Genomic DNA, 57,671 nt, shown 5'->3' with positions numbered 1-57,671 from the left:
GCGTTTCCCGACTATCTGGTGGCCGAAGACTTGCGGGAAGGACGTCTGCATCGGCTGCTGCCGACATGGACGATGCCCAAAGGCGGCATCTATGCGTTTCGCACGTCACCGCGGCACGCATCGGTTCGCGAGCGTCTGTTCCTCGGCGCGGTCCAGGCGTATCTGGCCCGCTTGCCCGGCGAGCAGACGTACACGGGCGCGATTCCGGTCTAACGGCGAGCCCGAACGGCCGCTTCGCGCGACACGGCGCTTGCGACGATGTTCGCCCGCTTGCCGCTTGCCGCTTGCCGCTTGCCGCTTGCCGCTTGCCGCTTGCCGCTTGCCGCTTGCCGCTTGCCGCTTGCCGGGCGTCGGGCGTCGGGCGTCGGGCGTCGGGCGTCGGGCGCGCGCAGGCGCGGGCCCGGCCGGTCGGTGCCCGCGCGCCCGAGCGGCAGGCACCGATCTCCGCCTAGCGTGGCGTCGGCGCATCGAAGGATCACGGCGCCGGGCGCTTCGCGCGCACGGGCGCCGGGAATCCGCGCCCGCGCGCCGCGACGTTCATGCGCTCGCCGCTTTCCGAGCGCGCTGCGTTGCCGCAGTCTGCGTCCAACTGCCGTCTGCCGGGCTGAACCACAAGTGAACGTGACCGGTGCCGATCCCGTTCTCGTACTCGCCGAAGCGTCGCCCCCGCGCCACGCACGCGCGCGCGCCGATCGCGCCCGCCATCATCAGATAGTGGCCGAAGTTCGCTTCCGGATTGAAACGCAGGAATTCCGGCATCGCGTCGATCACCCGGTCGTGCCGCCCTTCTTCGAGCCACGCGATCCGCCGCTCGTCGGCTGCGCGCGCCGCAGGCGTCACGATGTTCGATGCGGCACCCGCCATCCGGTTGCGCAGCTCGGCGAGCGGCCAGAACACGTGCGACAGTCCGCCCGACGCGACCAGCAACACGTTGCGCTCGAGCCGCCCGATCGCTTCCGCGACGATCTCGCCCATTCGCAGAAAATCGCCGGCGGTCGCGGTCTGGCACACGGAGACGGAAAGCCAGCGCCTGTCGGGCCGGCCGAGGTAGGTCCACGGATTGAGCGTCGCGTAATGAATCGGCAAACACGGATCGTCGACCGCGGCGATCCACGACGCGCGCCGCGGCGCCAGTTCGGCGATCGCGTGCGCGAGCTCGGGATCGCCGGCGAGATCGTAAGGCAACTGCCGGATCGCGTTCGGCATCTCGTCCGACGTGAAGCGGCCCTCGCGCCGCGCGTGCGATGTGACGACCGCCTCGGTCGTCGTTCGCCAGTGGCTATCGAAGACGAGCACGGTATCGTAGTCGTCGGCATCGAACACGTCGCGCCGCAACCGCATCAGGCCCGTTGCGAGCGTGAAATCGCGGCCGCCGTTCTCGCGAAGCCGCGTCGCCTCCGACATCATCACGACGGGCGCGTGCGAGATCAGGCCGGCGCCGATGATCTTTCCCATAGATAGGCATCCTGTTCAATGAATGAATGAGTGAGTGAGCGGGCGAAACGAAACGGCGTCACGGCACGAGCAGGAGCTTGCCGGTCGTCTTGCGCGCCGCGAGATCCGCGTGCGCGCGACGCGCTTCGGCAAGCGGATAAGTGCCGCCGATCCGGATCTTCAGCGTATCGTTCAGGATGCCGTCGAACACTTCGCCCGCGCGCCACAGGAATTCGTCGACGGTCGCGCGGAAGTGCTCGAGATACGGGCGCGTCAGCGTGAGCGAGCCGCCCCACAGCAGCCGCATCACGTCGACGGGCGGCACAGGGCCGCTCGCGCCGCCGAAGATCACGAGCGTGCCGCGCGTCCTGAGGCTCGCGAGGCTCGCGTCGAACGTCGCGGCGCCGATGCCGTCGTACACCGCGTGCACGCCCTTGCCGTCCGTCAGCCGGCGCACTTCGGCGGCGAGTTCGTCGCGCGCGTGATGCAGGATCACGTCGTCCGCGCCGTTGCTGCGCGCAAGCGCCGCCTTCTCTTCGGTCGACACCGTGCCGATCACCCGCGCGCCGCGCCGCTTCAGCCACTGCGTCAGAAGCAGCCCGACGCCGCCCGCCGCCGCGTGGACGAGCACGACGTCGCCTTCGCGTGCGCGGTACGAATCGTGGACGAGATAGTGCGCGGTCATCCCTTGCACGAGCGCGGCGGCGGCCGTCCGCAGATCGATCCCGTCCGGCACGACGATCGCCTTGTCCTCGGGCACGATCACGCGCGTCGCGTAGCTGCCCATCACGGTCGTCCATGCGACGCGCTCGCCCGGCTTGAACCGCTTGACGTTCGGGCCGACCGCCAGCACGCGCCCCGCGCCCTCTTCGCCCGGCGTGCCGGGCAGCGGCATCGGATATCGGCCCTCGCGGCGATACAGGTCGATGAAGTTCACGCCCGCCGCGGCGAGCTCGACGAGCACCTCGCCCTCGCCGGGATCACGCTCGGCGCGCGTCACGTAGTCGAGGACGTCCGGGCCGCCCGTCTCGCGAATCTCGATTGCTTGCATTGATACGCTCTCCAAATGAAATGTTCGTCGACGACTCAACCGGCCGTCACGCCGTCGATTTCGACCCGATAGAGATCGAGCCAGTGGTTGAGCCGGCTGCTCGATTCGAGCAGGATTCGTTCGAATTCCGAAAGGCTTCCGGCCGCGGTCCTCGCGGTCAGATTGCGCAGCGCGTCGGCGTCGATGAACGGCTTGAGCGGCGCGCGGCCGGCGTCGATCGCCCGGTTCAGGCGGTCGATGAGGCCGCGGTCGTAGCCCGGCGCCTGAATCGACGGATACGCCGCCTTCTTGCGGTTCAGCACCGATTCGGGCAGCAGATCGGCGGCGGCCGCGCGCAGCAGCGCCTTCTCCTGGCCGTTGAACGTTTTCATCGACCACGGGATGTTGAACACGTACTCGACGAGCCGGTGGTCACAGAACGGCACGCGCCCTTCGAGGCCGCTCGCCATTCCCATCCGGTCCTTCTTGTCGAGCAGCACCGGCAGCCAGCGCGTGAGCGTCAGGTAGTGCAGCTCGCGCGTGCGGCGGTCCTCCGCGTTTTCGCCGTCGAGGCGCGGCACTTCGGCGAGCGCCGCGCGGTACAGGTCCGCTTCGTATTCGCCGAGCTTCAGATCGTCGATGAACCATCGATGGAACAGCGCGCGCGGATCGAGCCCGCGATGCGCGCCGAGCTTGAGCCACGGGAACGTCTCGGCGCGACGCGCGCCCGGATCGGAGAACCACAGGTAGCCGCCGAAGATTTCGTCGGCTGCCTCGCCCGACAGCGCGACGCTCGCGTGCTTGCGCACCTGCGCGAACAGCCGATACAGCGACACGTCGAGATCGGCGAAGTTGAACGGCAGATCCCACGCGCGCAGCACCGTTTCGCGCACCTGGGGATCGAGCAGCCCATCCTGGTTCAGCTCGATCGTGTGATGGTCGCTGCCGATGTGTCGCGCCACTTCGAGCGCAAACGGCGCATCGGCGGTCGGGCGAATCGGGTCGGCCTGGAAGTTCCGCGTGTGGCCCGTGAAGTCGACGCAGAACGTCGACAACGCGCCGCCGCCGTTCGCGCGCCGCTGCTTCTGCGCGAGCGCGGCGACGGTGCTCGAATCGACGCCGCCCGACAGCAGCGCGCACAGCGGCACGTCGGAGATCATCTGGCGCGACACGATGTCGTCGAGCAGCGAGCGGATCGTCGCGATCGTCGTCGGCAGGTCGTCGGTGTGCGGGCGCGCCTCGAGCGCCCAGTAACGCTCTTCGACGATGCCGCCGCGCCGCACGCGCAGCAGATGACCGGGCTTCAGCTCGCGCATGCCGGAGAACGGCACCTGCCCCGGCGTGCGCAGGAACAGCAGCGCATCGCACAGCCCTTCGGACGACGTGCGCGCACGCACGTCGGGATGCGCGAGAATCGCCTTCGGCTCCGAACCGAAGATCACGCCGTCCGCCGTCGGGTAGTAGAACAGCGGCTTCACGCCGAGCCGGTCGCGAACGAGCAGCAGCTCGTCGCGCGCGGTGTCCCAGATCGCGATCGAATACATCCCGTTGAGGCGATCGACGAACGCCGCGCCCCATTCGAGATACGCGCGCAACACGACCTCGGTGTCGCAATGCGTGCCGAACCGGTGGCCGAGCGCGCCCAGCTCGGCGCGCAGCTCGCGAAAATTGTAGGTTTCGCCCGCATACGAGATCGCCGCACGCGGCAGATCGCGCGGGCCACGCTCAGGGCTGAGCATCGGCTGCGTGCCGCGCTCGAGATCGATGATCGACAAGCGCCGGTGCCCCAGCGCAACGTGCTTGTCGAGCCACACGCCGCGCGCGTCCGGCCCGCGGCGCGCGAGCGTATCGGTCATCTCGTCGACGATCCGCGCTTCGTTGCGCAGATCGCGGCCGAAGTCGACCCATCCAGTGATACCGCACATAGCTGCTCCTTTGAGTTGAAACGATAGGGATCGACGGGGCGATTCAGTCGTGCAGCCACGGGCCGCGCGACCAGCCCGACGCGTCGTAGTCGTCCATGCAGCGCTGCGCGAACGCTTCGCAATCGGCGAGCTGGCCGAACCGGGTCGCCCACGTCAGCGAGTCGAGGCGTATCTGGTCGAAATTGCCGGAGTAATGCGTTTCGTAGACCGAATGACGCGAGCCGAACTCGCTGCCCGTCGCGTCCCAGATCAGCTTGAAGAGCTTGATCCGCTGCTCCGGCTCGAGCGCCGCGCCGCGGTAGTACGCATCGATCAGCCCCTTCACCTGCGGATCGAGCAAGTCCGCCGCGCCTGACACGGTGACGAGCGGCGAGCCGCCGAGCGCGGTTTCCATCAGCTCGCGCACGCGCTTCCAGATCTGCGGCACCTGGATGCGCAGCGCCGACGCGTACTGGAGCTTCGGCACGACGACGCCCGCCTGCGTGCGATCCGGATCGTGCGCCATCGCGGACGTGATCGCCTTCAGCAGATGCCGGAGCGAAATCAGCTCGCCGAGCGCCGCCTGAATCCCGCGGAACTGCTGCGTGCCGTTCGCCTGCGTGCCGAGCGACAACAGCCCGATCATCAGCTCCAGCTTCACCGCGAGCCGGATGCCGGATTGGAAGTTGTAGAGATTCGCGAAGCCCGACGCCGCGTAGAAGCCGGTCGCGCGCTTCACGTCGCGATAGACGAGCACGTCTTCCCACGGGATCAACGCGCGATCGAAGATCAGCACGGCGTCGTTCTCGTCGAAGCGGCTCGACAGCGGCGCGTCGAACGGGCTCGTCGCGGCGGCCTCGTACGACGGCCGGCACATCAGGCTCAGGCCCGGGTTGTCCATTCGCGCGAAGAACACGACGGCGAAGTCGTCCGCCTTGCCGGGCTCGAGCAGCGCCGACGCGACGGGCGCGACGAACGTCGCGTTGGTCAGCGCGCCGGCGGTCGCGAGCATCTTCACGCCGCTCACCACGATGCCTCGATCGGTCTCGTCGACGACGTGCACGAACACGTCGCGCATGTCGTGAATCGCCTTGCTGCGATCGAGCGGCGGATTGATGATCGCGTGATTCAGATACAGGCCGCTGCCCGAGAAGCGCTTGTACCAGTCGGCCGCGTTCTGGCGAAAATCGCCGTAATAGCCGGCGCCCGCCTCGAGCCCCGACATGAACGCCGCCTTGTAATCGGGCGTGCGGCCCATGAAGCCGTAGGTCATCTTCGACCACAGCTCGATCGCGTCCTGCGCCGACAGCAGATCGTCGACCGAATAGCTCGGCTTGAAGAAGCGGTGCGTGATCTGCCCGTGCCGATCGGGCGCGGTCAGCCGCTCGCGATGCTCGCCGTGCAGCGCGTCGTACAGCGAAGCGATGCTGCGCGCCGCGTTGCGAAACGCGCGGTGCGACGTGACGTCGGCGATCCGTTCGCCGCCGAGATACACGTTGCGCCCGTCGCGCAGGCTGTCGAGATAATCGTTTCCGGTCATCAACGTCATGGTCGTCTCTCCGTCGACGAGTTGGTCAGGCTGCCGCATCGGCGGCCGCCGCGCGCTGCGGCTGCTTCGACAGATGCGGATTGCGCAGCGGCGGATCGCCGTGGATGTGCACGCGGCGCAAATGGCGGCCGGTGCGGCTCGTGAAGCTCTCGCGGCCGTGCAGCAGCGTGAAGTTGTCGGTGAGCACGACGTCGCCCGTTTGCCAGCGATGCGCGTAATGCGCGCGCGGATCGTAGAGCGCGCGCTTCAGGCTGCCGAGCAGCGCCTCCTTCTCGTCTTCGGCGATGCCGCCGAACGCGTAGCTCGATGGGTTGATGAACGTGCTGTCGCCTTCGATCGGCGGCTCGCAGAAGCGCAAGACCGGAAACTCGCGGCGCGGATGCTTCTCGACGATCGGCGCCTCGACCGTGTTGCTGTAGAGCTCCACCGTGCGCCGATAGCGGCCGTGCGCGCGCTGCCAGAGCGCGCGCATCTCGGGCGTCGCGACGCGCAGCGCCTGCGTCGTGCTCGAAAACGTCGTGCGCCCGCCGTCCGCTTCGCCGATCGCCTGCACGCACTGGAACACCTGGAATTCCGGCACGGTCTCCAGATACATGCCGTCCCAATGCAGCGGCACGTAGCTGCTCGCGAACACGTGATCGGCGGGATTCGCCTGTTCGATCAGCTCGAGTACGGCGCCGAACGGCCACATCATGATTTCGCCGAACGTCGCGCAATAGCGCGTCATGCTTGCCGCGTCGACGAAACTGTCGAAGCCGCGCAGCACGACGAGCTGCTGGCCGCGCACCAGCGCGCGCAGCCACTCGATCGACAGCTCGCCGACGTGAACGTGCGCATGGCGCGGCTTCACCAGCACGCCGAACGAACAGGGCGCGCCGGCATCGCCCGTGAGCGGTTCGAGCGATACCGACCGCTGCATGAAAAAGTCGCTCATACGGCCTCCGAAATGATCAGGTTGTCGCCGGCATCGGCCGACGCGTGTTCGCCGCGCGTGACGGCAAGCGCAAGCAGGTCGCCGCAGGCAATCTGCGAACGTTCGATTTCGTAGTGACTCGGTCGAGCGTCGCGCATCACGACGCGGCCGCCGAGCCGCTCGACGTCGCGGCGCTTCATCAGCACGAACTGATCGCCGGCGTCGACGGCAACGCCGTGCCACGGCGTCAGCCAGTTGTCGCGCGTCGGCATCATGTGGACGCCGATCTTCGGGCTCGCGGCCGGCTGCGGATGGATCGACAGCCGAATCGCATCCGGAAACTGCGTGGCGAGGAGCGCGCCCCACGCCCAGCTACGCTGGATCACGCCGAGCGCGCGCGTCTTCGAGTCTTTCTGCAGCGCGGCTTTCGAGCCGCGATAGTCGGGCGTGAAGCCGTCCTCGAACATGAAGCGCGTGATCGCTCGATACAGCAGCGTGCCCTCCTCTTCGCCCGTCAGCTTTCGCTTGATCGCATCGATCGGGTCGGCGAATTCGTCGACGAGCAGCCGCCGCATGTCGTCGAAATTCGACGTGCGATCCGCAAACGCCTCGAAGTTCTCGAGGTTGTACGTCGACAGATGATCCGCGCGCAGATCCGCGATGATCCGCGTCAGCGCGCCCTGGTACGCGGTGATGTCGCGATCGTCGACGCGAATCAGATCGCCGAACACGCGGCCGTCCGAGCAGATCGTCAATGTCGCGCCGGGTGCGTAGAAGCGACGAATCCGCTCGCACAGATCGTTCAGGAACGACAGCGAGAGCTTCTCCGCCATGTCCGGCAGCCGCCCCAGCACCTTGTTCGGATTCGGCGATTTCGACGGAAACGCCGGCAGGACGAAGCGAACCGGCCGCGCCGCGTCGACGAACGTCCGGATTCTGGGAAGCTGAACCGCGTGGATCTGTTCGATTTCGTGACGGATGTCCGAATCCGTCGTGTATTCCGGATACCGCCGGTGAATCTCGAGAATTTCGCCCAGGATCGCCAGAGCGATCTCGTGGTTCCGGTCGTTTCTCATGAATTTCGACCTCGCTGATCAAATGAGTTGATGGCGAGGCAGATTCTATTTTTCGCATTAAACCCGATAAATACGCATTAATCGAAATGACTGTTCGGAGAATTTTCTTACGATTAAATTGAAAATGCAGCCGGACAGTACGCGAATAATTCGATATATCCGCGCCGATAAGCCGATTGATCAAAGGAATGAAATTTCCAACAGAAAGTCACATGAAACGATTCCGCGAGCGCCGAGGAAGTGTTTGCAGATCGCAATCCAATCGAGTGTTTTGTTTTTATGACGGACCCGATTGGATTATCTTTTGTAGATTATTTGATCAGTCGATCGGAAAACTAAAACGCCGAGACTTTCATTGAAATTCAGTCGGTGCAACGCACCGGATTGCCGCCCGACATATTCGATCGTGAAACCAGGAGGGAACAATGAGGAGATAACGCGCGTTGATCGTGGCGATTCTTCGCCAAGCGCAATAGACAATTCGCCGCTCATCGAAGCGGCATGCGGCGGCGCAGTCCGCGAAGACGCGCCGCCGCACGTCACGGGCCGCGACCGGCCCGCCTAGAATGCATCGAGCGCGTGCCACGCATCGGCATGGCGCGCGCCTATGTCAAGCCGCCACGCCGATGCCGAACACGTGCATCTTGCCCGCGCTCACCTGCCGCGGCAGCGTGACGCTCGTCACGACCTTGCCGGCCGGCAGCGGGATTTTCTGCGCGAAAACGTAAGCCTTCACGTTATCTTTCTGCCCGTTGCCGGCGTTGCGATAAGCGGACGTCACGGCGATCGCCGACCTCGCGCTCGTGCTGCCGCCGTTCAGCGTCCAGTCATCGAACGACAGCGTGACCTGCGCGCTCGTCCCGTCCGCGAAGTGCAACTGCGCGACGCCCGTGCTCGGGCCGTTGTTCGACGCACCCAGCACGACGACGCTCGTGCCTGCGGAGCCCGGCGGCAGCATCACGGTCTGCCCCACCGTCACCGCGTTGTCGAGCGAAGACGCGCCGCCGCCGAACACGAAGCTCGCCCCGCCGTACGTGAACGGCGCGCCGGGCCGCACGCCCGCTTGGGCGAGCGCGGCCGCCGAGTAACTGAACAGGCTGCCGTCGAAATCGGCGCCCTGGCCGTCGGCGTTCGCCGCGCCGTCCGTGCTGATGCCGCGGTTGTTGAAGCTGTCCGCCACGTCGCGCGCAACCGGCACGCCGAACGACGGCGGCGCCTCGCCCGTGCCCCATTGCGACGGCCCGTCGCCCATCTTGAAGTGCATGACCGCGCCGCCTTCGAGCGCGTCGAGCGCGATCCACGGGCTCGCTTGCGCGCGGCCGTTCACGCTGACGCTCTGCACGTAATTCGAAGACGGCGCGCCCGGCGCGCGAATCTTCAGTGTCTTGCCGCTGCCGAGCTGCACGTCGATCGCGTGGAATTGCGGACTGCCGATCGCAAAGCCCGCGACGCCCGGAATCTGCGGATACAGACCGAGCGCGGCCCACACGTACCAGCCGGACACCGCGCCAAGATCGTCGTTGCCGGGCAGGCCGTCGGGCTGCGTGCTGAACGCCGTCTGCATGATCTGCTGAACGATGCGCTGCGTGCCGGACGGCGCGCCCGCCCAGTTGTACAGCCACGGCACTTCGAACGTCGGCTCGTTGCCCATGTAGAAGTTCGGCAGGCTCATCCCGGCATTGAGCACCGTGAAGAACTTGTCGAGCCGCGGCACGACCGCCTGATTGCCGCCGAGCTGCGCGAAAAGGCCCGCGGGATCGTACGGCACCATCCACGTGTATTGCTCCGCGTTGCCCTCGACGTAATTGTCGGTGCTGCCCGGCGTTTCGGCGATCCACGCGCCGTTCGCCTGACGCGCGGCGACGAGCGGCGGATTCGACGACGCGTTCAGCAGGTTCTGCCAATACGCCGAGCGCCCGAGCAGCATCTTCTGCGTCGCCGTGTCGCCGATCGCGCCCGCGAAGCGCGAGATCGCGAAATCGCTGCTCGTGTATTCGAGCGTCGACGATGCGATGCCCCACTCGCCGCTCGTGATGTAGCCCGTCTGCAGATAGCTCGCGCGCCCGCCGTTGGTCGTCACGCCCGCGCATGCGGTGCCGGGAATGTTCGCCATCCTGATCATGTGCGCGAGCGCGCCGCGCGCGTCGAAGTTGCGCGCGCCGAATGCATACGCGCTCGACACCATCAGCGAGCCCGCGTCGCCCGGCATCACGCCGTCCTCGACGTTGTCGTTCACCCAGTGCGGAATCGCGCCGCACTGGTCCGCATCGTTGACGAGCGACTGGATCATGTCGCTCGTCTCGCGCGGGAACAGCACGGCCTTCAGCTGGATCAGCGAGCGATAGATGTCCCAGCCGGAGAAGCTCGAGTACTGAGCGGCCTGGCCATTCGCAACCGCGTGCACCTGCTTGTCGAAACCGACGTACTGGCCGTTGACGTCGCTGAACACGCTCGGCGCCCACAGCGCATGATAGAACGCGGTGTAGAACTTCTTCAGCGCGTCGGCATCGGTGCTCGACACGCGGATCGCGCCTAGCCGCTCGTTCCACGCCGCATCGGCGAGCGCGCGCACGCCGTCGAAATCCCACGTCTTGTTCTCGGCGTCGAGATTCGCCTTCGCGTTGTCGACGCTCACGTACGAGATCCCGATCTTCATCTGCACGGTTGCGCCCGAATCGAACGCGAGCTTCGCCACGCCGCGCGAGATCGACGACGTCGACGCGAACGGCCGGTCGAACGTCGCATAGAAGTACACGGGCACCGGCACCGAGTTGCCGCAGAAGCCGCCGCCCACCGTGCTGCCGGAGATCGCGCTCGACGACACGCGCGTGATCGCGCCGCTCGTCGACGCCTTCGTGTTCGTGCGCGTCGCGTCGAGCACGAGGATCGCGGGCTTGCCGGCGGGATACGCGAAGCGGCCGAAGCCGGTGCGCAGCGTCGCCGTCAGCTCGACCTTGATCTGCGAATCGAGCAGCACCGAGTAATAGCCGGGCTTCGCGGTTTCGTTCGCATGGCTGAATGTCGGCGCGAGCTTCGTCGCGTCGGTGGTCGGCATCACCGGGAATTCGCCGTTGTTGCCCGCGCAGCCCGCGCCGCTCATGTGCGTGACGCTGAAGCCCTGAATCGAGTTCAGGTCGTAGTAGTAGCCGGCGGGCGAACCCGGCTCCTTGCTGCCGGCGGGCGCGGGCGTCGTGTTCGTATCGGGCGCCCACTGAACCATGCCCGACGGCAGGCCCGCCGCCGGCACCACGCTGCCCGCCTGCCCGGCCGGCACCGGGTTCGGCGAATTGCTCGCGAGCGTGCCGATCAGCGGGTCGACGTATTGGGTCAGCGAGACGGCGCGAACGGCGTCATCCGTTTGCACCGCGTTTGCCGCAGCGCCGTTCGCACCCGTCGCGGCCAGCGAGGACGCCGTCGCGGCGGGGCCGCCGTCATCCCCTCCACAAGCCGCGAGCGCGCAAGCAACGGCCATCGCGACGCCCAGCCTGACGAATCGATTCATGATTGTCTCCAGTTCTTGTGCTTCGTTTTCGAGCGGCACGATCGACGACGCGTCGACGGCCAATCGTGAATCTCGACTGTGCTGGAAGACTAGGACACGGGAAGTTTCTTCGTCAATGAAATGAAGGGTGATGTAATGTTTTTATCAGATTTACTAAACGATGCGAAACATCGTGCAACACGGCGCTTTTACTTCGCACGCTCGCGCGACGCCGCGCCCGCAAGCCGGACGGCGACGTGCCGGCATCGCACGCCGCCCGGCTTCCGTCCGTTTCGATCCGGCGGGCCGCTCGCCGTCACGGCCGCCAGCGATAGACGACGATGCTCGATCCGTTGTAGTTGTCCTTCGTGATCACGTATTCGCCCGTCGACCGCAGATACGCCCTGATGCCGTACATCGAATCGACGTCGTTGCCGACGTCCATCACGCCCGTGTTCGAGTTGATCAGCGTGGTGACGAGCTGGCCCGTGTTGAGATCGAACACGTCTACGTTCGGCACGGTGTGCACGTAGCCGACGAACAGGTACTTGCCGGCCGCCGCGATCGACTTCGGATTCGGGCTCGTGAGCGTGATGACCGGATTCGGCTGTGCGACGTTGCCCGCATTCCAGCCGTGATACACCTCGATCCGCCCGTTCATCGCGGTCCAGTCCCAGCTCCCCGCGATGCCCTGCGCGAGGATCATCGTATCGCTGTCGGACATGTAGAGGATGCGCGCCGTCGGCTGGATGCTTGCCGGCGCCGGAATCGACGCCGGCGCGCCCCACGTCGGCTTGCCGCTCGAGTCGAAGCCCGTCAGCGGATAGTGCGAGATCGCGTTCGTTCCGTTGAGGCCGGCCCACACGTCGCCCTTGTTGTCGATCGAGAATCCGGCCGTCACCTGCAGCGTCGTGTTGAACGCCTTGCCCGGCAGCGACGCGTCGGGAATCGCGATGTAGCCGCTCGCCGCGTTGAAGTGATAGAAGTTGAAGTTCCCCGGATTCTGCCCCGACGCGACGAGGATCTTGTTGCCGCCGACGCCGACGAGCTGGCCGAAGTGCTGGCCGCGCTGGTAATCGTTCATGTCGAGGCGCGGATCGGACGGATACGTGAACGGATCGACCGTGTTCGCGACGAAAGTGCCGCCCGCCGTGCCGGCGTAGACGTTCATTCCGCTGTAGAACAATGCGCCGTCCGTCGTCGGGTCCGGCGCGCCGATCGCCTCGAAGTTCAATGCCTGCAGCTTCCACCGCACGTTGCCGAAGGTATCGTAGGCATGAATGTCGGTGGCGCCGTTGCGCCCGAGATCCCAGCCGCCGCCCCACGGATTGTTGAGCACGTACAGCGTGCCGGAGGCGTCCTTGCCGATGCCGACCACGCGCGTGAAGCGCTTGTCGCCGACCTGCCCCTTGATGCCGGTCGTCGTATCGAGGTAGCCGCCCTGCACGCCGAACGTGCCGGTTTGCCTCGGCGTCCCGTTGATCGCGTACAGCTTGACGTTCATGTCCGGGCCCTGATCGCCGACCATCAACTGCCGCTTCGACGCGTCGTAATACAGCGACGACGGCCGCGACGCCGTCGGCATCTGGATCGTGTTCATCAACGCGCCGGCCGGGCCGTACTCGACGATCTTCGCCGCGTTCTTCTGCGCGACCCACAGGTTTCCGGCATCGTCGAGCGCGAGCGCGCCGGGATTCGCGATGCTGATGTCGCGCTGCCAGACGCCGTCCGTGGTGAAGACGCGCACGCGATTGCCGAAGAAGTCGCTTGCGTAGAGCAGCGTGCCCGCCGTTGCGAGACCGGTGATCACGTCGGCGCGGCTCACGGCGTTCCACACGCTGACGTTAATCACGAGATCGCGCGCAAGCGTCGTCCGGTTGTAGCGCCCGACCGATCCGCTGCCCTGCGGGGTGCCGTACTGCAGCGCCGCGAAGATCGACGTCGCGTTGCCCGTGATCGCGCCGCCCTGGAACTCGGCGTGCGAGCCGATCGAGCCGAGACTCTTGCCGTTCTGGTAGATCGCGACGCCGCCCTCGTTCTCGTCCCAGAAGGAAGCCGTATAGACGACGCCTTCGGGCGACACCCACATCGACCGCGCGTTGTTGCCGACGTGCGACGCGATGGTTCCGTAGGTGTTCGCCAGCCAGTCCGTCGTGTATTGCGCGTGCGTTGCGTGCGCCGCGAGCCCGATGACGGTGCCGACGCATGCGGCGCGGAGTCGTTTCTTGACCATGAGTGATGCTCTCCCTGATCTGCCCCATCGACAAACAAAATATAGGTCGCCGGGTATGACATAGGTGAGTACGACGAACGAACCGTCGCAGCCCTCGGTTGATTGGTCACCACGCAACTTCCGCCGCATCGCGATCGGCTTCGCGCCGCCGCGCGGCACGGGCAGCCGTGTCGGCACGCGCATCGCGCCCCACCGCTTGCTTGTCGTCGTTTCGACGGTCAGCCGCCGGACGGCGAATGATTTCGCATCGACGCCATTCGTTCGATGCGTCGCCCGCCGACGAATCCGGCATTCAATTGAATTTGTTAAGGAGTCTAGAGCGATGCGCTGTCGCTCCATTCGGTAAAACTGTCGTCAATATCGAATCGGCAGCGGTAGAAAATGCAGCCGCGCCGATATTGCGCTGCCCGCTCAGCCGGCATAGTGAGCGAACGCTTTCACGACTCGCCGATCCGCCCCGAAGTGAAAAACCTCGAGCGCGAGCCGCCCTTTCGCGCCGCGGTAATGAATCGCAATGCTGTCGACGCCGGCGAGCGTCGCTATCCATTCGAAATGCAGATCCGGAATCATCTGCAGCGCCTTCGACCAGTACGCGCGCACCGCTGCCTTTCCGCGCAGGCGCCCGCTGGGCTCGCCGGCGATCTGCGCGATCATCGGCGACGACATGTCGAAATCGTCGGCGTAGTGCGACAGGATTCGGTCGAGGTCATGCGAATTCCATGCGTCGATCCATTCTCGGCTGAATTGCCGGACGAACTCTTGCGTGATCGTTTCCATCGGGCGTAGGTATCGAAGATGGCTCGGGAAAATCCGGCAACTGCCGGCCGTCATTCGACGGCTTGCATCGCGGCATCGTCCGGTTCGTCGAATCGTTTTCGTTTCGCATTCGGCATTTCATTGCCGAATCCGGATCAAGGCTAGCATGCAATCATGTCGTGACGAAATTCATTGGACATTGCTCGCGCTTTGATCGAAGGCGAGCGATCTCGCGGTAAACCGGATCGACGAGGCGGCGTTTGCGCCAAATTGGTGCCGACGTTACGATACCGGCTCATTCGATCGCCGCGCTGCGCGTCGCTCGTCCGGCTGCCGTCGCGTTGTCGTCCGGTTTTCGTCCCGCTTCCGTCCGGTTTTCGTCCGGTTTTCGTCGGGATGGCCGCAATGGTCGGCCGCTCGACGCGCTCCGATCGGCAACCGCGCGCCGGTCGCGCGGATCGCACACCGCTGCGTGCCGCGATACGCACGTCACCCATCCTGTTCTCGTCATTTTCCGAATCGACATGGTCACTCGCTCTTCTCCTTTGCCGGCCGTTCGCGCCATCGTCACCGGCCACACGCGCGGGCTCGGCGCCGCCCTCGCCGCGCAACTGCTTGAGCGGGACTTCGCAGTGCTCGGCCTGTCGCGCAGCCGCCATCCGTCGCTCGGCGAACACGCGGGCGCGCGGTTCGTCGAGGCCGAGCTCGATCTGTCGGACCCCGCGCGCATCGAGGCGTGGCTCGGCGGCGGCGCGCTCGACGAGTTCGTCGCCGGCGCGAGCCGCGTGCTGCTGTTCAACAACGCGGGCACCGTCGAGCCGATCGGCCCGCTCGACACGCAGGACGCCGCGGCGATCGCGCGTGCAGTCGCCCTGAACGTCGCGACGCCGCTGATGCTCGCGAGCGCGATCGCGAAAATCGCGCCGCACGCGGTCGAGCGCCGCATCGTGCACATCTCGAGCGGCGCGGCGCGCAACGCATATGCGGGCTGGAGCGTCTACTGCGCGACCAAGGCCGCGCTCGATCATCACGCGCGAGCGGTGGCGCTGGATGCGAATCGCGCGCTGCGGATCTGCAGCGTCGCGCCGGGCGTGGTGGACACCGGCATGCAGACGACGATCCGCGCGAGCAGCAGCGACCGGTTTCCGTCGCGCGAGCGGTTCGAGCAGCTCAAGTCGAGCGGCTCGCTCACGACGCCGGAGGACGCCGCGCGCAAGCTGATCGATTACGCGCTGAGCGACGATTTCGGCACGACGCCGACAGCCGACGTGCGCAATCCGGGGTAACGCAGAAGCGGCTCGCGGGCGCGCGCGATTCGCGCGAGCGCGTTCCCGAGCTCGCCTTTCCCGACCCGGCTTGTCACCCGCTACCCGTTCCGTCAGGAGCCCTCGATGATGAACACCCTCCGCCCGCTGCTCTCAATCGCCATCGGCTGCGCGCTTGCCGCCGCCGCTCACGCGGACGACGCCAGCCCCACGTTGAAGAAGATTCGCGATACGGGCGTCGTCACGCTCGGCGTGCGCGAATCGTCCGTTCCGTTCTCGTACTATGACCAGCAGCAACACACGATCGGCTACTCGCAGGAAATCGCGCTGAAGATCGTCGACGCAATCAAGAAGGAACTGAACCGGCCGACCCTGACGGTGCGCGAGATTCCGATCACGTCGCAGAACCGCATTCCTCTCGTGCAGAACGGCACCGTCGATCTGGAATGCGGCTCGACCACGCACACGAAGGAACGGGCCAACCAGGTGTCGTTCTCGAACAGCATCTTTCAATACGGAATGCGATTGATCGCGAAGAAGACGTCCGGCGTGAAGGACTTCCCCGACCTCGCCGGCAAGACCGTCGCGACGACCGCCGGCACGACCGAGGAGCGGCTGTTGCGGCAATGGAACGCGGAGAAAGGCATGTCGATGCAGATCATCAGCGCGAAGGATCACGCGGATGCGTTCCTGAACGTCAAGAGCGGCCGTGCCGTCGCGTTCTTCATGGACGAGCCGCTTCTGTATGGGGCGAAGGCGAAGGAAGCGAATCCGGGCGACTACGTGATCACCGGAAATTCTCCGGTGTCCGAAGCGTATGGCTGCATGCTGCGCAAGGACGATGCCGGCTTCAAGCAGCTCGCGGATCGCGTGATCGCGCGGATGCAACGCTCGGGAGAAGCCGAGGCGCTGTACGTGAAATGGTTCAATCGGCCGATTCCGCCGAAGGGCGTGAACCTCGACTATCCGCTGTCGGCGGACATGAAGCAGTTGTTCGCGAATCCGAACGACAAGGCGCTCGATTGAGCGGGCAGACGTGCGCATCGACGAACGCGGACGAAGCGGCGGCGGAAGAAGCCCGGCATCGTCCTTTTTCGTTTGACGGAATTGTTTGACGGAATTTCGTGATGACCGGAAAGAACGCTGGCCGCGCCTTCCCATTCACGTCGCAGCGGAATGGGGACCGCGACGCGCCGGAAGCGCCGCGCGGACGATCGTCGGTCCGTCAATGATCCCGTGTCGGCGAATCACGCAGCGCCGATGCGACGCCGCCAATCGCGACGGCGCTCGCAGCGCGCGGCGCGCCGATCCGGATCGGGATGCGACGGCCGGTTGTCGCCGTCGGCTTCGATGCATGCGGCTTCAACGCGCTCACAACGCGTGATGGCCGGCGTGCGCCGCCGCTGCGAGCCGCATCGCGCGGCCGACCGCCCGGCACCGCCTTCGCGCGCGCCGCCGCCGAAGATCGACCGATGCACGCCGAAGCGGGCCGCCGACGCGCGGCGAGCAAGCCCGGATCGCGTCACGCCGATCGGGCCCGCTTCGACGATCAGTGACGGTGATGATGCTTGCCGTGATGTTTGCCGCCGCGGCGATAGCCGCGATCGTAGTCGTCGTTGTACGAGTTCGAGCGCGAGATGTTGCCGCCGAGCGCGGCCCCCGCGCCGCCGCCGACGGCCGCGCCGACCAGGCCGCCGGAGCGGCCGCCCATCGCGTTGCCGGCCGCGGTGCCCGCGCCGCCGCCAAGCGCGCCGCCGATGATCGCGCCCGTGCGCTCACGGCGGTTCGACGTGACCGCGCCGCCGGCGCCGCCGCCGACCGCGCCGCCGATCACCGCCCCCGTGCTGCCGCCCACGGCGCCGCCGACTGCCGCGCCGGCCACGCCGCCGAGCGCGCCGCCGAGCGCGTTGTTCATGTCGCCGGCGAAGGCCGGCAGCGACGCCGCGGCGGTCAGCGCCGCGACAGCCACGATCTGGATGAGTTTCTTCGACATAGTTGACAGGTCTTGATTCGTTTTGGGTTTGAAGCAGCGCCGAGTATACCGGGACGGTGAAAGGCAACTGTTGCCTTTCGGGGCGGCCGCGGTAAGAGATGTAACAAAGTGATCCGGCGGGGCGTCGGCGGCGGGGCGGCGGTTTTTCGGCACGCACGGGTGCGGGCGTAAAAGGCGAAAGCAGGAAATTTGGGGGGACGAATCATCGGCTGACGGCCGGCGCACACGCGAATCGCGCCGCCGCCCTTCATTGAGCCGCGCGTCCGCGCAAAAGGGGACAACGTGCGTGTGCCACCCACGTCGACGCATCGGCCGCGTCCGGCAAGGCGAGACGGCCGATATGGCCGATACCTGTCGACCTCGGCCGATGTCGCCGCGGATCGGCGTCAGCGCCCTCGCGACAGCATGCCCGACATCGCCGCTCGCCGGCCGGCGCATCGGCGCATCGCGCGGCCGTTCTTCAAGCCCCCGTCAACCGCCGATCTGAACGCAATCGTCGATCACCGCGACGCGCGAGCCGCGTTTCGCCGGCACCGGCTCGCCGTCTTGCGCGAACGGATGCACGGGCGAATCGGTTTCGCGCCACGCGTGGCGCTTCAACAGTTCCCAATAGCCGCCGCGAATCACGAAGCCGCCGCATTTGCGCGCATACGCTTCGCGCCGCATCCGGTACGCGCGCGGCAGGTGATACCACGGCAGTTTCGGCAGATCGTGATGAACGAGATGGTAGTTGTTGTTCAGAAACAGAAGGCGCATCGCGAGGCCCGCCTCGTTGATCGCGATGCGCGCCTTCGGATGCGCGGCCGCGCGATGCTCGTACAACGAACGAATCATCGCGAGCGACTGCGCGGGCCACGTGATCGCGAGCAGGTAATACCACCACGGCACGCCGATCGACGATTGCAGCCAGGCGAGCAGCACCGCGACCGACGCGACGTGCGCGGCCCACATCGGCGCATGGCGCCAGTCGCCGCCGCGCCATGCGCGCAGCGTGTGCGCGCCCATCGCGGCGACGCTCGCGGGCGGCCCGACGACAAGCCGCCCGACGAAGCTCTTGCGCGCGCGCAAGAGCGCACGCCGCCATCGCGGCAGCCGCGCCCATTGCGCACGCGGCACGTAGTTGCTTTCGGGATCGACGCCCGGCACCGTCAGATCTTCGTCGCGATGGTGCTCGAGATGCGTGTCGCGATACAGCGTGTACGGATACCAGACCGCCAGCGGCGGATAGCCGAGCAGCTTGTTCACGCGCGCGGAGCGCGTCGGATGGCCGTGCAGCAGTTCGTGCTGCAACGACATGTGCCATGCGCACAGCGCGATCAGCAGCGGCGTCGCCGCCGCGAGCGGCAGCGATCCGGCGCGCACGCAAAGCAGCACGCCGAGCCAGCCGCCGTAGACGACGAAGATCAACAGCCAGGTCGGCCATTCGGTGCGTGCGGCGAAACGTTCGCCGAGCGCCCGGATCTCGCGCGCATGATCTACATCGAAATATTCGGCCATGTTCTTGGTGGTGACTAAGGCCGAACGTCGACAGGCGCGCAGACGGCGACGTCGTCGCGCGCGACGCGCGGCGGAACGTGCACCGTAACCAATCGCGGCCGCCGGACCAACCAATGGATTCGCATTTGCTTATGCGGCGCGGCTCGCGATCGATGTGGCGAAATCGAGAAAGAAGCGGCGAAACGGTTCCGCCGCCGGCGTGCGCCAGGCGGCGCGCGATTCGCGGCTCGGGCAAACGCACGCATGCCCGCCGGAGGCCCGGAAATCCGTAGAATATCCGCATGACCCGATGGATCGCCGGACTGCCGATGTACAACGTGACGCCGCGGCACGCCGCGCTGTGGCGCGCGCTGCTGCGCGATGCGCTGCGCGCGTTCGCGCGCGCGGGCGGCCCGGCCGGCGTCGCGCTGCTCGGCGAGCCTTCCGGCGAACCCTTCGGCGAATTGCTGCCGATGTGGCGCCGCGGCGATCTGCTGCTGTCGCAAACGTGCGGCTATCCGTATCGGATGCTCGGTGTCGCCGATGCGGTTCATCTGATCGCGACCCCCGTCTTCGACGCCGACGGATGCGACGGCGCACGCTATCGAAGCATGCTCGTCGTATCGGCCGATGCGCACGCGCGCGGCGCGACGACGCTCGCCGCATGCCGCGGCCTGCGCGCCGCGTACAACGGAGACGATTCGCACAGCGGAATGAATGCGCTACGTCACGCCGTCGCGCCGCACGCGCGCGACGCGCGCTTCTTCTCGACGGTCGCTCGCACCGGCTCGCATCTGGATGCGCTGCGCGCGCTCGATGCGGGCGACGCGGATCTCGCCGCGATCGATTGCGTGACGCTCGCATACGTGCGCGACGCGCTGCCGGCGTTGCTGCGTCGCGTACGAATCATCGGCACAACGGCGTCCGCGCCGGGCCTGCCGTTCATCGCGTCGCGCACGCTTGCCGGGGAACGCGTCGCCGCGCTGCGCGACGCGCTCGATGCGGCGGCGGCGCTCGACCCCGAGCGCGCGCGCGCGTTACGGCTGCGCGGCTTCGAGCGGCTCGCGCCCGACGCATACGCGGAAATCGAGCGATTCGCGCGCGACGCGATCGCGCTCGGTTATCCGACGCTCGCGTAACGCGCGGCACGTGCCGCGAAGCACGCGGCCGCGATCCCGGAAGCGGCCCCGATCGACAAGAAACGCTGCACGCCCATCCGTTGCGTCCGGACGGTTCTCGATGAAACGTGACAGGCCCGGATGGATCTGGGCGGATAGGTCAGGTACGTCGATCGATCAGCCACGAACGCATCGTTCGCGCAGCCCGCAAAACAAGCGGCACGACGCAAAACGGCGCCCATCGATCGACACGACACCCAAGGCGAACCTCGCCGCGCGTCTCAAACGTCAACGCAACCCATGCCGCCGCGCCGCGTCGCGCATGCAATCGACGAGCATCGCCGCCGCCGGCGTCAGCGGGCTGTCGCGGCGCGTCACCACCTGCACGGACACGGCCGGAAGCACCTCGCGTATCGGCAGCACCGCGACGTGGCCGCGCGACCATTCGACATCGAGCAGTTGCTCGGGCATCGATGCAATCAGATCGGAGCCCTGAATAAGGCAGTGCGCGATCGCATAGCTCGGGCACTCGACAACGCGTATCGGCGCCGGCAAGCCGTGCTCGGTAAAGCAATTGAACATCAATTGCGTCGAGCTCTCGGGCGACGGATTCATCAGCCAGTCCGCATCGACGAGATCGGCGAGCGACGTCGCCGACGCAAGCGGATGCCCCTTGCGCGCGACGATCACGTGCCGGCTCGCATACAGCTCCGAGTGATCGAATTCCGCCGCGAGCAGTTCCGGCACCACCACTGCCACCGCGAAATCGAGCGACCCGTCGTGCAGCTTCGGCAGCGCGACGCCGGGAAACCCTTCGACAATGCTCACGCGCGCAACCGGGAAGCGCCGACGAAACGCGCGAAACGCGTCGGGCAGGATCGTCACCGCGGCGGCCGGCGTGATGGCGGCCGCGACCGAGCCTGTCGTCGCGCCTTGCGCCTGTTCGATATCGTCGCGCGCCCGCTGCATCTCGGCGACGATGAGGCGCGCGCGCACCTGAAGCTGCTGACCGAACCCGGTGAGCTGCACGCCGCGCGCCGTGCGCACGACGAGCGACACGCCGAGCGCGAGCTCCAGTTCCTTGACCGCTTTCGTCAACGCGGCCGGCGACACGTTCAGCCGGCGCGCGGCCGCGCGAATGCTGCCCTCGTCGGCGACGGCGACGAACGCTTTCAACTGGTGATATTTCATATGAAACGCGCGGTTCGAAGAGGCCGTTCATCGGCTGCGCCGCGGCGAATCAGGGTGTTCCCTAGAGGCAACCGGCGGTGAGCACCGACGCAATTTATCAGCTTATGGTGCGCAAAAAAAATTCATATGCTTCGTCAACATGTCCGCACAAGCGCGCACTCACGCCCCACGAGGAAACAGCATGCATTCCGACACACCCAAGAATCCCGTCATCCCCGGCATCGCCGCGATCGCGCCTGATCTGATCGATGTGCGCCGCCGAATCCACGCACACCCCGAGCTCGCGTTCGAAGAAGCGCTGACGAGCGACCTGGTCGCCGAGCTGCTCGCCGGCTGGGGCTACGATGTGCATCGTGGGCTCGGCAAGACGGGCGTCGTCGGCGTGCTGCGCGAAAAACAAGGTGCGCGCACGCTCGGCCTGCGCGCCGACATGGACGCGCTGCCGATCGCCGAAGCGACGGGCCTGCCGTACGCGAGCCGCCACGCGAACAAAATGCATGCGTGCGGGCACGACGGCCATACCGCGATGCTGCTGTGCGCGGCGCGCCACCTCGCCGCGACGCGCCGGTTCTCCGGCACGCTGAACCTCATCTTCCAGCCCGCCGAAGAGAACTTCGGCGGCGCGAAGGCGATGATGGACGAGGGCCTCTTCGAGCGCTTTCCGTGCGACGCGATCTTCGCGATCCACAACATGCCCGGCCGCGCGGCGGGCGACATGGCGTTCCGCGCGGGCGCCGCGATGGCGTCGTCCGACCGCGTGACGATCACGCTGCGCGGCGTGGGCGGCCACGGCGCAATGCCGCATTTCGCGCGCGACCCGATGTCGGCGGCGGGCAGCATCATGGTCGCGCTGCAGACGATCGTCGCACGCGAAATCGATGCGCAGCAGGCAGCGGTGATCACCGTGGGCAGCGTACAGGCGGGCGAGACGTTCAACGTCATCCCCGAGACGGTCGTGATGAAGCTGTCGGTGCGCGCGCTGAACGCCGACGTCCGCGAACGGCTCGCGCATCGCATCGAGGCGCTCGTGAAGGGCCAGGCGGAAAGCTTCGGCATCGCAGCAGACGTTCAGTACGACTATGGTTATCCGGTGCTCGTCAATCATCCCGAGCCCACCGCGTTCGCCGTCGACGTCGCGCGCAGGATGCTCGGCGCGGAGCGGATCGAGGCGGACGCCGCGCCGCTGATGGGCAGCGAGGATTTCGCGTACATGCTCGAAGCGCGCCCCGGCTGCTATGCGTTCATCGGCAACGGCGTCGGCAGCAAGGGCGGCTGCATGGTGCACAACCCCGGCTACGACTTCAACGACGACATTCTCGCGATCGGCGCGAGCTACTGGGTTCGATTGACCGAAGCCTGGCTCGCTGCCTGACGCCTTCTCGCCACGCCGTCTCGCGCTCCTCGGGGATCACATGGAAACAACCGCTCTCGACTTCGCCGGCATGCCGGCCGACGCACGCCTCGCCGCGAAGAGGCGGCGCCTGATCGCCGCGGCCGCGGTCGGCAACGCGCTCGAATTCTACGACTTCACCGTCTACAGTTTCTTCGCGATCCTGATCGGCAAGCTGTTCTTCCCGGTTCACTCGTCGTTCGGACAACTGATGCTCGCGGTCGCGAGCTTCGGCGTCGGGTTCTTCACGCGCCCGCTCGGCGGCCTCGTGATCGGCATCTACGCGGACCGCGTCGGCCGCAAGCGCGCGATGATCGCCACGCTTCTCATCATGGCGCTCGGCACCGCGACGATCGCCGTCGCGCCGACCTTTGCGCAGATCGGCGTCGCCGCGCCGCTGCTGCTCGTCGCCGCGCGACTGCTGCAAGGATTCGCGTCGGGCGGCGAAGTCGGCGCGTCGACCACGCTGCTGCTCGAGCAGGCGCCGCCCGGGCAACGCGGCTTCTACGCATCGTTCCAGTTCTCGAGCCAGGGGCTCGCGGCGCTCGCCGGCGCGCTGACGGGCGTCCTGCTGACGTCGACGTTGAGCGCCGCGCAACTCGAAAGCTGGGGATGGCGCGTCCCGTTCGTCATCGGCACGCTGTTCGTGCCGCTCGGCTACTGGCTGCGGCGCACAGTCGACGAAGCGCCGGCCGCGGCGCATGCCGCCGCATCCGCAGCGCACGGAAGCGCCGCGTCGCTGCCGCTCGCCGACGTGCTGCGCCACCACGGCAAAGCCGTGCTCGCCGGCCTCGGCATCACGATCGGCGGCACGTCGATCCACTACATCATCGTGTTCTACATGGCGATCTACGGCGTGCAGGTGCTGCATCTGCCGGGCTGGCTGTCGATGACGGCAGGCTGCGTCGCCGGCGCGATTCTCGCGATCGTGACGCCGATCGGCGGCCATCTGTCGGATCGCTACGGACGCAACCGGATCGTCTGGTGGACGCGCATCGCGTTGATGCTCGCGATCTATCCGGCGTTCGTCGCGCTGAACCGCTGGCCCGGCGCGGTCTCGCTGCTGACGATCATCGCGGCGCTCGCGGCCGTGCACGCGATCAACGTCGGCGCGATGAGCGCGATGCTCGGCGAACTGTTCCCGCGCGCGGTTCGCGCGACGGGCGGCGCGCTCGTCTACAGCGTCGGCGTCGCGATCTTCGGCGGCTTCGCGCAATTCTTCGTCACGTGGCTGATCGCCGCGACGGGCAACGCGAACGCGCCCGCGTGGTACGCGATCGGCTGCGGCGTGCTGACGTTGATCGCGCTACGCTCGATGGACGACAAGGCGGGCAAGCCGCTCGATTGACGTCGAGCGCACGGCGCGCGCGGCGAATCCGGACTGCCGTCGGCCTGGGTTTCGTCGCCGCCCTCCTAAAGTACCGACATGCTCCGGCGCGGATCGTCGTCCGCGCGTCGCGCCACCACCAGTGTGCGCTACCGCACAGTTCAGCGGATGTAGTATCAGTACATAGTCGACTACAAGACATTGACAATATTGACTCTTTCGCCTCTGCGTGAGATACAGCGCGTGTTGTTTTGCTACAAAGAACGACACCGCAAATATCCATAACGGAGACGAAAAAAATGTCGGCAAAGCACTTCGGATTCAAACAGGCAGTGCTGGTTGGCAGTCTGGCTGCGCTGACGGGCGCGGCCGCTTTACCCGCGTCCGTTTCGGCCACCGAAGCATTCGGCTCGCCCGGCGCGACGCCCGTGCGAGGCCCGTCGGCCAAATCGTTCCTCGGCACGGCGGTCAGCGGCGCATCGCGGGTCTACTTCACCGGCTATCGCGGCATCCTCTCGGAGGTCTACTACCCGGTACTCGACACGCCCGAGTCCGTCGACTTGCAGTTCCTCGTCGGCGACAGCGGCAAGACCTTCGTCGACGAAGAAAAGCTGCAGGCCTACTCGGCCGCGCAAACCGACACGCGCACGATGAGCTGGCAAGTGACGACCAGCAATAGTTCGCACAACTGGCGGATCAGCAAGATCATCTTCGCCGATCCGAACTACAACGCGATCGTGCAGCGCGTCACGTTCACCGCGCTCAACGGCCACAAGGTCGGCGACTTCAATCTCTACATGCTGTCCAAACCGTACCTCGACAACGCGGGCAGCAACAACACCGCCCAGACAGTGTCCGGCACCGGCGGCAACGCGCTCGTCGCGAATCACGACAGCCGCTACTCGGCGCTCGTGACGAACCGTCCGTGGAAAGTCGTCAACGGCGTGGGCATGACGTCGAACGGCTTCGTCGGGCAAAGCGACGGCTGGACCGACCTGCTCGGCGGCACCGCCGACAAGACGATGGACTGGACGTTCACGTCCGCCACCAACGGCAACGTCGCGCAGATGGGCTGGATCGATCTCGGCGATCCGAGCGCGACGAGCGTGTCGTTCGACGTCGTGCTCGGCTTCGGCAGCACGCAGGACCAGGCGCTCGGCGACGCGAACACCGTGCTCGGCAGCGATCTCGCCGGCGAGCAGCAGCAGTACGACACCGCGTGGCACAACTACGCGGCGGGCCTGTCGTCGCAGAACGGCGCCGCGGACGACGCGTACTACCTCGCCGCGATGACGCTCAAGACGATGCATGACAAGAGCAACGGCGCGATGATCGCCGGCATCGGCACGCCGTGGGGCGAAACGCAGGGCGATGCGAACGCGGGCGGCTATCACCTCGTGTGGCCGCGCGATCTGTTCAAGTTCGCGAACGCGCTGACGACGGCGGGCGACACGTCCACCGCGACGAGCGTCGTCAACTATCTGTTCAACACGCTGCAACAGACGAGCGACTGCGGCACCGCCGAATACAACGCGTCCGGCTGCTCGCAGGGCTACAGCCGCGCCGGGCGCTTCCCGCAGAACGCGTGGGTGAGCGGCTGGCCGTACTGGCAAGGCACGCAGATGGACGAGCAGGCGATGCCGATCATCCTCGCGTGGCGCCTCGGCCCGAGCGTGTTCAATCCGTTGTGGTCGAAGATCAAGCTCACCGCCGATTACATCGTCAACACCGGCCCGTGGACGTATCAGGAGCGCTGGGAGGAGAACTCCGGCTACTCGCCGTCGACGATCGCGGCCGAGATCGCCGGCCTCGTCACGGCGGCCGACATCGCGACGCAGAACGGCGACACGACGAGCGCCGCGCGCTATCTCGCGGCGGCCGACTACTGGCAGGAGAACGTCGCGGCGTGGACGTACACGTCGACGGGCTCGTTCGGCAACGGCAGCTACTACATCCGCATCAACCCGGCGGGCCGCTCGGGCACCGGCACCGATCGCGCGAGCTTCGCGCCCACCGCGGGCCCGGACGCGACGCAAACGCTGACGATCAAGAACGGCGGCGGCAGCCACGACGCGCGGCGCGTCGTCGACGGCGGCTTCTTCGAGCTTGTCCGGATGGGCGTCAAGCGCGCGACCGATCCGACCGTCGTGAACACGATCTCGGTCTACGACAGCGTGCTCGGCCAGTCGCTGAGCCTGCCGAACGCGCCGGCGCTGTCGCCCAACGCGTGGTTCCGCTACAACTTCGACGGCTATGGCGAGCACAACGACGGCAGCGACTTCGACGGCACCGGCGCCGGCCGCCTGTGGCCGATCTTCACCGCCGAGCGCGGCATGTACGAGATCGCGCGCCAAGGCAGCGGCAACGCGGGCAGCGCGTACTTCTCGACGCTCAAGCAGCTGACGACGCCCGAAGGCTTCCTGCCGGAACAGGTGTGGTCGAATTCGACGACGCTGCCCGACGGCTGGGCGGTGACGACGCCCGCGGGCTACGCGCCGGGCCAGCCGACCAAGTCGATGGCGCCGCTGAACTGGGCGATGGGCGAGTACATCAGCCTGCTCGCGTCCATCCAGGCGGGCCGCATCGTCGACATTCCGTCGGTCGTCTGCGCGCGCTACAACAACTGCGTCGCGCCGCTGCAGAGCGGGCAGGTGTCGGTGTCGGTCAACGTCAACGCCGGCACGCAGCCCGGCCAGCAAATGTACGTGACGGGCAACGCCGCCGCGCTCGGCAACTGGAATACCGATCTCGGCATTCCCGTCGACCCGGCCAATTACCCCGTGTGGAGCAACACCGTCAACATGCCGGCCGCTCAGGCGATCCAGTACAAGTACTACCGCAAGAACGCCGACGGCAGCGTGACGTGGGAGAACTGGTCCGGCAATCGCCAGCTGCAGACGCCCGCGAGCGGCACGCTGACGCTGAACGATCAGGTGAACTGGTGATGTCGCGCGCAAGCTGGCTGCCGCTCGCCGCGGCGGCGCTGCTGGGCTTGGCCGCGGCGGGCTGGCGTTACGGACTGCTGTCGAATCGGAATTCGGCGGCCGCGGCCGCCGCGATGCCCGCTTCGGCGGCGGCCGCGCCCGATCGGGCGCAGCCCGCGCCGCCGCCTCCGCCCGCGCCGCCGAGCCGCCCGCTCGCGAAGGCGCTGCCGCCGCCGAAGGTCAAGCCGGGCGGAACGAGCTGGAATCCGGACCCGGCGGCGACACAGGCGCCCGTCGAAGCGCAGCGCGGCGCGCCCGACGTGCCGGGCGCACAGCCACTGCGGCCGCCGGCGTCGGCTTCGCCGTGATGGCGACGCGATCGGCCTGAACGCCGCATGACGGCGCACGGGCTGCCCGCCGATCCGGCTTGCACGCCGGATCGGCGGGCAGCCGAACGATCGCGCGCCGCAACGCACGCAACGCCTGCAGCAGTCCGCACGATCGCATTCGCGCCGGCGCGCCGAGCGCCTTTCGGCGCGCGAATCGAAAGGCCGGGCTATACCGCCGCGTTCGCGGTCTCATGCACGGCTTCATTCGACGCGCTCGCTCGCTCATTCGTTTCGGATACCCAATCAAACGCAGCACCACCGGCGACACGCCATCCGCGCATGCGAGCAAGGCATCGCCGATTCGCTCGGCGGTCACGCGCGCTCGCGCGCATCGCTCGACCACGCCCGAACGCACGACTGAAGGCGAACCATCATCGCTCGCCGCCATTTCCTGACCTCCTCGCATCAACCCTCGGGATTTCCCTAGGCAGACACGCCCGACATCCCGAGGTTAAATAAATCAAGCTGATTTATTTAACCTCGGGCGAACCGTGCCAACCCGGAGGAGAAATCATGAGGAGTCCGCATATCGGCCAGGGCAGCAACTCGGCCAACGTGCGCCGCTACAACGAGCGCCTTCTGCTGAGGGCGCTCCGGCGCGCGGGCAGCGCGTCGAAGGCCGATCTCGCGCGGCTCGCCAATCTGACGGGCACCGCGGTCGGCAGCATCATCGCTTCGCTTGCCGAAGCAAAGCTCATCGAGTTCGCCGGCCGCCGCGCCGAAGGCCAGCGCGGCCAGCCCGCGTCGCTGATCCGGCTCGACCCGCGCGGCGCATTCGGGATCGGCGTGCGCCTCGACCGGATGCGCATCGAGACGGCGCTCGTCAACTTCGCCGGCGACGTGATCGGCCGCCGCTCGCACGACACGCTGCTCCCGCCGCCCGCCACGGTGCTCGAGATCGTCAAGCAGGACGTCGCCGCGATGCAGCGGCTGCTTGCTCCGCACGAGCGCGAGCGGCTCGCGGGCGTCGGCGTCGCGCAGCCGTACAACCTCGGCAGTTGGCTGCGCGAGATCGACCTGCCCGCCGATGCGTTCGGCGCGTGGGCCGAAGTCGATTTCGCGCGCGAGCTCGATCGCGCGATCGCGCTGCCCGTCTTCAGCGAAAACGACGGCAACGCCGCCGCGATCGCCGAGCTGTTCTACGGCTGCGGACGGCAACGCGACGATTTCGTCTACCTGTTCCTCGGCCCCGCGATCGGCGGCGGCATCGCGATCGACGGCGACTGCCTGCGCGGCGTCACCGGCAACGCGGGCGACTTCGCGATGATGCCGGTGCCGCCGAGCCGCCTGCCTTCGGTGCCGAAGCCGCGCGGCGCATGGGACATCCTGATCACGCGCGCGTCGCTCAACGGGCTCGTCCGGCATCTGCGCTACTGCGGCGAAAAAGTCGAGAGCCGCGCGGATCTCGAAGCTTGCATCGCGCGCGGGGCGAAGGCCGTCGACGAATGGATCGACGATTGCGTCGACGCGCTCGCGCCCGCGCTGCGCGCGGCGCTCGCCGTGCTCGAATCACCCGTCGTCGTGCTCGACGCCGACATCGACGCGGGTTTGATCGGCACGCTGATCGCGCGCCTGCACGCCGCGCTAGCGGCGCTCGCGCCGGAAGCGCGCGGCACACCCGCGCTGGTGCGCGGCTCGTTCGGCCCGGACGCCGGCGCGATCGGTGCCGCGACGCTGCCGATGTTCTTCAACTTCTCCCCGCGCGCCGGCATCCTCCGAGGCGCCGGCGTGGAATCGCAGGAGGCCAGATATGCGGCGTTCTGAACCGTCGCGCCCGCTGCTCGAGATGCGCGGCATCAGCAAGACGTTCCCCGCCGTGCGTGCGCTTGCCGACGTGAGCCTCGCCGTGCATGCGGGCGAGATTCATTCGCTGATGGGCGAAAACGGCGCCGGCAAATCGACGCTCATCAAGATTCTGTCGGGCGCGTATCAGGCCGATCCCGGCGGCGAAATCCTGATCGACGGCGCGCGCGTCGCCGTCGACGGGCCGCTCGCCGCGCGCGATGCGGGCGTCGCCGTGATCTACCAGGAGCTGTGCCTCGCACCGAATCTGACCGTCGCGGAGAACATCTACGTCGGGCGCGAGCTGCGCCGCGGCAACCACCGCTGGGGCACGATCGATCGCGCCGCGATGGCGCGCGGCTGCCGGGACGTGCTCGAACGGCTCGGCGCGAACTTCGGGCCGGACACGCTCGTCGGCACGCTGTCGATCGCCGAGCAGCAGCTCGTCGAGATCGCGCGCGCCGTTCACACGAAGGCGCGCATTCTCGTGATGGACGAGCCGACGACGCCGCTGTCGTCGCGCGAGACCGAGAACCTGTTCCGGCTGATTCGGCAACTGCGCGCCGAAGGGCTCGCGATCATCTACATCAGCCATCGGATGGCGGAGATCTACGAGCTTTCCGACCGCGTGTCGGTGCTGCGCGACGGCGCGTACGTCGGCACGCTCGAGCGCGATTCGCTGTCGGCCGAGCGGCTCGTCGGCATGATGGTCGGCCGCGATATTTCGGGGTTCTACAAAAAAACGCATGCGCCGTACGATCCCGGCAATCTGCTGCTGTCGGTGCGCGACGTCGCGGACGGCGGCCGCGTGCGCGGCTGCAGCCTCGATCTGCACGCGGGCGAGGTGCTCGGCATCGCGGGCCTTGTCGGCGCGGGCCGCACCGAGCTCGCGCGCCTCGTGTTCGGTGCCGAGCCGCGCGTGCGCGGCGAAGTGAAGCTCGACGGCAAGCGCTTCGGCGCGCATTCGCCGCGCGACGCGATCGACGCCGGGCTCGTCTATCTGACCGAGGATCGCAAGCGCCAGGGCCTCTTCCTCGACATGAGCGTGCGCGACAACATCAACATCTCGGTCTGCGGGCGAGACGCGCGCCTCGGCGCGCTCGATCTCGCACGCGGCGCGCAGCGCGCGCGCGACGCGATCGCCGCGCTGTCGATTCGCGTGCCGCACGCGAACGTCAACGTCGGCGCGCTGTCGGGCGGCAACCAGCAAAAAGTGCTGCTGTCGCGGTTGCTCGAGACGAAGCCGCGCGTGCTGATCCTCGACGAACCGACGCGCGGCGTCGACATCGGCGCGAAATCGGAGATCTACCGGATCATCAACGATCTCGCGCGCGCAGGCGTCGGCGTGATCGTGATCTCGAGCGAGCTGCCGGAGATCATCGGCGTGGCCGACCGCGTGCTCGTGATGCGTGAAGGCACGATTGCCGGCGAGCTCGGCGGACACACGGGCGCGCCGATCACGCAGGAGGCGATCATCGCGCTCGCCACCGGCTCACGCACCGAAACGGCGGCCGCGCATTGAGCGGCCGCCGTCGCCTTGTCCTCTCACCCTCAGGTTATCGCCATGACCCATCAGATGAAGCATAGCGAGATCGCCTCCGCGCCGGCCGGCGCGGCGCCGGACCGCGCGCCGCGGCGCGCCGCCGACCACCGCGCGCGGATGCAGGCGCTGATGCGCACGGCCGGCATGCTGCCCGTTCTCGTGCTCCTGTGCGTCGGCTTCGGCTTCATGACCGACGGCTTCTTCACGCTGCAGAACCTGTCGATCGTCACGCAGCAGGCGTCGATCAACATCGTGCTCGCCGCCGGCATGACGTTCGTGATCCTAACGGGCGGCATCGATCTGTCGGTCGGCTCGGTGCTCGCGGCCGCCGCCGTCGCGTCGCTGATCGCGTCGAACCTTCCCGGCTGGGGCTGGCTCGGGATTCCCGCCGCGCTTCTCGTGGGGCTCGCGTTCGGCATCGTCAACGGCGTGCTGATCTCGTTCCTGCGCCTGCCGCCCTTCATCGTCACGCTCGGTGCGCTGACGGCCGTGCGCGGCGTCGCGCGCCTGATGGGCAACGATACGACGATCTTCAATCCGCAACTGCCGTTCGCGTTCATCGGCAACGGCTCGATTCTCGGCGTGCCGTGGCTCATCGTGATCGCGCTCGCCGTCGTCGCGATCTCGTGGTTCATCCTGCGCCGCACGGTGCTCGGCATGCGGATCTACTCGGTCGGCGGCAATCCGGAAGCCGCGCGGCTGTCGGGCATCAACGTGCGCGGCATCGAGCTGTTCGTCTATGCTAGCTCGGGCCTGCTCGCCGGCCTGGGCGCGCTGATGTCGGCCGCACGGCTCTATGCGGCGAACGGCTTGCAGCTGGGCCAGTCGTACGAGCTCGACGCGATCGCCGCGGTGATCCTCGGCGGCACGAGCTTCGTCGGCGGCGTCGGCTCGATCGTCGGCACGCTGATCGGCGCGCTGATCATCGCGGTGCTGTCGAACGGCCTCGTGCTGCTCGGCGTGTCCGACATCTGGCAATACATCATCAAGGGGCTCGTGATCATCGGCGCGGTCGCGCTCGACCGCTACCGCCAGCACGAATCGGCCCGCACCTGACGCATCGAGACGCCATGCGGCGCGCGCGCAGGTCCTCGTGCGCGCCCTCCATCACGGACCATACGGAGACAACGACATGTCGGAGATCAAACACAAGCTCGTTCAGACCGGCGCCGCGTGCGCGCTCGCGTTCGCGGCGTGCGCCGCGCACGCGGGCGACAAGCCGCTCAAGTCGATCGGCATCACCGTCGGCTCGCTCGGCAATCCGTACTTCGTCACCGTCGTGAAAGGCGCGCAGGCGCAGGCGAAGGAGCTCAATCCGAACGCGAAAGTCACCGCGGTCTCCGCCGACTACGACCTGAACAAGCAGTTCACGCAGATCGACAACTTCATCTCGGCCCACGTCGACATGATCCTGCTGAACGCCGCCGATCCGAAAGCGATCGAGCCCGCCGTGCGCCGGGCGCAGGCGGCCGGCATCGCGGTGATCGCGGTCGACGTCGCGGCGTCCGGCGCGGATGCGACCGTGCAGACGAACAACGTGAAGGCTGGCGAGCTCGCATGCGACTACCTCGCGAAGAAGCTCGACGGCAAAGGCAACGTGATCATCGAGAACGGCCCGCAAGTGTCGGCCGTCATCGATCGCGTGAACGGCTGCAAGGCGGTGCTCGCGAAGAATCCGGGCCTCAAGCTGCTGTCGAGCGACCAGGACGGCAAGGGCTCGCGCGAAGGCGGAATGAACGCAATGCAGGGCTACCTGACGCGCTTTCCGAAAGTCGACGGCGTATTCGCGATCAACGATCCGCAGGCGATCGGCAGCGACCTCGCCGCGAAGCAACTGCATCGCACCGGCATCGTGATCACGTCGGTGGACGGCGCACCCGATATCGAAACCGCACTCCAGAGCGACACGCAGGTGCAGGCGTCGTCGAGCCAGGACCCGTTCGCGATGGCGAAGAAGGCGGTGTCGGTCGGCTATGGGGTGATGAACGGACACAAGCCCGCGAGTGCGATGATCCTGCTCGAACCGACGCTCGTCACGCGCGACAACGCGAAGCGCTACAAGGGCTGGAGCTCGCATTGATTCTTCCGGGCCGAGCGAGCGGCGGCGGTGCGCGCGACAGTACGACGGATGCCTGAATGAGGCCGGCGTGCCGCCGGCGCGTGCTCGCGCGGCGCGTCGTGCCGCGCGCCGGTTCGTCCGTCGTTCGATCGCGGCAGCGGACATGCGCGCCCCGGCCGAATCCGGTTCCGACTTCCGAACGGCGGCGTTCGCACGCGCCGTGCGCGACATCTCGCTTCAGCACCCGGAAATGGCGAAGCGATCGGCGTTGAACGGCAGTCGAACGCTTGATCACTCGAGATCGCGCGATCATCCGATTACGCGATCGCGTGCGGCGCCGCGCCCGCACGCGCGTCCCCTCCCCTTCTCTACGCCAGCGGACGCAAATCCTGTAGCAGCGTCGGCACCAGCTCCGACACGGTCGGATGAATGTGCATCGCGCGGCTGATCGTCGTGTACGGCGCTTTCGCATACATCACGTCGAGCAGCGAATGCACGACTTCATCGCCCGTCACGCCGAGAATCGACGCGCCGAGAATCGCGCGGCTCTCCGCGTCGACGATCACTTTCATGAAACCGAGGCTCTCGCCTTTTTCCACCGCGCGTCCGACGCGCGTCATCGGCCGCGTGCCGACCAGCAACCGGCGCCCCGAACGCGCCGCCTCGTCCTGCGTCATTCCCACGCGGGCGAGCGGCGGATCGATGAACATCGCATAGGCAGGGATGCGATCCGACACCTTGCGCGGATCGTCGTCGAGCAGATTGGCCGCGACGATCTCGTAGTCGTTGTAAGACGTATGCGTGAATCCGCCTCGACCGTTGCAGTCGCCCAGCGCCCAGATGCCTTCCACGTTGGTGCGCAACTGCTCGTTCACGTTGACGTAGCCGTGCGCGTCGGTTTCGACGCCGGCCTTCTCCAGCCCGAGATCGTCGGTATTCGGCACGCGCCCGACGGCGAGCAGCAGATGCGAGCCCGTCACTTCTCGCGCGCCGGCCGCGCAATCGAGCCCGACCACCACGTTGCCCGCGTCGCGCCGCGCGCTCAGGCAATCCGCACCGAGCTGTACGTCGATCCCTTCGCTCTCCAGAATGTCCCGCACCGCCTGCGACACGTCCTCGTCCTCGCGCCTGATCAGCCGCGCGCCTTTCTCGACGATCGTCACGCGCGATCCGAAGCGGCGGTACATCTGACCGAACTCGAGCCCCACGTAGCTGCCGCCGACGATGATCAGATGCTCGGGCAAGAAGTCCACGTCCATCATCGTCGAGTTGGTGAAATAGGGCACCTGCTCGAGTCCGGGCATCGGCGGAATCAGCGCCCGCCCGCCGACGTTGATGAAGATCCGGCCGGCTTCCAGCAGCTCGTCGCCGACGCGCACCGAACGCGCGCTCTCGAAACGGGCATGCCCCTGATAGACCGTGCCGTTCTCGAGGCCGCGCACCCATTGTTCGACACCGTGGTTCGAGCGCCCGGAGATCCGATCCTTGCGCGCCTTCACTTTCTTCATGTCGACCGTGACCGGCCCGCCTATCGCGACGCCGTATTCGTCCGCGCGCCGCGCGAGATGCGCCGCGTATGCGCTCGCGATCAGCGTCTTCGTGGGAATGCAGCCGGTGTTCACGCAGGTGCCGCCGAAGCGCGCCCGCTCGACGACCGCCACCTTCATGCCCGCGCCGGACAACCGGGCGGCGAGCGGCGGGCCGGATTGACCGGTGCCGATGATGATTGCATCGAAGCGTCGAGTCATGGCGTTCTCCTTCGTTGCCGTTGCGTCGGATACGTGCCGTCGCGAGCGCTCCGCATGCCTTCGAGGCCGCGCTTGCAAACGGCGAATCTCATCGCTAGAAAAACCGAATGAACGTTTGAGACGTCGCGCACGTCTCTCTTCAATCTCGATCGAACGTCGCCCAATCCACGAATGATAAGACGATTTCGCTCATCCGCCGTTTTGGGGTCCTGCCCTTGACGCCGGCAGCGGGGCGGAACCCGCGCGTCGAGCCATCGCCGCGTCGGCGAGCCATATCGGCGAGCGTCTCGGTCGGCGCTCCGGATTGTTTTGGATTCCCGTCGATCGGTCGCCCCGGGCCGGGATTCGAGCGTGCGCCGGACACGCGGCGCGCCGCGAAACTTTCAAACGAGCATGCCCGACGCGATTCATCACACCAGGCCCATCGCGAGCGACCGCGTGCGATAAGCCGGCTTTCGGCCCTGGCGGTTCGCGAAATTCGATGCGGCGAACCGACGGCGGCGATACCGGCGCGTGTCTGCACAGCCATCGCATGCCCTTGCCCTCCCGCCGCTTCAGCGCGGCTCCACCGTGAATGACGATGCACCCCGAATGGACTAAAGTAAATCAACGTCGCGGCGGACCGCGTCGTCAACATTCAATTCATTCGTACGGGGTGCCTTCCAGTTCCGCTTTTCGCACTTCGTTTCGCCGTCCACCAGATGGACGCGCCGGCTTTCGCGTTCGGGAGATCCAATGGATGGTTTTCTCATACAACGCCCGTCTCGCTTGCAGACGCTTGGGGCCGGAGCAATGGGGCTGATGACGCTGGGCGCGCTCACGGCCACCGCGCCGAGCGCGAATCTGCGGCTGCCGGCGATCGCGCCGTTCTTGCCGATGTGCGCATTGACGGTGTTCACCACTTCGATCATTGCCGCGTTCCTTCTCGGCGCGCAGTTCACCGTCATGCGTCGCCCCATCCTCGGTGCGCTCGCCGGCGCGTACGCGTTCGCGGCGACGACGGTGGCGCTCCAGCTGCTCGCGTATCCGGGCGTCTTCTCGCCGGCCGGCCTGCTCGGCGCGCGACGTTACGGCGCGGCATGGATATGGATGTTCTGGCACGCGGGCTTCCCGCTGCTCGTCGTGATCGCGCTGCTGACGCGCTACCGGCTCGCGAACCGGCTCGACCGCACGCGCCACGTCGGCCGCTGGCTGGCGGCGTTGATCGGCGTGCCGGCCGCATCCGGCATCGCGCTCGGCGTCGTCGCGTTGTACGCCGATCTGCCCGGGCCGTTCGATCCGTCGCTCGACAACGCGTTGTTCGCCGCCAATCTCGCCGCGAGCGTCGTCTGGGCGATCAATCTCGGCTCGATCGCGGCCGCGCTGTTCATCGGCCGCATGAGAACGACGCTCGACGTCTGGCTCGTCGTCGTGCTGCTCGCTTGCTTCACCGACACCAGCCTGAATCTGTTGAGCACCACGCGCTTCAGCGTCGGGTGGTACGTCGCGCGGCTCTTCAGCATGTTCACGCCGGGCGTGCTGGTTTGCATGCTCATATGGGAAGTGACCGTGCTGTACCGTCGGCTCTTCGACGCGCACGCATCGCTCGTGCGAACCGCGTCGCACGATGCGCTGACGATGGTGTACAACCGCAGCTATTTCAACGAGCAGTTCGAAAAAACCTTTCGCCACGCGAATCGGCACAATCTGCCGATCGCGCTCGTGATGGTCGACGTCGATCATTTCAAGCGCTACAACGACACGTTCGGTCATCTGCAAGGCGACACGTGCCTCGCCGCCGTCGCGGCCGCGCTGTCCGGCGTCGCGAACCGTCCGACCGATTTCGTCGCGCGCTACGGAGGCGAGGAGTTCGCCGTCGTGCTGCCCGGAACGGACGAACACGGCGCGCAGACGATCGCGGAGCAAGCGCGGCAGGCCGTCGAACGCCTGCGCCTCGCCGCCGATACGGAGCCCGGCTACGTGACGGTCAGCGCGGGCTATGCGGCAAGCAGCGGCAATCCGTTCGAAACGCCGCAAGCGCTCGTCGCCGCCGCCGATGCCGCGCTTTATCGCGCGAAGACGCTCGGCCGGAACGTCGTCGCGCCCGCCCATCTCGCCGCGACGGCGGCCGAGGTCACAAATCGCTAGCGTGCGAATTTTCTCTCGCCGTCGCGCGCATCGACGTCGATCGTAGCGGCATGCGATGCGCACTGCCGGACGGCGCCGCGATGCGCGCGGGTCGCACCGCATATTGCCTCCCGCGCATCGAGGCGACCGATGATCGCGAGCAATCGGCGCCCCCCGCCGACCGGGCCGGATCACTCCGTCGCAGCTCGACGCCCATTCATCGGGGGATTGAACGGGCGTCGCGGCGCGCCCTGCCGGGGCTCTCGCGCCGTTGCCGGTCGCGCCGTCGGAACCGGCCTCGTCGAATCGTTCGGCGAATGCGCGCCGATCGTCGCAGAACGCGCCGCTCAACCCCACGCAGCGCAGAACGCGTCGACGTCGCCGTGCTGAAAATCCGCCAGCCGCTCGCGGATCACCTCGTCCGGCCAGTTCCACCACGCGATGGCTTGCAGCCTGCGCGCGACGTCGCGCGCGAAACGATCGCGGATCTTCCGCGCCGGAACGCCGCCGACGACGGCGTACGGCGCGACGTCGCGGCTCACCACCGCGCCCGCGGCCAGCACCGCGCCGTCGCCCACCGTCACGCCCGGCAGCACGATCACGCCATGGCCGATCCACACGTCGTTGCCGATCAAGACGCGATCGGTGCGCCGCTCGCCGAAGAATGCGGCATCGCGCGCGGTGTCGTCGAAGTAATACTCAGGGCAATAGGTGAAGCGATGCTGGGACGCGCGTTCCATCGGATGATTCGGCGCGCCGATGCGCACGTTCGCCGCAATCGCGCAGAAGCGGCCGATCTCGGCGTCGGCGATCATGCATCGTTCGCCGATGTACGAATAGTCGCCGAGCGCCGCATATTCGACGACGCTGTCGTGCAGGATTTCGCAACGCCGCCCGATGCACGCGTCGCGCACCCGCGCACTCGGGCTGACGACGGTTTCCGCGATCTTCGGCGGCGCGCGAAGTGAATCGTTCATACGCGAACGGGTAAAAGCGTCGAGCCGGCCGTCCGGGCCGCATTTCGCGCGGCCGTGTCGGGCGCATGGCCCGCGCGTGCGAGCGCGAATAGCGCCGACGCCGCGGCATCGAGCGTCGTGTCGTTTGGAATCCGGATCATCGTGCAGCCGTCGGGCACCGCGAATGCCTGCTGCGCGCGCTCGATGCGCGCGGCGATCCGCGTCGCGTCCTCCCGGCCGCGCCGCAACAGGCGCGCGGCGAGGATATCCGTCGACACGACGAGCTCGACCGCGATCAGTTGCGCATAGCGCGCGCTCGCGTGCGGCAGATAGGCTCTCGAGCCGTTGACGATCACGGCGTCGCCCGATGCGATCCATGCGTCGATCTCGATTCCGACGCCATACGACAGGCCGTGGCCGCGCCAGTGCATCGCGAAGCGGCCGTCCTCGGCGCGGCGCGCGAATTCCGCGTCGGACAGCGCGATCGACGCCTCGGTCGCACCGCTGTCGCGCGTGATGTAGCGGCGCGCGATGCGGACCCGGTCGCGCGCCGTCAGCCGCGCGGCGATCCACGCGAGCACGCTGTCCTTGCCGCTGCCCGACGCGCCCGTCAGATAGACGAGCGCGCCCGGTCGCGACACTTGCGTCGCATTCATCGATGATCCTTCAGAGCCGCCGCGCCCGCGCCGTCGCGCGTCGAACCGTCGAAGCCGTAATGGCGCGCGACGACGAACGGCCGGTCGGGCGCGGGCTGCACGAAAATCGACACGTCGCGCACGTTCATCGATACGGCATCGAGCGCGGCGGCGCACCCGTGACGCGCGGCGAGCCGCGCGAACGCGTTCGTCGCGGCGTCCGCCGACGCCGTATCCAGTTGATTCGTCAGTGTGATGTGGAACGCGAACGTGTCGAACACGTACGGATATCCCCAGCGAACGAGGTGCGCTTCCTCGCGCGGCGTGAGGCCCGCGGCGCGCCGGCGCTCGACATCCGTCGCGGGCTGCGGCGCGCGAAAGCCGTCGAGTTCGCGCACGCACGCGTCCGCGAGCGCCTGCAGCGGCCCGCGCTCGACGGACTCATCGGCGGGGCGCCATGCGAGAAAGCCGCGCAACGGCCGCCATTCCAACGAAAGCGCGAAGGGCCGCATGCGCGCGGCGAGCGCGCGCACAGCCACGTCGAGCTCGGCTGCCGAGCGGCCGGCGGCGAGCCGGAACGGCGGCTTGAGCGTCGCGTGCAAACCATAGGTGCGCGGACCGCTCGTCCACGCATCGAGACATGCGTCGTCGAGCTCCGCGCTCCGTTCGATTCGTTCGCCGGTCAACGCATCGCGGCCGAGCCAGCGGCTGCCGAGCGCGTTCCACGGCTCGGCCGGCGTCAGATAAACGGCATAGCGGGCATCGTTCACGGGCATTCTTCGCCTCGCCGTCACGCCGCGTCGAGCTGCACGGCGTCGCGCGCCGGACGCATCGCCCACTGGCCGGTCGAGTACGCGACGCGCCCGCCGACGATCGTCGCGCACACGCGCGGCAGGCCGGGCACGCTGTCGTCGACGAGAATCGCGTCGGCGCGCAGATGTCTGTCGAGTTCGCCGCGATCGTCGAGGCCGGCCGCGCGCGCCGGATTCGACGAGATCAGACGCCACGCGTGCGCGAGCGGCAGCGCCCCGCGCGCCGCGAGCTCGAACGCGGCCGCGATCGGCGCGGGATAGTAGTAGTCCGAAGCCAGCACGTCGCACAGCCCGGCCTTCACCATCTCCGAGGCGCTCGGTGCATTCATGTGGCTGCCGCCGCGCACCACGTTCGGCGCGCCGAACACCACCGCGTCGCCGAGCTCGCGCGCGGTCATCGCGGTCTCCACCGTCAACGGGAATTCGCCGATGCTGCACCCCATCGCATGATGACGGCGGCGCACCTCCGGATTCGGATCGTCATGCGAAGCCACGCGCAATCCCGCGTCGAGCGCGGCCCGAACGAGCCGCGCCGCCGACGCGGGCACGGCATCCGCCGCCGCTTGTGCGGCGCGAACGCGCTCGCAGAATGCGTCGACGTCGCACTGCGCGCGGTCCGCATAGTGCTGGAGCTTGCGCGCATTGCCCAAGCGCTTGACCATCTCGGGCAAGTGATCGTTGAGCGCGACGAACTGCACGCGGCCGGCGCGAATCCATTCGCAGGCGAGCGCAACGTCGGCGACGTTGTGCGCTTCGAAGCGCAGGTGCACGTAGTGATGCGCGCCGAGCACGTCGCGGTGGCGCGCCAGCGCGTCGAACATGCGCTCCGCGTACGCCGCGCCGCGCAATCCGCCCTCCCACGACAGCGTCACGCCATGGAACTCGGTCGTGATGCCGTTGGCGAGCAGCTGCCTGTCGGTATCGTAGAGCGCGTGGCGATAATCGAAGCTGACGTTCGGCCGCGGCATGACGACCCGCTCGAACGCGTCGCCGTGCAGATCGACGATGCCCGGCAGCACCAGAAGATTGCCGGCGTTCAGGAAATCGGCAGCGGACGGCGGCGCATCGTCGCGGCTCGCCGCATGCACGTCGGCGATGCGTTCGCCCGCGAAGGCGATGCGCGCCGCCTCGATGCCGGAGCGCGTCAGCACCCGGCGGCCGACGATGCCTGCCAGCCGGGATGCCGTGCGGTCGGCGCCGCGCGCGATTGCAGTCGTCAACGAATCGTCCTTCATCTGCGGCACCTCGCTGAGCAAATGACTCATGCGGGGCAGTTTAGCGGGCGACGATGACACCAAGATGTCTAGATAGGCCAGTCTAGATAACCTATCGAATCACCGAACTCGATACCCATCCGCCGCGCACGAGCACGCCATATCCGTTCGCGCGCTCGCCGCTCATTCCTCGCCGATCAGCAGCTCCACGCCGTCGCCGACGAAGCTTCCCAGCGTGTACTGCAGCGGCGCGCCCTTCAGGTCCGTATTCAGCGCCTCGACTTGCAGAATCGGCCGCAGCCGCGACTGCTCCAGCAGCCGCGCGACGTCCGGCTCCGGCAGATGCGCCGTGACCTTCGACCATTGCCGGACGTAGTCGTCAATCCCGTAGCGCGCGTACGCCGCGGAGATCGAATGCGTCTCGCGCAGGATATCCGCGAAATCCGGGAAGCGCTTCTGTTCGAAGTAGTTGTCGGAAAGGCTGATCGTCGTTTTCTCGGCCTTGCCGAGCACGCGAATGTGCAAAAGCTTCGCCGTGCGGGGCAGCTTCAGATGGCGCGCGATGTCCGCGTCCTTGATCACGTCGGACTGGACGAGCGTCACGTACCCCAGCACGCCCTGCCGGCGCAGCGTTTCGGTGAAGCGCGTGCGTTTGCCGATCGGATACTGAAGCATGCTCGACTCGACGAAAGTGCCGCGGCCGCGCTCCACGCGCACGAGCCCGTGCTGCTGGAGTTCCGCGATCGCGCGCATGATCGTGTGGCGGTTCACGTCGTAACGCGCGGCCAGATCCGACACGGACGGCAGTAACGTGCCCGGCATGTAGCGATTGGTCCGGATTTCCTCTGCCAGCGATTCACCTATCTGTCGCCATACTGCGATACCTGAACGGCGTTCCATGAGCACTCTTGAGTCGGAAGTTCTTCGGGACGATATCGGATCGAACGATTCTATGCAATTCCACGCGAGCAAGCCTCGCCTCCCCGACACGGCGAACATTTTCGATCACATCGGCGGCCGTCACGAAACCTTCACCGCACTTTGCTGCAATGGTCGCCAATCAACTTGTCTAAACCAGTTGGTATAGACATTTTCTACGATTTCGGCCGGGTGTCGCATGCCGATGCGCGGCGATCCGCCGGCGAGCCGTCACGGCGGCGGCCGCGCGCTGCGGGCAAACATGGGAACACCTCGACGCACCATGGAGAATCCGAAAGCAATGCGAAACGCTCCCGACATTCGCCCCGCCCCGAAACCCGACGAGCGGCTGCGCGCCGACTGGCTGCGCGTGCTCGCGCTCGCCGAATCGGACGAGCTGGATCGCGCGATGCGCGCGCTCGCGGACAGCGCCGAGCTGCCGGCCTATCGCTGGGTTCGGTCGCCGGAAATCGGCATGACGATGGTTCAGGGGCGCGCCGGCGGCACCGGCGCGCGCTTCAATCTCGGCGAAATGACGGTCACGCGGTGCGCGCTGTCTCTCCCGGAGGGCGTGGTCGGCATCGCCTACGTGCAAGGGCGCAGCGCGCGGCACGCCGAGCAGGCGGCGCTCGTCGACGCGCTGATGCAGTCGCCGGCGTGGCATGCGCGCGTCCGGGAAAGCGTGGTCGCGCCGCTCGCCGCATCGCGCGCCGCGCGGCGCGCCCGGCATGCGGCGGACGTGAGCCGCACGCGCGTCGATTTCTTCACGCTGTCGCGCGGAGACGAATGACATGACGCTCGATACCGACACCGCCGCCGTCGCCGCCGTGATGCCGCGCCCCGCATCGCCGGGCCTGCTGCCCGCATTCGCCGATCCGGTGCGCGGCGCGCAATCGACGTTCCGCGCCGCGCTCGCCGCGCTCGCCCATCCGGGACGCATCCGTTCACTCGGCGCCGAGCACGCGTGCGGCGTCCCCGAAGGGCTCTCGCCCGCGATGACGGCGCTGTTGCTCACGCTCGCCGACGCGGACGCGCCGCTGTGGCTGCCCGCCGAGGCCGACGACGAGATTCACCGCTTCCTGCGCTTTCACAACGCATGCACGTTTGCAAAGGCGCCCGCGCACGCGACGTTCGCCGCGGTGCCGGCCGCATGCGCGATGCCGAAGCTCGCGGATTGCGCGCAAGGCGACCCGGCCTACCCGGACCGCTCGACGACGCTGTTGATCGAAGTGACCGCGCTCGGCGAAGGCGACGCGGTGACGCTGCGCGGCCCCGGCATCCTCGACGAGCAGGCGCTGGCCGTCGCGGGGCTGCCCGACGGCTTCTGGGCGCAATGGCGCGTCAACCACGAGCGGTTTCCGCTCGGCGTCGACGTCTTCCTCGTCTGCGGCAACGCGCTTTGCGGCCTGCCGCGCACCATCGTCGTGGAGAACTGACATGTACGTAGCGGTCAAGGGCGGCGAAAAAGCCATCTTGCAGTCGTACCGGATGCTCGAAGAATACCGGCGCGGCGATCCGTCGATTCCGGAGCTGACGATCGGGCAGATCGTCGCGCAGATGCCGCTCGCGGTGTCGCGCGTGATGGCGGAAGGGTCGCTCTACGATCGCCGTCTCGCCGCGCTCGCGATCAAGCAGGCGGCGGGCGATCTGATCGAGGCGATCTTCCTGCTGCGCGCGTACCGGACCACGCTGCCGCGCTTCGCGTACGCGGAGCCCATCGACACGGGCCGCATGGCGGTTTCGCGTCGGATCTCGTCGACGTTCAAGGACGTGCCGGGCGGCCAACTGCTTGGGCCGACCTACGACTACACGCAGCGGCTTCTGGACTTCTCGCTCGAAGCCGCGCGCGATCCGGCCGCCACGCATCCCGGCTGCATCGCTTCGGATGGCGAAGCATGCGCGGAGCGCGCGTCGATGCCCGCGCAGATGTGCGGACACATGCCCGGCATCGCGGCGCTGCTCGAACGCGACGGCCTGATCGAACGCGACGCGCCCGCGCCGGGCGACCCCGCTCCCGTCGATTTGACGCGCGAGGCCATGCAGCTCCCGGCCGATCGCGCGGCCCGCCTGCAGAACCTCGCGCGCGCCGACGAAGGCTTCCTGCTGTCGATGGGCTATTCGACCCAGCGCGGCTACGGCAATACGCACCCGTTCGTCGCGGAGATCCGCTTCGGCAGCGTCGAAGTCGAAATGGAGCTGCCGGAGCTCGGCTTCACGGTCACCGTCGGCGAGATCGACATCACCGAGTGCCAGATGGTGAACGACTTCGGCGGCAACGCTGCGCACGCGCCATGCTTCACGCGCGGATACGGGCTCGCGTTCGGCTACAGCGAGCGCAAGGCGATGGCGATGGCGCTCGTCGATCGCGCGATGCGCGCCGTCGAGCTCGGCGAAAGCGCGGAGTCGCCCGCTAACGACGAGGAATTCGTTCTTTACCACAGCGACAACGTCGAAGCGTCGGGCTTCGTGCAGCATCTGAAGCTGCCGCATCACGTCGACTTCCAGGCGCAGCTCGAATTGCTGCGGCGGCTGAACGCGCAACGCGCGCACGAAGACGCCGCGGCCGCGGCCGCGGGCGGCTCGGCCGAGTGCGCGCCGCGCGCCGACGAGATACGCGAAGTGCGCGACGTGAGCGACGTGAGCAAAACACGCGAGGCGCAAGACGCGAACGCAAGCGCGAACGCCGACGCCGATGCGATGACGCCTCACGGAGTATCGGCATGACGACAGACATGCAAGTCGAACGCGATCCGCACTACAACTTCGGCTACCTCGACGAAGCGACGAAGCGCATGCTGCGCCGCGCGCTGCTGAAGGCGGTCGCGATCCCCGGCTATCAGGTGCCGTTCGGCAGCCGGGAGATGCCGTTGCCCTACGGCTGGGGCACGGGCGGCATTCAGGTGAGCGCATCGATCATCGGCGAAGACGACGTGCTCAAGGTGATCGACCAGGGCTCCGACGACACGACCAACGCGGTCAACATCCGCCGCTTCTTCGGCCGGGTCGCCGGCGTCGCGACGACCGAGCGCACGCGCGACGCCACCATCGTCCAGACGCGCCACCGCGTGCCGGAAACGCCGCTCGCCGAAGGCCAGATCCTCGTGTTCCAGGTGCCGATTCCGGAGCCGCTGCGCTGGCTCGAATCGAGCGAGAAGGAAACCCGGACGATGCACGCGCTCGCCGAATACGGCGCGATGCACGTTCAGCTCTACGAGGACATCGCGCGATACGGCCACATCGCGACGACATACGACTACCCGGTGGTCGTCAACGGACGCTACATGATGCGTCCGTCGCCGATCCCGAAGTTCGACAACCCGAAACTCGACCGCAATCCGGCGCTGATGCTGTTCGGCGCCGGGCGCGAGAAGCGCGTGTACGCGGTGCCGCCGTACACGCCGGTCAAGAGCCTCGACTTCGATGACCATCCGTTCACGGTCGAGAAATGGGAACAGCGCTGCGCGATCTGCGGCTCGGACAAGAGCTACCTCGACGAGATCATCGTCGACGATCAGGGCACGCGCGAGTTCGTTTGTTCGGATAGCGAATATTGCGCGGAGCGAACCGTGTCGCAGCAAGCGAAGCAAGCCAAGGAGGACGCCGCATGAACGCCCGCCCGTTGTTGTCCGTGCGCGGCCTGACCAAGACCTGGGACGGCGTTCACGGCTTTCGCGACGTGAGCTTCGAGCTCCATCCGGGCGAAGTGCTCTGCATCGTCGGCGAATCCGGCTCGGGCAAGACCACGCTGCTCGACGCGCTGTCCGCGCAAATCGCGCCGCAGTCCGGCTCCGTTCACTACGATCTGCCGGGCCAGGGGCTCGTCGATCTCGCGGCGCTCGCCGGCGCGCGCATGCGGCTGCTCGCGCGCACCGACTGGGGCTTCGTCCGGCAGCACGCGCGGGACGGCCTGCGCATGCAGGTCAGCGCGGGCGGCAACATCGCGGAGCGCCTGATGTCGATCGGGCAGCGCCATTACGGCGAGCTGCGCGCGACGGCCACGCAATGGCTCGACAAGATGGAAATCGACGTCGGCCGCCTCGACGACGCGCCGACGACCTTCTCGGGCGGCATGCAACAGCGGCTGCAGATCGCGCGCAATCTGGTCACGCGCCCGCGCCTCGTTTTCATGGACGAGCCGACGGCGTCGCTCGACGTCTCCGTGCAGGCCCGCCTGCTCGATCTGCTGCGCCAGCTCGTCAACGAAATGGGGCTCGCCGCGATCGTCGTCACGCACGATCTGGCGGTCGCGCGGCTGCTCGCGCACCGCACGCTCGTGATGCAGGGCGGCGAGGTGGTCGAGAGCGGGCTCACCGATCAGGTGCTCGACGATCCGCAACACCCGTACACGCAATTGCTCGTCTCCTCGATGCTGCAAAACTGACCATGACAGACACCACCACGATGATCAGCGTGCGCGGGCTCGGCAAGACGTTCACGCTGCACAACCAGGGCGGCGTGCGCCTGCCCGTGCTCGATTCCGTCGATCTCGACGCGGCCGCGGGCGACTGCCTGATCCTGTCCGGGCCCTCGGGGGCCGGCAAGAGCACGCTGCTGCGCTGCCTGTACGGCAACTATCTGCCGACCGAAGGCAGCATCCGCATCCGCATGCCCGCGAGCGCGACGGCCCCGGCGAACGCGCCGTGGCTCGAGCTCGTCGGCGCGTCGGAGCAGGCGGTGCTGCACGCGCGGCAAATCGCGATCGGCTACGTCAGCCAGTTCCTGCGCGCGATTCCGCGCATCGGCGCGCTGCACGTCGTCGCCGAGCCGCTGCTTCAGCGCGGCGCGAGCCGCCCGGAGGCCGAGGCGCGCGCCGCAGCGCTGCTCGAGCGGTTGCGGCTACCCGGCCGACTGTGGCATCTGCCGCCCGCGACGTTCTCAGGCGGCGAGCAGCAACGCGTGAACATCGCGCGAGGCTTCATCGGCGAGCAGCCGATCCTGCTGCTCGACGAACCGACCGCATCGCTCGACGCCGAGAACGCCGCGATCGTGATCGAGCTGATGCGCGACGCGTGCGCGGCCGGCCGCTGCCTGATCGGCATCTTTCACGATCGCGCGGTGCGCGAAGCAGTCGGCACGCGAACGCTCGCCATGAACGCGCCGGACACCGCAACGCAACCGCATTCGCCCGGCGCGCGAGCCCCGTCGCAGCCGCCGCAACGCAACGCGGCCGACGCCGCGCAACCTGGCTGATCACCGGAGCCGATCATGACGAACAGGACTTATCTGACGGGCGCGCGCGTCGTGCTGCCCGACGCGGTGCTCGACGACAGCGCGATCCTCGTCGAGCATGGCCGCATTGTCGCGATCGAGCCGGACGGCGCAAGCGGCGCCGCGCACGCGGACCTGACGGGGCACACGCTGATCCCGGGGCTCGTCGATCTGCACTGCGACGCAATCGAAAAGGAAGCCGAGCCGCGTGCGCGCGTGCTGTTCCCGCTCGACTTCGCGGCCTCGCAGATCGATCGCCGCAACGCGGCGGCGGGCATCACCACGCCTTTTCACGCGATCTCGTTCGCGAGCGCCGACGCCGGCGTGCGGGACAACGACACCGCGCAGGCGCTGGTGCGCGCGGTCGCCGCGTTCCGACGCAGCGGGCTCGTCGACAACCGCATTCATTGCCGCTACGAAGTGACCGACGCGGCCGCCGCGCCGTTGCTGCATCGGCTGCTCGACGAAGGCGTCGTGGACCTGCTGTCGGTGATGGACCACTCTCCGGGCCAGGGCCAGTTCCGCACGCTCGATGCGTACATCGATTATCTGACGGGCAATCACCGGATCGAGCGCGGCGCGGCGCATGCGATCGCGGCCGAGAAGCTCGCGTCGCAGGCAGGCGCGAACGAACGGATGTCGGCGTTGCTCGCGCACGCGCAGCGCACCGGCGTGCCGACGGCGAGCCACGACGACGATTCGGCCGCGCGCGTCGCCGCGATGAAGCGCCTGGGCGTGCGGATGACCGAATTCCCGACCAACGAAGCAACCGCCCGCGCGGCCGCCGAGCTCGGGCTGCCGGCGCTCTTCGGCGCGCCGAACGTGCTGCGGGGCAAGAGCCAGAGCGGCTCGATGCGCGCGATCGACGCGATCCGCGCGTGCAAATCCGTCTGTCTGTGTTCGGACTATCAGCCGTCGGCGCTCGTCGTGGCCGCGTTCATCGCCGCCGATCAAGCGCAGCTCGACCTGCCGTCGGCGATCGCGCTCGTCACGCGCAATCCCGCAGACGCCTGCGGCCTCGCCGATCGCGGCCGCATCGCGCTCGGCGCGCGGGCGGATCTCGTATCGGTGTCGTTCGAAGAGCGCTGGCCGGTGGTGACGAACACCTGGAGCGCAGGCCGCCATGTATTTTCCACGCGGTATCCGCAGCGCGCCGCCGCAGGCGGATTGACGAGCGCGCTGCGGTCCGGCGAAGCGACTACGGCGCAGTAACGCGGCCGTCGGTCGGTTTGTCGGTTTGTCGGTTTGTCGGTTTGTCGGTTCGTCGGTTCGTCGGTTCGTCGGTTCGCCGGTTCGCCGGTTCGTCAGCCTGAACGGCAAACCAATCCGGATAGATAGTCACCCTAACTTTCATCGATTTCTCGCCCCTGATCACCGCATCCTTTGGAGCGCAAATTGAAACTCTCGACAATCCTCGCGGCGGCCGCCGCATCGCTCTGCGTCTCGGTCGGCGCGACACATGCCGAACCCGTGTGCCCGAGCGGCGGCACGATCCGCTTCGGCGTCGTTCCCTACGAAGCCACCGCGCTGCTGCAGCCCGCGTACAAGGAGATCGCGGACCTGATCGCCAGGAAAACCGGTTGCCCGGTGCAGTTGTCGATCGCGACGAACTACAACGCCGAGATCGAGGCGATGCGCGCGGGCAAGCTCGACATCGCCGAATTCGGTCCGCTCGGCTACGTGCTCGCCAACAAGATCGCGCGCGCCGAAGCGGTTGCGACGTTCGCCGGCAAGGACGGCCGGGCCGCGACCTACACCGCGTCGATCGTCACGTGGCCCGGCTCCGGCATCAAGACGCTCGCGGACGTCAAGGGGCAATCGTTCGCGTATTCGGACCCGGCGTCCACGTCCGGGCACCTGTTCCCGGCATTCGGCCTGAAGAAAGCCGGCATCGATCCGCACGCCGACGTGCGCGCGCTCTACGCCGGCAGTCACACCGCGTCGTACGAGGCGCTGCGCAATCGCAAGGTGAAGGCAGGCGAGCTGAACAGCTCGCAAATCGCGAGCGCGAAGCTCAGCAATCAGTACGACCCGGCAGCGTTCGTGACACTGTGGCAGTCCGAACCGATTCCGATCGATCCGATCGCGATCCGCGGCGATCTGCCGGCGAACGTCAAGGCCAGACTGACCGAGGTACTGAGCAATCTGGATTTCCACGAGCTGTCGCCGGGCACGCAGAAGTTCATCGCCGCGGCGCTGGGGCCGGCGCTGCGTACCGCGCCGCAGACGGACGCTGCGTATGACGTGATTCGCAGCCTCGTTTCGATGCTGAACATCGACTTGAGCAAGCTATGAACCTGCCTGTCGGAACGCCCTCCATCGATGCGCTCGGACACGCGCCCATGTCGTTCGCTCCCATTTCCGCGATGCCGCCGCGCGCCGTGTCCGGCGCAGAGACGAAGCTCGCGGTGCGCGGCTTGTCGATGCGCTATCCGAACGGGCATCTCGCGCTGCGCGAGCTGGATCTATCCGTCCGCGCGGGCGAGTTCGCCGTGATCCTCGGCAGCAACGGCTGCGGCAAGTCGACGTTCCTGAAATGCGTCGCGGGCCTCAACCGGCCGACGAGCGGCACGATCGAAATCGCCGGCCGCAATCTCGCCGGCCTGTCCGGCGAGACGCTGCGCGTGGCGAGACTGCCGATCGCGCTGATCTCGCAGCATGCGAACCTCGTGAAGCGCCGCAGCGTGCTCGCCAACGTGTGCACCGGCGCGCTCGGCCGCTACCGCACGTGGGAAACCGCGTTCGGCCGTGTGCCGCGCGCCGAGGTCGAGCCGTCGCGCGCTTTCCTCGACGAAGTCGGCCTGCTGCATCTCGCCCGGCAGCGCGCGAGCACGCTGTCGGGCGGTCAGGCGCAGCGCGTCGCCGTGGCCCGCGCGCTCGCGCAGCGGCCGCAGGTGCTGCTCGCCGACGAGCCGCTCGCGAGCCTCGACCCCGAGGCGGCCGAGGAAGTCATGCGGCTGCTGCGCCGGCTCACGTCCGAAGACGGCATCGCTATCGTCTGCGTGCTGCATCAGCCGGCGCTCGCGCAACGCTATGCGGACCGATTGATCGGCCTGCGCCAGGGCGAGGTCGTGTTCGACGATGCCGCCGCGTCCGTCGATCCCGCGAGGGTGGCCCGCCTCTACGCATCGGAGCCGCAATGAGCCATACGATGAACCACAGCGTGCGCTGCGCGCCGCGGCCGGGCGCGCGCGAGGCGCGGCCCGCCGCCCTGTTCGTCGCGGCGCTGCTCGGCGTCGCGCTGTTCGCGCAGGCCTGTTATGTCGTCGAGGCGCGCCCCCAGGATCTCGTCACCGGCGTGCACGGCATGCTCGACATCCTGTCGCGATCGATGCCGCCCGACTTCGGCAAGCTCGAATCGAGCCTGTGGGCGGTGATCGAGACGGTGGACGTCGCGATGTTCGGCACCGTCTGCGGCGTCGTCTTCGCGTTTCCGCTCGCGATTCTCGCCGCCGCCAACGTCACACCGGCGCGGCCGCTGTACCTTGCCGCGCGCTCGCTGATCGGCGTCACGCGGGTCGTGCCGGATCTCGTGTGGGCGTTGCTGTTCGTGACGGCGGTCGGCCTCGGCCCGTTCCCGGGCGCGCTCGCGCTGGCCGTGCATTCGGTCGGCATGCTCGGGCGGCTTTTCTCGGAAGTCATCGAGGACATGGACATGGGCCCTGTCGAAGCGCTGACGCTCACGGGCGCGAGCCGCCTGCAGGTCTTCACGCATGCCGTCGTGCCGGGCGTGCTGCCGTCGCTGCTCGGCATCGCGCTGTACCGCTTCGACGAGAACCTGCGTTCGTCGCTCGTGCTCGGCTTCGTCGGCGCGGGCGGCATCGGCTTTCATCTGCTGACCGCGATGAATCTGTTCCAGTATCAGACCGTGTCGCTGCTGCTGATCATCACGTTCTTTCTCGTGACGGGAGCCGAACACCTGTCGGCTTATCTGCGCGGCAAGGTGACTTGACGGGATTGGCGCGACTCGCGCAACTCGCGCGGCGCGGCGGGCGGCTTCGATGCATCGCGCGACGCGCCGCGCGCGAAGGCGAACGTGCGCCGCGCGCGCATCGATCGTTGCCGCCCGTTCCTTTCCGTGCGCGCGGCGGCCAATCGGTGCGACATGAACGCTGTGTCCGCGGCGTCGGGCCCGGCGATCGCCGTTCGCCGCCGAGCCTGCGCGCGGCGCCGCCCCGATCCGGTCGATCGCCGCGCGCCGGATGCGCGCGCGTGAACATGCCATCGGCCGTCGGGCGCGAATCCTCGTCGGCGGACGTCACGGCGACGAGGCAAGGCGCGGCGCGGCAAGGCAGGGCGCGCCGCCGATCGGCGTGCCCTGCCGCCCGCGTCACCGTTTGACGCCCTCGATGACGCTATGCATGCCTTCGGTCGGATGAACGGCCGTCATCGACAATCCGGCCGCCTCATAGAGCCGCCGGTAGTCGCCGGCCGTGCGCGCATGCCCGCCCGAGCTCATGATGAGCATTTCCAGATCGTGGAGCTTCGCGAAATGCGGCTCGCCGGGCGGCGTGAGCACGGCCTCCACGAGCAGAAGCTTGCCTCCCGACGGCATCGCTTCCGCGCAGTTCGTCATGATCCGGATCGCCTGTTCGTCGTCCCAATCGCAGATGACGTGCTTCATCACGTAGACGTCGCCCTGCGCGTCGACCGACTTGCTCGCGTCGCCCGCGACCACCTCGACCCTGTCGGTCAGCCCGTGCTTCGCGAACAGCCGCCGCGCGCCGTCGCAAGCATGCGGCAGCTCGAAGAGCACGCCTCTTGCGTGCGGATTCGCGGCGAGCAGCGTCGCCAGCAGCAGGCCGTGACCGCCGCCGACGTCGACGATCGTTCGGGCTCCGGAGAAATCGTACGCGCGCGCCACCGGCGGCGATTCGAGTTCGCTGACGCTCGTCATCGCGTCGTTGACGATCTGCGCGACCTCCGGGTGCGAATCGATGTATTCGAAGCCCGGCCCGCCCACTACGTGCTCGAACGCGCTTCGGCCGGTCTTCACGCTGTAGAGCAGCCCGCCCCACGCCTTCCAGCCCACGTCCATGCCCGCCATGCGCGCGAACCCGCGCATCGAGCCCGGCACGTCGCACCGCAGCGTTTCGCCGAGCGGGCTGTTGCTGAAACGCCGCCCGTCCCCTTCGACGAAAACGCCCAGATCGCCGAGTGCGCGCAGCACGCGATATAGCGCTTCCGGATGAGTGTCCGTCGCGGCGGCCAGCTCGGCCGCCGTCCGTTCCTTCTCCGCCAGCAGATCGGCAATGCCCAGCTCGGCCGCGACGTACAGCGCCTGCGCGTGCCATTTGCCGATGATCATCTGCAATATCGCGGTGTGCGGCGCCGGGCTCGCATCCACTTTCGCCATGAAGCTTCTCCTTGTTTCGAAATGGGAATGTGCTCGTCGCCCTGGTCTCGCGCGGCCGCGCGGCGAACCGACGCGGGCCGACGGCACGCGCCGCCGCCCGCGCGAGCCGGGACGATCAAGCCGTGATCAGCTTGATCATTTCCGCCGTGTCGAAATGATCTTCGAACGTGACCGCCTTGCCGTTCACGAACTTCCACACGTGCACGAACTTCAGCGTCGCGCTGCGCCCGTTGACGGCGGTGACGCCGCGCGTGCCGAGCACGACGATCCGGTCGCCGGATTCGATGAACTCCTCCGGCGCAAGCCGCATCTCGGCGATGTGCGTCGGCACGTGCCTGATGAAGGCGATCACTTCGTCGTGGCCCCGCTTCGTTCCGCCGAGCCCGTACGGGCCCATGCCGTCCGGGTGGGTCCACAGCACGTCCGGCGCGAGCGCGGCGAGCACGCCGGGCAGGTCGCGGCGATGGAAAGCCTCGTACGAGGCCCGCACGGTCTGCATGTTGGTCGACATCGGTTATTTCTCCTGTGTCGCGCGTCAGGGCTGCACGGCCGGGTGCGTCTTCACCGCTCCGGGGAAGTGCGTTTCGATCGTCCGGCGCACGCCCTCCTTCCAGTGCACGCCGCAGTCGCCAATCAGCGCGCGCCGCTTCGTGTTGTCGAACGCATAGGTTTCGCGCGTCACGTCGCCGCGCTCGAAACGCGCGTCGACGCCCGTGATGTCCGCGACGTACTGCATGCAGTCCTGAATGCCGACGGCGTCGTCGCCGCCCCAGTTCAGCACGAGTGCGGGCGAGCTCGCCGCATCCCACAGCAGCGGCACCTGCCGGACGAGATCGTCGGTGTGGATCAGCGACGCCCAGTTCTGGCCTTCGCGCGGAACCGGAATCGGCTTGCCGGCGAGCAGTTGCCGGTACAGCAGCACCGGCACGCCGCCGTGCCCGTACGGGCCGTACGCGACGTTCAGACGCGCGATCACGGCCGGCAGGCCGAGCACGGCCGAGAACGCGCGTACGACGCCTTCGCACGATATCTTGACGATCGGGTACGCGGGCAGCCAGTGCGCGACGCCGTTCAGCGGGTCCGTCTCCGCATACGGATGGTCGAGCGCCTGCCGCGCGTACAGGCTGCCGCTCGACACGTAGATGAACGATTCGGCGTGGCGGCAATGCGTCATCAGGCGGCCGGTGGCGACCGTGTTGATTTCGATCGCCTTCTCGAAATCGCCGTCCTCGCCGCGCCTGACCGCGGCGTGCAGCACGTGCGTGAAGTCGTCGGGCAGGCCGTCGAGCGTGTCGCGCTCCATGTCCCACCGCCGCGTGTTGACGCCCTTCGCGCGCAACGCGTCCTCGACGCTCGCGTCGCCGAAGCGGCCGATCGCCCATACTTCGTCCTCCGCCGCCAGCGCTTCGGCGACGGGCCGCGCGACCTGGCCGGTCGCGCCCGTGATCAAGATCTTCCGCTTCGCTCGCGTCTGCTTCGCGTCGCCACGCTTGTCGTTGCCTGACACAGTCATGAGCCTCTCCCCTTGGTCATCCGTGACATGAGACGCCGGTCATTTGCCGCCGAGCGCGCGGTCGAGCTCGGCCCGCAGCACCGCCTGGAACGTCGCGACGTGCGCCGGCCCCATCAGCGTGTAGTGCTCGCCCGCCACGTCGATGTAGCGATTCGGCGCACGCGTGAACTCGTCCCACCGGCGCAGCTCCTTGTTCAGCCAGTCTTCCTTGGTGCCGCGCAGCGGAATCGCATAGAAGATCGACATCGACGCCACGTCGCCGGACGGCGCGTACGAACGCCCCAGCGTCAGCAGCGATTGCGCGAGCCCCGCCCAGGCGCGGAACTTCGGCAGATCCAGGTCGAGCTCGGCGAGCCGGCCGGGCGGCGCGTTGTCGATCAGGTACGCGAGCGGGTCCTGCTCGGGCATCGCGGCGCGCAATTGCGACGGCAACGTGAGCGACTGCTGCTTGTCGATCAGCGACAGGAAGAACGCGAGGTTGACCGCGCCCTCCACTTCGTCGAGCTCGTCCATCCGGTACTTGATGTGCGGCGGCAGGTTGAAGCTGCCGACGAAATCCACGCGCTCGCCCTGCGATTCGAGCACCTTCGCGATTTCGAACGCGACCGCGCCGCCGTACGAATAGCCGGCCACCGCGTATGGCCCGTGCGGCTGCCGCCGGCGGATCGCATCGACGTACACGTTCACCATCTCGTCGAAGCGGGAGAAGTACGTCTCGCCTTCGTTGAAGCCGCGCGCGCGCAACGCGTAGAACGGGCGCTCGTTGACGAAGTATTTCGCGAGATTGACGAACACGAGCACCTCGCCGACGCCGGGATGCACGCAGAAGAGCGGCGTCTTGGCGCCCGTGAGCTGGAGCGGCACGACCGGGTCGTATTCGCCCGCCGTCACGCGCTTGCCCGGCGCGAGACGCGCGGCCAGCGCGCGCACGGTCGGATTCTGGAGAATCGTCACGATCGGCAGATCGACAACGGCAAGCCGCTGCTCCACGTGCCGCTTCAGCTTGAGGATGTCGAGCGAGGTGCCGCCGAGATCGAAGAAGCTCGCGGTCGCGCTGATCGCGTCGGGCTCGACCTGGAACATCTGCGCGAAGATCGCGGCGACCGCCGCCTCGGTCTCGCCCTCGGGCGCGACGTAGCCGCCCATCTGCCGGTTCGCGAGATCCGCGGCGCACGCCTTGTAGCCGTCGTAGCCGCCCGCTTCGAGACGCTTGCGCATGATGGTGCGCTGGGTCTTGCCGAGGCTCGTCTTCGGAAATTCGTCTTCCGGCAGCGGCAGGATCAGTGCGGGCCGGAAGCCCCACAGCAGGATCGTGCTGTTGCGGATCGCGATGATCAGCCGATACAGCTCGTCTTCGTCGTCGAGCGGAAAGGACGGCGTGAACGTCACGACGAGCTGCTCGGATTCGTCGCCCGCGCCGCGCGTCGGGAATGCCGCGACGAACGAGCGCTTGATGCCGTCCAGCTCTTCGAGCGTCGTTTCCAGCTCGTGGCTGAAGTAGTTGACGCCGTTGACGATGATGCTGTCCTTGCTGCGGCCGACGAGCGAGAGCCGGCCGCGCTCGATGCGCCCGAGATCGCCGGTGCGGAACCAGCCGTCGTCGGTGAACGCCGTGCGCGTCGCTTCGGCGTTGTTGTGATAGCGATGGAAGATCATCGGGCCGCGCAACTGGAACTCGCCCGTCTCGCCGTCCGGCAGCACGTTGTTGCGGTCGTCCGCGATGCGCATCTGCAGCCCGAGAACCGGCAGGCCGAGCGACGCGAATTCGCGGCCGGCGTCGCCTTGCGGAAACTCACGCGAATACACGGAGCCGGCGCACGTCTCGGTCATGCCGAAGGCCGGCCACAGCGCATCGCGAGCGAGCCCGCACGGCGCGAGCAGATCGAGGAAGCGCTGCCCGGTCGCGACCACGATCGCTTCGCCGCCCGAGACGACATGCCGCAGCGACGACAGATCCAGCTTGCGGCGCAACGCGTTGAACGCTTCGTCGCCCATCGATTCGAGCGCGGCGTTCAGTTGCCCGAACAGAAAGTTCGGCGAGAACGTCATCGTGACGCGATAGCGGCTGATGAGATGCAGGAACCTGAGCGGATCGGTCAGGATCGCCGCGGATTCGACGTGAAGCTGCACCGCGCCGACGTAGAGCGGCAGCAGATGCGCTTCCAGCAGCGCGGCGACGTGATCGAACGAAATCCAGTTGAACGTGACGTCCGCGCGGGTGAGCTGCTGGCGATCGTTCTTGCCCGCCATCGACGCGAGCAGGTTGCCGTGCGTGAGCACGACCGCCTTCGAATTGCCCGTGGAGCCGGACGTGAGCACGAAGACGGCGGGGTCCGCAGGCTGCGCGACATGAACCGACTCGTCGGGTGTCCCCGCGCGCAGCGCGTTCAGGTTGACCGCGAACGCGCCGCTCGGCAAATCGTTCTTCAGCGCCTCGGTGGTGACGAGAAGCGGATGGTCGAGCAGCGCGTCGACGTGCGCGAGGTGCTTCGCCCAGCGCTCGGGATCGTTGCGGATCGGCACGAGCGGGCACGGCACGAATCCGCCCAGCGTGCAGGCCCAGAACGCCGGGATGAAATCGTTTGCGTGCTCGAGCAGCAGCGCGACCTTCATCCCGGAGCGATAGCCGCGCGCCCGCAGGCCGCCCAGAATGCGGCGCGCCTCGTCCAGCAGCTCGGGATACGTCAGGAACGTGCCATTTTCTTCGGACTCCGCGGCAACGAAGCGAACGCCCGTGTGCGGATGCAGCCGCGCGGCGCGCAACAGCAGGTCGGCGGCGTTTTGCGGCGAAGGAACGCGCGATTCGTGTTCGGAAAGGCGCGGCGAATCGAGGGTGGATGTCGTCATGGTGCAGGCACTCCATGCTTGTGGCGCAATTGATGAACGACCGCCCGTGCGTGTCCGCGCGGACGCGTCGATTGACGATTGCAGGGTGAATCCCTACCTGACTGGCCGCCGGCTTTCCGAAGAAAGGATCGGCGGCCGATTGACACTCGACTGCATGAGACGAATCGGCCGATCTCCCGGCAAAGGCGGGATTGTTCGGGCGATTTCCGACAATGGCCGCCGCTGCGATCCGAAATGCTCGACTCATTTCAAATCAGGCGCGCCAATGAACCGGATTCCCGGAATAATCCCTGGATTGCTTTGATGAAAGATGCGGAACGAATCGATTGTTTTCCGCGCGCCAATGATCGACGCCATTCATTGGCCGCGCGAGAACGATTTACAGCTCGACAACCGGCGAGACGCTGCGGGCAATCGGCCGATCATCGGTGCTCCGGCGCCGTCGATGCGCCGGCGCCGGTTCAAGCGAGCAACATTGAAGCGAAACAGGGAACATTCGTCGTCTCGATGAAACACCGGGAGCTGCAGCGACGACGTTCCCGTATTAATCTTGACGATTGGAACGGAACGAAGTCTACGATAAATCGTGCGATGTTTGAATGCGATTCGCACGAAAGTATTTGTTAAAAATCGAAGTTTCTCGCGAAATTCATAAGACTCCAAACCAATCGGTCGATCCGTTCATTTGCACGAAATCATTCCGCTCAATTCGGCGACATATATCTCCCAAACACGACATGCGCGCACGATATTTATAATCGGAAAATTTCAAAAAAATATCCGTATCATTTACGGATATTTCAGAAAATCGAGCAACGGGTGGTTCGGTAAGCGCGAGACGCCCGGAAACGCGGGCAAGGCGGACGCGGCGGGAAATTAGGTGACAATGGGACGACAACGGGGTTGCGCGCGCCGTTCGACAGCGTGCAGGAAGCGCGGTGAGCGCACGGAACGCGCATGCGAAGGTGCGGCCACGTGCGCGCCGCGTGCGCCCCGGATCGATCGATGCCGTGCGGCTTGCCGCCGATCAGCTCGCCGAACGTCCGTCGCCTGCGCCGCCCTCATCACCGTCGCGGCGGCTCACCGTCGTCTGCAGCGCGATGTACAGCCAGAGCCGATCGTCCATCGCGCCGAGATCGAGGCCCGTCGCGTCGCGGATCTGCTGCAGCCGGTAATCGAGCGTATTGCGATGAATGCCGAGCGCCTCGGCCGTGGCGCTCGGGTGGCCGTCGTTCGCGTACCAGGCCTTCAGCGTGTCGAGCAGCGCGCCGGAGCGCCGCTCGCGCGCAAGCAGGCGCGTGAGCGGCAAGCGCAACTGCTGCGCCTGCCAGCCTTGCGACAGCGCCGACAGCAAGACGGGCAGCACGAATTCGTAGTACGAGTACGTGTTCTCCCGCGGCGCGCGGGCCGCGCCGACGCGCAGCGTCGCGAGCGCGCACTGATACGAACGCTCGAAGCCGTCGATCCCGTCGAGCGCGATGCCGAGCGCGAGCGAGAACGGCTGCGTCGCGACCTTGCGCAGCGT

General features: G+C 67.4%; 48 protein-coding genes and 1 pseudogene (2 of these 49 only partly in view). 25 read left to right on the top strand and 24 right to left on the bottom strand.

From position 1 onward, the window contains the following. Positions 1-213, top strand: partial view of a LysR family transcriptional regulator gene (locus tag WS78_RS31685; protein WP_081989453.1) — the final stretch only. The gene continues 726 nt to the left of window position 1, outside the view; only the last 213 of its 939 coding nucleotides appear in the window; the start codon falls outside the window, past its left edge; its stop codon occupies positions 211-213. 324 nt (positions 214-537) lie between these two features. Here the strand turns inward: WS78_RS31685 and WS78_RS31680 are convergent, their stop codons facing one another. The 9 genes from WS78_RS31680 to WS78_RS31635 form a co-directional block, all read right to left on the bottom strand. Beyond that, complete coding sequence (locus WS78_RS31680; RefSeq protein ID WP_059576736.1) at positions 538-1,455, bottom strand: 3,4-dihydroxyphenylacetate 2,3-dioxygenase; 918 nt, start codon at positions 1,453-1,455, stop codon at positions 538-540. 58 nt (positions 1,456-1,513) lie between these two features. Then, positions 1,514-2,485: a quinone oxidoreductase family protein gene (locus tag WS78_RS31675; protein WP_059576738.1), complete on the bottom strand. Its 972-nt coding sequence runs from the start codon at positions 2,483-2,485 to the stop codon at positions 1,514-1,516. A 35-nt stretch (positions 2,486-2,520) separates the two neighbouring features. Next, positions 2,521-4,389, bottom strand: coding sequence for an asparagine synthase (glutamine-hydrolyzing) (gene asnB, locus WS78_RS31670; RefSeq protein ID WP_038745992.1), 1,869 nt, complete (start codon positions 4,387-4,389; stop codon positions 2,521-2,523). A 43-nt stretch (positions 4,390-4,432) separates the two neighbouring features. Beyond that, positions 4,433-5,917, bottom strand: a complete 1,485-nt coding sequence (locus tag WS78_RS31665; RefSeq protein ID WP_059577013.1) for a 4-hydroxyphenylacetate 3-hydroxylase family protein — start codon at positions 5,915-5,917, stop codon at positions 4,433-4,435. A 25-nt stretch (positions 5,918-5,942) separates the two neighbouring features. Beyond that, on the bottom strand, positions 5,943-6,851 hold the full coding sequence (locus WS78_RS31660) for a TauD/TfdA dioxygenase family protein (RefSeq protein WP_038745990.1): 909 nt from the start codon (positions 6,849-6,851) through the stop codon (positions 5,943-5,945). Continuing rightward, positions 6,848-7,906, bottom strand: a complete 1,059-nt coding sequence (locus WS78_RS31655; protein ID WP_059576740.1) for an L-tyrosine/L-tryptophan isonitrile synthase family protein — start codon at positions 7,904-7,906, stop codon at positions 6,848-6,850. The genes WS78_RS31660 and WS78_RS31655 overlap by 4 nt, the downstream gene beginning before the upstream one ends. Before the next feature lie 610 nt (positions 7,907-8,516). After that, positions 8,517-11,471, bottom strand: a complete 2,955-nt coding sequence (locus WS78_RS31650; RefSeq protein ID WP_059576744.1) for a GH92 family glycosyl hydrolase — start codon at positions 11,469-11,471, stop codon at positions 8,517-8,519. Positions 11,472-11,703: 232 nt separating this feature from the next. Next, the gene (locus WS78_RS31645) at positions 11,704-13,620 is read right to left on the bottom strand and encodes an SMP-30/gluconolactonase/LRE family protein (RefSeq protein ID WP_059576746.1); all 1,917 of its coding nucleotides are present in this window, start codon (positions 13,618-13,620) and stop codon (positions 11,704-11,706) included. A 411-nt stretch (positions 13,621-14,031) separates the two neighbouring features. Beyond that, the gene (locus WS78_RS31635) at positions 14,032-14,397 is read right to left on the bottom strand and encodes a nuclear transport factor 2 family protein (protein ID WP_038745980.1); all 366 of its coding nucleotides are present in this window, start codon (positions 14,395-14,397) and stop codon (positions 14,032-14,034) included. A gap of 524 nt (positions 14,398-14,921) precedes the next feature. Between WS78_RS31635 and WS78_RS31630 the strand changes: the two genes are divergently transcribed. Both WS78_RS31630 and WS78_RS31625 read left to right on the top strand, forming a co-directional pair. Further along, positions 14,922-15,662: an SDR family oxidoreductase gene (locus WS78_RS31630; RefSeq protein WP_059576749.1), complete on the top strand. Its 741-nt coding sequence runs from the start codon at positions 14,922-14,924 to the stop codon at positions 15,660-15,662. Positions 15,663-15,767: 105 nt separating this feature from the next. Further along, positions 15,768-16,667, top strand: a complete 900-nt coding sequence (locus WS78_RS31625; RefSeq protein WP_082717457.1) for a glutamate/aspartate ABC transporter substrate-binding protein — start codon at positions 15,768-15,770, stop codon at positions 16,665-16,667. 523 nt (positions 16,668-17,190) lie between these two features. Here WS78_RS31625 and WS78_RS31615 read toward each other — a convergent pair. Continuing rightward, positions 17,191-17,634: a hypothetical protein gene (locus tag WS78_RS31615; RefSeq protein ID WP_038745974.1), complete on the bottom strand. Its 444-nt coding sequence runs from the start codon at positions 17,632-17,634 to the stop codon at positions 17,191-17,193. Positions 17,635-18,105: 471 nt separating this feature from the next. Further along, positions 18,106-19,241 (bottom strand): annotated as a pseudogene (locus WS78_RS31610) (fatty acid desaturase). 171 nt (positions 19,242-19,412) lie between these two features. Between WS78_RS31610 and WS78_RS31600 the strand changes: the two are divergent. After that, positions 19,413-20,249, top strand: coding sequence for a phosphate/phosphite/phosphonate ABC transporter substrate-binding protein (locus tag WS78_RS31600; protein WP_059576760.1), 837 nt, complete (start codon positions 19,413-19,415; stop codon positions 20,247-20,249). A 267-nt stretch (positions 20,250-20,516) separates the two neighbouring features. Here WS78_RS31600 and WS78_RS31595 read toward each other — a convergent pair whose 3' ends face one another. Beyond that, complete coding sequence (locus WS78_RS31595; protein ID WP_059576763.1) at positions 20,517-21,419, bottom strand: LysR substrate-binding domain-containing protein; 903 nt, start codon at positions 21,417-21,419, stop codon at positions 20,517-20,519. Positions 21,420-21,600: 181 nt separating this feature from the next. Between WS78_RS31595 and WS78_RS31590 the strand changes: the two genes are divergently transcribed. From WS78_RS31590 to WS78_RS31550, 9 genes are all read left to right on the top strand, one after another. Further along, positions 21,601-22,791 (top strand): M20 aminoacylase family protein, encoded by a 1,191-nt coding sequence (locus WS78_RS31590; RefSeq protein WP_038745966.1) that lies wholly within the window; start codon positions 21,601-21,603, stop codon positions 22,789-22,791. 40 nt (positions 22,792-22,831) lie between these two features. Then, positions 22,832-24,157, top strand: a complete 1,326-nt coding sequence (locus tag WS78_RS31585; RefSeq protein WP_038745964.1) for an MFS transporter — start codon at positions 22,832-22,834, stop codon at positions 24,155-24,157. Positions 24,158-24,435: 278 nt separating this feature from the next. Next, positions 24,436-27,081, top strand: a complete 2,646-nt coding sequence (locus WS78_RS31580; protein WP_059576765.1) for a glycoside hydrolase family 15 protein — start codon at positions 24,436-24,438, stop codon at positions 27,079-27,081. After that, positions 27,081-27,428 carry a hypothetical protein gene (locus WS78_RS31575; protein WP_059576767.1) on the top strand — a complete coding sequence of 116 codons (348 nt, stop codon included), beginning with the start codon at positions 27,081-27,083 and terminating at the stop codon, positions 27,426-27,428. Before WS78_RS31580 ends, WS78_RS31575 begins: the two co-directional genes overlap by 1 nt. A 212-nt stretch (positions 27,429-27,640) precedes the next feature. Beyond that, positions 27,641-27,844: a hypothetical protein gene (locus WS78_RS36680; RefSeq protein ID WP_059576770.1), complete on the top strand. Its 204-nt coding sequence runs from the start codon at positions 27,641-27,643 to the stop codon at positions 27,842-27,844. Positions 27,845-27,962: 118 nt separating this feature from the next. Continuing rightward, positions 27,963-29,213 carry an ROK family protein gene (locus WS78_RS31565; RefSeq protein ID WP_038745956.1) on the top strand — a complete coding sequence of 417 codons (1,251 nt, stop codon included), beginning with the start codon at positions 27,963-27,965 and terminating at the stop codon, positions 29,211-29,213. Next, complete coding sequence (locus WS78_RS31560; protein WP_059576773.1) at positions 29,200-30,753, top strand: sugar ABC transporter ATP-binding protein; 1,554 nt, start codon at positions 29,200-29,202, stop codon at positions 30,751-30,753. The genes WS78_RS31565 and WS78_RS31560 overlap by 14 nt, the downstream gene beginning before the upstream one ends. 42 nt (positions 30,754-30,795) lie before the next feature. Further along, on the top strand, positions 30,796-31,830 hold the full coding sequence (locus tag WS78_RS31555; RefSeq protein WP_038745952.1) for an ABC transporter permease subunit: 1,035 nt from the start codon (positions 30,796-30,798) through the stop codon (positions 31,828-31,830). Between the two features lie 76 nt (positions 31,831-31,906). Then, positions 31,907-32,854 carry an ABC transporter substrate-binding protein gene (locus tag WS78_RS31550; protein ID WP_059576777.1) on the top strand — a complete coding sequence of 316 codons (948 nt, stop codon included), beginning with the start codon at positions 31,907-31,909 and terminating at the stop codon, positions 32,852-32,854. A gap of 347 nt (positions 32,855-33,201) precedes the next feature. On the opposite strand, the gene WS78_RS31545 is transcribed toward WS78_RS31550, so the two are convergent. Together WS78_RS31545 and WS78_RS37870 are read right to left on the bottom strand one after the other, a co-directional pair. Continuing rightward, positions 33,202-34,581 (bottom strand): FAD-containing oxidoreductase, encoded by a 1,380-nt coding sequence (locus WS78_RS31545; RefSeq protein WP_059576780.1) that lies wholly within the window; start codon positions 34,579-34,581, stop codon positions 33,202-33,204. A 596-nt stretch (positions 34,582-35,177) separates the two neighbouring features. Continuing rightward, on the bottom strand, positions 35,178-35,492 hold the full coding sequence (locus WS78_RS37870) for a hypothetical protein (RefSeq protein WP_226377338.1): 315 nt from the start codon (positions 35,490-35,492) through the stop codon (positions 35,178-35,180). Between WS78_RS37870 and WS78_RS31540 the strand changes: the two genes are divergently transcribed. Next, the gene (locus tag WS78_RS31540; protein WP_226377330.1) at positions 35,374-36,708 is read left to right on the top strand and encodes a GGDEF domain-containing protein; all 1,335 of its coding nucleotides are present in this window, start codon (positions 35,374-35,376) and stop codon (positions 36,706-36,708) included. The genes WS78_RS37870 and WS78_RS31540 overlap by 119 nt on opposite strands. Before the next feature lie 326 nt (positions 36,709-37,034). Here the strand turns inward: WS78_RS31540 and WS78_RS31535 are convergent, their stop codons facing one another. From WS78_RS31535 to phnF, 5 genes are all read right to left on the bottom strand, one after another. Then, positions 37,035-37,664: a DapH/DapD/GlmU-related protein gene (locus WS78_RS31535; RefSeq protein ID WP_059576785.1), complete on the bottom strand. Its 630-nt coding sequence runs from the start codon at positions 37,662-37,664 to the stop codon at positions 37,035-37,037. Beyond that, complete coding sequence (gene phnN, locus WS78_RS31530; RefSeq protein WP_059576788.1) at positions 37,661-38,299, bottom strand: phosphonate metabolism protein/1,5-bisphosphokinase (PRPP-forming) PhnN; 639 nt, start codon at positions 38,297-38,299, stop codon at positions 37,661-37,663. Before phnN ends, WS78_RS31535 begins: the two co-directional genes overlap by 4 nt. Then, positions 38,296-39,054 carry a DUF1045 domain-containing protein gene (locus WS78_RS31525; protein ID WP_059576795.1) on the bottom strand — a complete coding sequence of 253 codons (759 nt, stop codon included), beginning with the start codon at positions 39,052-39,054 and terminating at the stop codon, positions 38,296-38,298. Before WS78_RS31525 ends, phnN begins: the two co-directional genes overlap by 4 nt. 14 nt (positions 39,055-39,068) lie before the next feature. Beyond that, positions 39,069-40,325: an alpha-D-ribose 1-methylphosphonate 5-triphosphate diphosphatase gene (locus WS78_RS31520; RefSeq protein WP_059577018.1), complete on the bottom strand. Its 1,257-nt coding sequence runs from the start codon at positions 40,323-40,325 to the stop codon at positions 39,069-39,071. A gap of 162 nt (positions 40,326-40,487) precedes the next feature. Next, positions 40,488-41,204: a phosphonate metabolism transcriptional regulator PhnF gene (gene phnF, locus WS78_RS31515; RefSeq protein WP_038745938.1), complete on the bottom strand. Its 717-nt coding sequence runs from the start codon at positions 41,202-41,204 to the stop codon at positions 40,488-40,490. 319 nt (positions 41,205-41,523) lie between these two features. On the opposite strand from phnF, the gene phnG reads away from it, so the two are divergent. From phnG to phnE, 10 genes are all read left to right on the top strand, one after another. Beyond that, a complete protein-coding gene (gene phnG / locus WS78_RS31510) occupies positions 41,524-42,012 on the top strand; it encodes a phosphonate C-P lyase system protein PhnG (RefSeq protein ID WP_059577022.1) in 489 nt (162 codons plus the stop codon). A 1-nt stretch (position 42,013) separates the two neighbouring features. Further along, entirely contained in the window at positions 42,014-42,658 is a 645-nt protein-coding gene (phnH, locus tag WS78_RS31505; protein ID WP_059576798.1) for a phosphonate C-P lyase system protein PhnH, read from the top strand. A 1-nt stretch (position 42,659) separates the two neighbouring features. Further along, on the top strand, positions 42,660-43,946 hold the full coding sequence (locus tag WS78_RS31500; RefSeq protein ID WP_059576801.1) for a carbon-phosphorus lyase complex subunit PhnI: 1,287 nt from the start codon (positions 42,660-42,662) through the stop codon (positions 43,944-43,946). Next, a complete protein-coding gene (locus WS78_RS31495) occupies positions 43,943-44,830 on the top strand; it encodes an alpha-D-ribose 1-methylphosphonate 5-phosphate C-P-lyase PhnJ (protein ID WP_059576804.1) in 888 nt (295 codons plus the stop codon). The genes WS78_RS31500 and WS78_RS31495 overlap by 4 nt, the downstream gene beginning before the upstream one ends. Next, on the top strand, positions 44,827-45,603 hold the full coding sequence (gene phnK, locus WS78_RS31490) for a phosphonate C-P lyase system protein PhnK (protein WP_038745932.1): 777 nt from the start codon (positions 44,827-44,829) through the stop codon (positions 45,601-45,603). The genes WS78_RS31495 and phnK overlap by 4 nt, the downstream gene beginning before the upstream one ends. 2 nt (positions 45,604-45,605) lie before the next feature. Then, on the top strand, positions 45,606-46,412 hold the full coding sequence (gene phnL, locus WS78_RS31485; protein ID WP_226377269.1) for a phosphonate C-P lyase system protein PhnL: 807 nt from the start codon (positions 45,606-45,608) through the stop codon (positions 46,410-46,412). 15 nt (positions 46,413-46,427) lie between these two features. Beyond that, entirely contained in the window at positions 46,428-47,642 is a 1,215-nt protein-coding gene (locus WS78_RS31480; RefSeq protein WP_059576809.1) for an alpha-D-ribose 1-methylphosphonate 5-triphosphate diphosphatase, read from the top strand. A 183-nt stretch (positions 47,643-47,825) separates the two neighbouring features. Continuing rightward, positions 47,826-48,725, top strand: a complete 900-nt coding sequence (locus WS78_RS31475; protein ID WP_038746276.1) for a phosphate/phosphite/phosphonate ABC transporter substrate-binding protein — start codon at positions 47,826-47,828, stop codon at positions 48,723-48,725. Between the two features lie 47 nt (positions 48,726-48,772). Then, on the top strand, positions 48,773-49,573 hold the full coding sequence (gene phnC / locus WS78_RS31470) for a phosphonate ABC transporter ATP-binding protein (protein WP_226377268.1): 801 nt from the start codon (positions 48,773-48,775) through the stop codon (positions 49,571-49,573). After that, positions 49,570-50,382, top strand: coding sequence for a phosphonate ABC transporter, permease protein PhnE (phnE, locus tag WS78_RS31465; RefSeq protein ID WP_038745928.1), 813 nt, complete (start codon positions 49,570-49,572; stop codon positions 50,380-50,382). Before phnC ends, phnE begins: the two co-directional genes overlap by 4 nt. A 378-nt stretch (positions 50,383-50,760) precedes the next feature. Here the strand turns inward: phnE and WS78_RS31455 are convergent, their stop codons facing one another. The 4 genes from WS78_RS31455 to WS78_RS31440 all read right to left on the bottom strand — a co-directional run bounded on the left by WS78_RS31455 (position 50,761) and on the right by WS78_RS31440 (position 56,146). Continuing rightward, complete coding sequence (locus tag WS78_RS31455; protein WP_059576814.1) at positions 50,761-51,786, bottom strand: methyltransferase; 1,026 nt, start codon at positions 51,784-51,786, stop codon at positions 50,761-50,763. Between the two features lie 115 nt (positions 51,787-51,901). Further along, the gene (locus tag WS78_RS31450; RefSeq protein ID WP_038745922.1) at positions 51,902-52,297 is read right to left on the bottom strand and encodes a nuclear transport factor 2 family protein; all 396 of its coding nucleotides are present in this window, start codon (positions 52,295-52,297) and stop codon (positions 51,902-51,904) included. 24 nt (positions 52,298-52,321) lie between these two features. Beyond that, the gene (locus tag WS78_RS31445; protein ID WP_038745920.1) at positions 52,322-53,299 is read right to left on the bottom strand and encodes an NAD-dependent epimerase/dehydratase family protein; all 978 of its coding nucleotides are present in this window, start codon (positions 53,297-53,299) and stop codon (positions 52,322-52,324) included. A 39-nt stretch (positions 53,300-53,338) separates the two neighbouring features. Further along, complete coding sequence (locus WS78_RS31440) at positions 53,339-56,146, bottom strand: non-ribosomal peptide synthetase (RefSeq protein ID WP_038745918.1); 2,808 nt, start codon at positions 56,144-56,146, stop codon at positions 53,339-53,341. On the opposite strand from WS78_RS31440, the gene WS78_RS36675 reads away from it, so the two are divergent. After that, on the top strand, positions 56,145-56,450 hold the full coding sequence (locus tag WS78_RS36675) for a hypothetical protein (protein ID WP_156437371.1): 306 nt from the start codon (positions 56,145-56,147) through the stop codon (positions 56,448-56,450). The genes WS78_RS31440 and WS78_RS36675 overlap by 2 nt on opposite strands. Positions 56,451-57,173: 723 nt before the next feature. On the opposite strand, the gene WS78_RS31435 is transcribed toward WS78_RS36675, so the two are convergent. Continuing rightward, positions 57,174-57,671: the 3' end of a sugar diacid recognition domain-containing protein gene (locus WS78_RS31435; protein ID WP_038745916.1), read on the bottom strand. The gene runs 705 nt beyond the window's last position; only the last 498 of its 1,203 coding nucleotides appear in the window; the start codon falls outside the window, past its right edge — the gene reads right to left on this strand; its stop codon occupies positions 57,174-57,176.

It is taken from the genome of Burkholderia savannae, assembly GCF_001524445.2.
GTDB classification, from domain to species: domain Bacteria; phylum Pseudomonadota; class Gammaproteobacteria; order Burkholderiales; family Burkholderiaceae; genus Burkholderia; species Burkholderia savannae.
Note: the sequence above shows the minus strand (reverse complement) of the source record. Positions and strands in the feature narration are given on the sequence as shown.

What these genes read in the sequence shown, in the direction of transcription:
- WS78_RS31680 (WP_059576736.1), bottom strand. Translation starts at nt 1,455, where the DNA reads ATGGGAAAGATCATCGGCGCCGGCCTGATCTCGCACGCGCCCGTCGTG.
- WS78_RS31675 (WP_059576738.1), bottom strand. Translation starts at nt 2,485, where the DNA reads ATGCAAGCAATCGAGATTCGCGAGACGGGCGGCCCGGACGTCCTCGAC.
- asnB (WP_038745992.1), bottom strand. Translation starts at nt 4,389, where the DNA reads ATGTGCGGTATCACTGGATGGGTCGACTTCGGCCGCGATCTGCGCAAC.
- WS78_RS31665 (WP_059577013.1), bottom strand. Translation starts at nt 5,917, where the DNA reads ATGACGTTGATGACCGGAAACGATTATCTCGACAGCCTGCGCGACGGG.
- WS78_RS31660 (WP_038745990.1), bottom strand. Translation starts at nt 6,851, where the DNA reads ATGAGCGACTTTTTCATGCAGCGGTCGGTATCGCTCGAACCGCTCACG.
- WS78_RS31655 (WP_059576740.1), bottom strand. Translation starts at nt 7,906, where the DNA reads ATGAGAAACGACCGGAACCACGAGATCGCTCTGGCGATCCTGGGCGAA.
- WS78_RS31645 (WP_059576746.1), bottom strand. Translation starts at nt 13,620, where the DNA reads ATGGTCAAGAAACGACTCCGCGCCGCATGCGTCGGCACCGTCATCGGG.
- WS78_RS31635 (WP_038745980.1), bottom strand. Translation starts at nt 14,397, where the DNA reads ATGGAAACGATCACGCAAGAGTTCGTCCGGCAATTCAGCCGAGAATGG.
- WS78_RS31625 (WP_082717457.1), top strand. Translation starts at nt 15,768, where the DNA reads ATGATGAACACCCTCCGCCCGCTGCTCTCAATCGCCATCGGCTGCGCG.
- WS78_RS31615 (WP_038745974.1), bottom strand. Translation starts at nt 17,634, where the DNA reads ATGTCGAAGAAACTCATCCAGATCGTGGCTGTCGCGGCGCTGACCGCC.
- WS78_RS31600 (WP_059576760.1), top strand. Translation starts at nt 19,413, where the DNA reads ATGACCCGATGGATCGCCGGACTGCCGATGTACAACGTGACGCCGCGG.
- WS78_RS31595 (WP_059576763.1), bottom strand. Translation starts at nt 21,419, where the DNA reads ATGAAATATCACCAGTTGAAAGCGTTCGTCGCCGTCGCCGACGAGGGC.
- WS78_RS31590 (WP_038745966.1), top strand. Translation starts at nt 21,601, where the DNA reads ATGCATTCCGACACACCCAAGAATCCCGTCATCCCCGGCATCGCCGCG.
- WS78_RS31585 (WP_038745964.1), top strand. Translation starts at nt 22,832, where the DNA reads ATGGAAACAACCGCTCTCGACTTCGCCGGCATGCCGGCCGACGCACGC.
- WS78_RS31580 (WP_059576765.1), top strand. Translation starts at nt 24,436, where the DNA reads ATGTCGGCAAAGCACTTCGGATTCAAACAGGCAGTGCTGGTTGGCAGT.
- WS78_RS31575 (WP_059576767.1), top strand. Translation starts at nt 27,081, where the DNA reads ATGTCGCGCGCAAGCTGGCTGCCGCTCGCCGCGGCGGCGCTGCTGGGC.
- WS78_RS36680 (WP_059576770.1), top strand. Translation starts at nt 27,641, where the DNA reads ATGCACGGCTTCATTCGACGCGCTCGCTCGCTCATTCGTTTCGGATAC.
- WS78_RS31565 (WP_038745956.1), top strand. Translation starts at nt 27,963, where the DNA reads ATGAGGAGTCCGCATATCGGCCAGGGCAGCAACTCGGCCAACGTGCGC.
- WS78_RS31560 (WP_059576773.1), top strand. Translation starts at nt 29,200, where the DNA reads ATGCGGCGTTCTGAACCGTCGCGCCCGCTGCTCGAGATGCGCGGCATC.
- WS78_RS31555 (WP_038745952.1), top strand. Translation starts at nt 30,796, where the DNA reads ATGACCCATCAGATGAAGCATAGCGAGATCGCCTCCGCGCCGGCCGGC.
- WS78_RS31550 (WP_059576777.1), top strand. Translation starts at nt 31,907, where the DNA reads ATGTCGGAGATCAAACACAAGCTCGTTCAGACCGGCGCCGCGTGCGCG.
- WS78_RS31545 (WP_059576780.1), bottom strand. Translation starts at nt 34,581, where the DNA reads ATGACTCGACGCTTCGATGCAATCATCATCGGCACCGGTCAATCCGGC.
- WS78_RS31540 (WP_226377330.1), top strand. Translation starts at nt 35,374, where the DNA reads ATGGGGCTGATGACGCTGGGCGCGCTCACGGCCACCGCGCCGAGCGCG.
- WS78_RS37870 (WP_226377338.1), bottom strand. Translation starts at nt 35,492, where the DNA reads ATGATCGAAGTGGTGAACACCGTCAATGCGCACATCGGCAAGAACGGC.
- WS78_RS31535 (WP_059576785.1), bottom strand. Translation starts at nt 37,664, where the DNA reads ATGAACGATTCACTTCGCGCGCCGCCGAAGATCGCGGAAACCGTCGTC.
- phnN (WP_059576788.1), bottom strand. Translation starts at nt 38,299, where the DNA reads ATGAATGCGACGCAAGTGTCGCGACCGGGCGCGCTCGTCTATCTGACG.
- WS78_RS31525 (WP_059576795.1), bottom strand. Translation starts at nt 39,054, where the DNA reads ATGCCCGTGAACGATGCCCGCTATGCCGTTTATCTGACGCCGGCCGAG.
- WS78_RS31520 (WP_059577018.1), bottom strand. Translation starts at nt 40,325, where the DNA reads ATGAAGGACGATTCGTTGACGACTGCAATCGCGCGCGGCGCCGACCGC.
- phnF (WP_038745938.1), bottom strand. Translation starts at nt 41,204, where the DNA reads ATGGAACGCCGTTCAGGTATCGCAGTATGGCGACAGATAGGTGAATCG.
- phnG (WP_059577022.1), top strand. Translation starts at nt 41,524, where the DNA reads ATGCGAAACGCTCCCGACATTCGCCCCGCCCCGAAACCCGACGAGCGG.
- phnH (WP_059576798.1), top strand. Translation starts at nt 42,014, where the DNA reads ATGACGCTCGATACCGACACCGCCGCCGTCGCCGCCGTGATGCCGCGC.
- WS78_RS31500 (WP_059576801.1), top strand. Translation starts at nt 42,660, where the DNA reads ATGTACGTAGCGGTCAAGGGCGGCGAAAAAGCCATCTTGCAGTCGTAC.
- WS78_RS31495 (WP_059576804.1), top strand. Translation starts at nt 43,943, where the DNA reads ATGACGACAGACATGCAAGTCGAACGCGATCCGCACTACAACTTCGGC.
- phnK (WP_038745932.1), top strand. Translation starts at nt 44,827, where the DNA reads ATGAACGCCCGCCCGTTGTTGTCCGTGCGCGGCCTGACCAAGACCTGG.
- phnL (WP_226377269.1), top strand. Translation starts at nt 45,606, where the DNA reads ATGACAGACACCACCACGATGATCAGCGTGCGCGGGCTCGGCAAGACG.
- WS78_RS31480 (WP_059576809.1), top strand. Translation starts at nt 46,428, where the DNA reads ATGACGAACAGGACTTATCTGACGGGCGCGCGCGTCGTGCTGCCCGAC.
- phnC (WP_226377268.1), top strand. Translation starts at nt 48,773, where the DNA reads ATGTCGTTCGCTCCCATTTCCGCGATGCCGCCGCGCGCCGTGTCCGGC.
- phnE (WP_038745928.1), top strand. Translation starts at nt 49,570, where the DNA reads ATGAGCCATACGATGAACCACAGCGTGCGCTGCGCGCCGCGGCCGGGC.
- WS78_RS31455 (WP_059576814.1), bottom strand. Translation starts at nt 51,786, where the DNA reads ATGGCGAAAGTGGATGCGAGCCCGGCGCCGCACACCGCGATATTGCAG.
- WS78_RS31450 (WP_038745922.1), bottom strand. Translation starts at nt 52,297, where the DNA reads ATGTCGACCAACATGCAGACCGTGCGGGCCTCGTACGAGGCTTTCCAT.
- WS78_RS31445 (WP_038745920.1), bottom strand. Translation starts at nt 53,299, where the DNA reads ATGACTGTGTCAGGCAACGACAAGCGTGGCGACGCGAAGCAGACGCGA.
- WS78_RS36675 (WP_156437371.1), top strand. Translation starts at nt 56,145, where the DNA reads ATGGTGCAGGCACTCCATGCTTGTGGCGCAATTGATGAACGACCGCCC.
- WS78_RS31440 (WP_038745918.1), bottom strand. Translation starts at nt 56,146, where the DNA reads ATGACGACATCCACCCTCGATTCGCCGCGCCTTTCCGAACACGAATCG.